The organism is Indioceanicola profundi (assembly GCF_003568845.1).
Classification (GTDB): Bacteria; Pseudomonadota; Alphaproteobacteria; order Azospirillales; family Azospirillaceae; genus Indioceanicola; species Indioceanicola profundi.
Genome location: NZ_CP030126.1, coordinates 1,910,514 through 1,964,371, shown reverse-complemented (window position 1 = coordinate 1,964,371; position 53,858 = coordinate 1,910,514). Strand labels below are relative to the sequence as shown.

General features: G+C 68.0%; 62 protein-coding genes and 1 tRNA gene (2 of these 63 cut by a window edge). 36 read left to right on the top strand and 27 right to left on the bottom strand.

Annotation, left to right across the window (positions count from 1 at the left end; all coding sequences use genetic code 11):
- The 5 genes from DOL89_RS09380 to DOL89_RS09360 form a co-directional block, all read right to left on the bottom strand.
- A protein-coding gene (locus DOL89_RS09380) for a 3-hydroxybutyryl-CoA dehydrogenase (protein WP_119678907.1) crosses the window boundary here: on the bottom strand, positions 1 to 308 show its start. 568 nt of this gene lie to the left of the window's left edge; 308 of the gene's 876 nt are visible here — the first part of the coding sequence; its start codon is at positions 306 to 308; its stop codon lies off the left edge, out of view.
- A 210-nt stretch (positions 309 to 518) separates the two neighbouring features.
- Entirely contained in the window at positions 519 to 1,463 is a 945-nt protein-coding gene (locus DOL89_RS09375; RefSeq protein WP_119678906.1) for an electron transfer flavoprotein subunit alpha/FixB family protein, read from the bottom strand.
- 20 nt (positions 1,464 to 1,483) lie between these two features.
- The gene (locus DOL89_RS09370) at positions 1,484 to 2,233 is read right to left on the bottom strand and encodes an electron transfer flavoprotein subunit beta/FixA family protein (RefSeq protein WP_119678905.1); all 750 of its coding nucleotides are present in this window, start codon (positions 2,231 to 2,233) and stop codon (positions 1,484 to 1,486) included.
- A 359-nt stretch (positions 2,234 to 2,592) separates the two neighbouring features.
- Positions 2,593 to 3,174, bottom strand: a complete 582-nt coding sequence (locus tag DOL89_RS09365; RefSeq protein ID WP_119678904.1) for a cob(I)yrinic acid a,c-diamide adenosyltransferase — start codon at positions 3,172 to 3,174, stop codon at positions 2,593 to 2,595.
- Positions 3,175 to 3,179: 5 nt separating this feature from the next.
- Entirely contained in the window at positions 3,180 to 3,380 is a 201-nt protein-coding gene (locus DOL89_RS09360) for a twin transmembrane helix small protein (RefSeq protein WP_119678903.1), read from the bottom strand.
- Positions 3,381 to 3,508: 128 nt separating this feature from the next.
- On the opposite strand from DOL89_RS09360, the gene DOL89_RS09355 reads away from it, so the two are divergent.
- Positions 3,509 to 4,354 carry a DUF4743 domain-containing protein gene (locus DOL89_RS09355; protein ID WP_119678902.1) on the top strand — a complete coding sequence of 282 codons (846 nt, stop codon included), beginning with the start codon at positions 3,509 to 3,511 and terminating at the stop codon, positions 4,352 to 4,354.
- Positions 4,355 to 4,384: 30 nt separating this feature from the next.
- On the opposite strand, the gene DOL89_RS09350 is transcribed toward DOL89_RS09355, so the two are convergent.
- The 3 genes from DOL89_RS09350 to gluQRS all read right to left on the bottom strand — a co-directional run bounded on the left by DOL89_RS09350 (position 4,385) and on the right by gluQRS (position 6,713).
- Entirely contained in the window at positions 4,385 to 5,137 is a 753-nt protein-coding gene (locus tag DOL89_RS09350) for an amino acid ABC transporter substrate-binding protein (protein WP_162937421.1), read from the bottom strand.
- Between the two features lie 133 nt (positions 5,138 to 5,270).
- Positions 5,271 to 5,762, bottom strand: a complete 492-nt coding sequence (locus DOL89_RS09345) for a hypothetical protein (RefSeq protein WP_119678900.1) — start codon at positions 5,760 to 5,762, stop codon at positions 5,271 to 5,273.
- Between the two features lie 105 nt (positions 5,763 to 5,867).
- Positions 5,868 to 6,713: a tRNA glutamyl-Q(34) synthetase GluQRS gene (gene gluQRS, locus DOL89_RS09340; RefSeq protein WP_119680345.1), complete on the bottom strand. Its 846-nt coding sequence runs from the start codon at positions 6,711 to 6,713 to the stop codon at positions 5,868 to 5,870.
- Positions 6,714 to 6,816: 103 nt separating this feature from the next.
- On the opposite strand from gluQRS, the gene DOL89_RS09335 reads away from it, so the two are divergent.
- Together DOL89_RS09335 and DOL89_RS09330 are read left to right on the top strand one after the other, a co-directional pair.
- Positions 6,817 to 7,497 (top strand): alpha/beta hydrolase, encoded by a 681-nt coding sequence (locus DOL89_RS09335; RefSeq protein ID WP_205574553.1) that lies wholly within the window; start codon positions 6,817 to 6,819, stop codon positions 7,495 to 7,497.
- A gap of 212 nt (positions 7,498 to 7,709) precedes the next feature.
- Entirely contained in the window at positions 7,710 to 8,273 is a 564-nt protein-coding gene (locus tag DOL89_RS09330; protein WP_119680344.1) for an HNH endonuclease, read from the top strand.
- Positions 8,274 to 8,288: 15 nt separating this feature from the next.
- Here DOL89_RS09330 and DOL89_RS25510 read toward each other — a convergent pair whose 3' ends face one another.
- Entirely contained in the window at positions 8,289 to 9,491 is a 1,203-nt protein-coding gene (locus DOL89_RS25510; protein WP_119678898.1) for a cytochrome b/b6 domain-containing protein, read from the bottom strand.
- A 120-nt stretch (positions 9,492 to 9,611) separates the two neighbouring features.
- Positions 9,612 to 10,223, bottom strand: a complete 612-nt coding sequence (locus tag DOL89_RS09320) for a YceI family protein (RefSeq protein WP_119678897.1) — start codon at positions 10,221 to 10,223, stop codon at positions 9,612 to 9,614.
- A gap of 161 nt (positions 10,224 to 10,384) precedes the next feature.
- On the opposite strand from DOL89_RS09320, the gene DOL89_RS09315 reads away from it, so the two are divergent.
- The gene (locus tag DOL89_RS09315; protein WP_119678896.1) at positions 10,385 to 11,035 is read left to right on the top strand and encodes an inner membrane-spanning protein YciB; all 651 of its coding nucleotides are present in this window, start codon (positions 10,385 to 10,387) and stop codon (positions 11,033 to 11,035) included.
- On the opposite strand, the gene DOL89_RS09310 is transcribed toward DOL89_RS09315, so the two are convergent.
- The 4 genes from DOL89_RS09310 to DOL89_RS09295 form a co-directional block, all read right to left on the bottom strand.
- Complete coding sequence (locus DOL89_RS09310) at positions 10,989 to 11,960, bottom strand: dienelactone hydrolase family protein (protein ID WP_119678895.1); 972 nt, start codon at positions 11,958 to 11,960, stop codon at positions 10,989 to 10,991. The two genes, DOL89_RS09315 and DOL89_RS09310, sit on opposite strands and share 47 nt — an antisense overlap.
- 80 nt (positions 11,961 to 12,040) lie before the next feature.
- Complete coding sequence (locus tag DOL89_RS09305; RefSeq protein ID WP_119678894.1) at positions 12,041 to 12,637, bottom strand: demethoxyubiquinone hydroxylase family protein; 597 nt, start codon at positions 12,635 to 12,637, stop codon at positions 12,041 to 12,043.
- 23 nt (positions 12,638 to 12,660) lie between these two features.
- Positions 12,661 to 13,179 (bottom strand): disulfide bond formation protein B, encoded by a 519-nt coding sequence (locus DOL89_RS09300; RefSeq protein WP_119678893.1) that lies wholly within the window; start codon positions 13,177 to 13,179, stop codon positions 12,661 to 12,663.
- A 40-nt stretch (positions 13,180 to 13,219) separates the two neighbouring features.
- A complete protein-coding gene (locus tag DOL89_RS09295; RefSeq protein WP_119678892.1) occupies positions 13,220 to 13,801 on the bottom strand; it encodes a YqaA family protein in 582 nt (193 codons plus the stop codon).
- A gap of 241 nt (positions 13,802 to 14,042) precedes the next feature.
- Between DOL89_RS09295 and DOL89_RS09290 the strand changes: the two genes are divergently transcribed.
- The 14 genes from DOL89_RS09290 to DOL89_RS09230 all read left to right on the top strand — a co-directional run bounded on the left by DOL89_RS09290 (position 14,043) and on the right by DOL89_RS09230 (position 22,732).
- Positions 14,043 to 14,128, top strand: a tRNA-Leu gene (locus DOL89_RS09290).
- 162 nt (positions 14,129 to 14,290) lie between these two features.
- On the top strand, positions 14,291 to 15,193 hold the full coding sequence (locus DOL89_RS09285) for a 5'-methylthioadenosine/S-adenosylhomocysteine nucleosidase (protein ID WP_205574552.1): 903 nt from the start codon (positions 14,291 to 14,293) through the stop codon (positions 15,191 to 15,193).
- Positions 15,194 to 15,261: 68 nt separating this feature from the next.
- On the top strand, positions 15,262 to 15,420 hold the full coding sequence (locus DOL89_RS24825) for a hypothetical protein (protein WP_162937420.1): 159 nt from the start codon (positions 15,262 to 15,264) through the stop codon (positions 15,418 to 15,420).
- A 59-nt stretch (positions 15,421 to 15,479) separates the two neighbouring features.
- Complete coding sequence (locus tag DOL89_RS09280; RefSeq protein WP_225889747.1) at positions 15,480 to 16,322, top strand: urease accessory protein UreD; 843 nt, start codon at positions 15,480 to 15,482, stop codon at positions 16,320 to 16,322.
- An 18-nt stretch (positions 16,323 to 16,340) separates the two neighbouring features.
- A complete protein-coding gene (locus DOL89_RS09275) occupies positions 16,341 to 16,643 on the top strand; it encodes an urease subunit gamma (RefSeq protein ID WP_119678889.1) in 303 nt (100 codons plus the stop codon).
- 11 nt (positions 16,644 to 16,654) lie between these two features.
- Positions 16,655 to 16,987 (top strand): urease subunit beta, encoded by a 333-nt coding sequence (locus tag DOL89_RS09270; protein ID WP_119678888.1) that lies wholly within the window; start codon positions 16,655 to 16,657, stop codon positions 16,985 to 16,987.
- A gap of 3 nt (positions 16,988 to 16,990) precedes the next feature.
- Entirely contained in the window at positions 16,991 to 18,703 is a 1,713-nt protein-coding gene (gene ureC, locus DOL89_RS09265) for an urease subunit alpha (protein ID WP_119678887.1), read from the top strand.
- Positions 18,704 to 18,765: 62 nt separating this feature from the next.
- Positions 18,766 to 18,963, top strand: a complete 198-nt coding sequence (locus DOL89_RS09260) for a type II toxin-antitoxin system VapB family antitoxin (RefSeq protein ID WP_119678886.1) — start codon at positions 18,766 to 18,768, stop codon at positions 18,961 to 18,963.
- A complete protein-coding gene (locus DOL89_RS09255; protein ID WP_119678885.1) occupies positions 18,960 to 19,331 on the top strand; it encodes a type II toxin-antitoxin system VapC family toxin in 372 nt (123 codons plus the stop codon). The genes DOL89_RS09260 and DOL89_RS09255 overlap by 4 nt, the downstream gene beginning before the upstream one ends.
- Positions 19,331 to 19,873, top strand: a complete 543-nt coding sequence (locus DOL89_RS09250; RefSeq protein ID WP_119678884.1) for an urease accessory protein UreE — start codon at positions 19,331 to 19,333, stop codon at positions 19,871 to 19,873. Before DOL89_RS09255 ends, DOL89_RS09250 begins: the two co-directional genes overlap by 1 nt.
- A complete protein-coding gene (locus DOL89_RS09245; RefSeq protein ID WP_225889746.1) occupies positions 19,791 to 20,543 on the top strand; it encodes an urease accessory protein UreF in 753 nt (250 codons plus the stop codon). Before DOL89_RS09250 ends, DOL89_RS09245 begins: the two co-directional genes overlap by 83 nt.
- Positions 20,540 to 21,184: an urease accessory protein UreG gene (ureG, locus tag DOL89_RS09240; RefSeq protein ID WP_119678883.1), complete on the top strand. Its 645-nt coding sequence runs from the start codon at positions 20,540 to 20,542 to the stop codon at positions 21,182 to 21,184. The genes DOL89_RS09245 and ureG overlap by 4 nt, the downstream gene beginning before the upstream one ends.
- A gap of 11 nt (positions 21,185 to 21,195) precedes the next feature.
- Positions 21,196 to 21,771, top strand: a complete 576-nt coding sequence (locus tag DOL89_RS09235; protein ID WP_119678882.1) for a HupE/UreJ family protein — start codon at positions 21,196 to 21,198, stop codon at positions 21,769 to 21,771.
- A gap of 40 nt (positions 21,772 to 21,811) precedes the next feature.
- Positions 21,812 to 22,732 (top strand): LysR family transcriptional regulator, encoded by a 921-nt coding sequence (locus DOL89_RS09230; RefSeq protein ID WP_119678881.1) that lies wholly within the window; start codon positions 21,812 to 21,814, stop codon positions 22,730 to 22,732.
- On the opposite strand, the gene DOL89_RS09225 is transcribed toward DOL89_RS09230, so the two are convergent.
- From DOL89_RS09225 to uraD, 3 genes are read right to left on the bottom strand one after another with little or no spacing between them, the layout of a single operon-like run.
- Complete coding sequence (locus DOL89_RS09225) at positions 22,729 to 22,941, bottom strand: hypothetical protein (protein ID WP_119678880.1); 213 nt, start codon at positions 22,939 to 22,941, stop codon at positions 22,729 to 22,731. The genes DOL89_RS09230 and DOL89_RS09225 overlap by 4 nt on opposite strands.
- Entirely contained in the window at positions 22,938 to 23,222 is a 285-nt protein-coding gene (locus tag DOL89_RS09220; protein WP_119678879.1) for a plasmid mobilization protein, read from the bottom strand. Before DOL89_RS09220 ends, DOL89_RS09225 begins: the two co-directional genes overlap by 4 nt.
- Before the next feature lie 55 nt (positions 23,223 to 23,277).
- Positions 23,278 to 23,808: a 2-oxo-4-hydroxy-4-carboxy-5-ureidoimidazoline decarboxylase gene (gene uraD / locus DOL89_RS09215; protein ID WP_162937419.1), complete on the bottom strand. Its 531-nt coding sequence runs from the start codon at positions 23,806 to 23,808 to the stop codon at positions 23,278 to 23,280.
- Between the two features lie 159 nt (positions 23,809 to 23,967).
- Between uraD and uraH the strand changes: the two genes are divergently transcribed.
- The 9 genes from uraH to DOL89_RS09175 all read left to right on the top strand — a co-directional run bounded on the left by uraH (position 23,968) and on the right by DOL89_RS09175 (position 33,857).
- On the top strand, positions 23,968 to 24,330 hold the full coding sequence (uraH, locus tag DOL89_RS09210; RefSeq protein ID WP_119678877.1) for a hydroxyisourate hydrolase: 363 nt from the start codon (positions 23,968 to 23,970) through the stop codon (positions 24,328 to 24,330).
- Between the two features lie 13 nt (positions 24,331 to 24,343).
- Positions 24,344 to 25,825 (top strand): xanthine dehydrogenase small subunit, encoded by a 1,482-nt coding sequence (xdhA, locus tag DOL89_RS09205; RefSeq protein WP_119678876.1) that lies wholly within the window; start codon positions 24,344 to 24,346, stop codon positions 25,823 to 25,825.
- Complete coding sequence (gene xdhB / locus DOL89_RS09200; protein ID WP_119678875.1) at positions 25,818 to 28,169, top strand: xanthine dehydrogenase molybdopterin binding subunit; 2,352 nt, start codon at positions 25,818 to 25,820, stop codon at positions 28,167 to 28,169. Before xdhA ends, xdhB begins: the two co-directional genes overlap by 8 nt.
- Positions 28,166 to 28,441, top strand: a complete 276-nt coding sequence (locus DOL89_RS25505; RefSeq protein ID WP_225889745.1) for an XdhC family protein — start codon at positions 28,166 to 28,168, stop codon at positions 28,439 to 28,441. Before xdhB ends, DOL89_RS25505 begins: the two co-directional genes overlap by 4 nt.
- Positions 28,327 to 29,073, top strand: a complete 747-nt coding sequence (gene xdhC / locus DOL89_RS09195) for a xanthine dehydrogenase accessory protein XdhC (RefSeq protein WP_225889963.1) — start codon at positions 28,327 to 28,329, stop codon at positions 29,071 to 29,073. The genes DOL89_RS25505 and xdhC overlap by 115 nt, the downstream gene beginning before the upstream one ends.
- Before the next feature lie 159 nt (positions 29,074 to 29,232).
- Positions 29,233 to 30,435 (top strand): urate hydroxylase PuuD, encoded by a 1,203-nt coding sequence (locus tag DOL89_RS09190; protein WP_119678874.1) that lies wholly within the window; start codon positions 29,233 to 29,235, stop codon positions 30,433 to 30,435.
- A 3-nt stretch (positions 30,436 to 30,438) separates the two neighbouring features.
- A complete protein-coding gene (gene puuE, locus DOL89_RS09185) occupies positions 30,439 to 31,359 on the top strand; it encodes an allantoinase PuuE (RefSeq protein ID WP_119678873.1) in 921 nt (306 codons plus the stop codon).
- Entirely contained in the window at positions 31,356 to 32,606 is a 1,251-nt protein-coding gene (locus DOL89_RS09180) for an allantoate amidohydrolase (RefSeq protein WP_225889744.1), read from the top strand. The genes puuE and DOL89_RS09180 overlap by 4 nt, the downstream gene beginning before the upstream one ends.
- 18 nt (positions 32,607 to 32,624) lie before the next feature.
- Positions 32,625 to 33,857, top strand: a complete 1,233-nt coding sequence (locus DOL89_RS09175) for an ArgE/DapE family deacylase (RefSeq protein WP_119678872.1) — start codon at positions 32,625 to 32,627, stop codon at positions 33,855 to 33,857.
- Positions 33,858 to 33,872: 15 nt separating this feature from the next.
- On the opposite strand, the gene DOL89_RS09170 is transcribed toward DOL89_RS09175, so the two are convergent.
- The 4 genes from DOL89_RS09170 to DOL89_RS09155 all read right to left on the bottom strand — a co-directional run bounded on the left by DOL89_RS09170 (position 33,873) and on the right by DOL89_RS09155 (position 38,425).
- Positions 33,873 to 34,745: a MipA/OmpV family protein gene (locus DOL89_RS09170; RefSeq protein WP_119678871.1), complete on the bottom strand. Its 873-nt coding sequence runs from the start codon at positions 34,743 to 34,745 to the stop codon at positions 33,873 to 33,875.
- Positions 34,746 to 34,825: 80 nt separating this feature from the next.
- Positions 34,826 to 37,126 (bottom strand): xanthine dehydrogenase family protein molybdopterin-binding subunit, encoded by a 2,301-nt coding sequence (locus tag DOL89_RS09165; RefSeq protein WP_119678870.1) that lies wholly within the window; start codon positions 37,124 to 37,126, stop codon positions 34,826 to 34,828.
- A 3-nt stretch (positions 37,127 to 37,129) separates the two neighbouring features.
- The gene (locus DOL89_RS09160; protein WP_119678869.1) at positions 37,130 to 37,579 is read right to left on the bottom strand and encodes a (2Fe-2S)-binding protein; all 450 of its coding nucleotides are present in this window, start codon (positions 37,577 to 37,579) and stop codon (positions 37,130 to 37,132) included.
- Positions 37,580 to 37,675: 96 nt separating this feature from the next.
- Entirely contained in the window at positions 37,676 to 38,425 is a 750-nt protein-coding gene (locus tag DOL89_RS09155; RefSeq protein ID WP_119678868.1) for an enoyl-CoA hydratase-related protein, read from the bottom strand.
- Between the two features lie 189 nt (positions 38,426 to 38,614).
- On the opposite strand from DOL89_RS09155, the gene DOL89_RS09150 reads away from it, so the two are divergent.
- Positions 38,615 to 39,469 carry an SGNH/GDSL hydrolase family protein gene (locus DOL89_RS09150; protein WP_162937418.1) on the top strand — a complete coding sequence of 285 codons (855 nt, stop codon included), beginning with the start codon at positions 38,615 to 38,617 and terminating at the stop codon, positions 39,467 to 39,469.
- Between the two features lie 60 nt (positions 39,470 to 39,529).
- Here DOL89_RS09150 and DOL89_RS09145 read toward each other — a convergent pair whose 3' ends face one another.
- Together DOL89_RS09145 and DOL89_RS24820 are read right to left on the bottom strand one after the other, a co-directional pair.
- Positions 39,530 to 40,906 carry a DUF1329 domain-containing protein gene (locus DOL89_RS09145; RefSeq protein WP_119678866.1) on the bottom strand — a complete coding sequence of 459 codons (1,377 nt, stop codon included), beginning with the start codon at positions 40,904 to 40,906 and terminating at the stop codon, positions 39,530 to 39,532.
- Positions 40,907 to 41,065: 159 nt separating this feature from the next.
- Positions 41,066 to 41,227 carry a hypothetical protein gene (locus DOL89_RS24820; RefSeq protein WP_162937417.1) on the bottom strand — a complete coding sequence of 54 codons (162 nt, stop codon included), beginning with the start codon at positions 41,225 to 41,227 and terminating at the stop codon, positions 41,066 to 41,068.
- Between the two features lie 139 nt (positions 41,228 to 41,366).
- Here DOL89_RS24820 and DOL89_RS24815 point away from each other — a divergent pair, with 139 nt between their 5' ends.
- Together DOL89_RS24815 and DOL89_RS09140 are read left to right on the top strand one after the other, a co-directional pair.
- Positions 41,367 to 41,540, top strand: coding sequence for a hypothetical protein (locus tag DOL89_RS24815; RefSeq protein ID WP_162937416.1), 174 nt, complete (start codon positions 41,367 to 41,369; stop codon positions 41,538 to 41,540).
- A 10-nt stretch (positions 41,541 to 41,550) separates the two neighbouring features.
- Complete coding sequence (locus DOL89_RS09140; protein WP_225889743.1) at positions 41,551 to 42,543, top strand: NAD(P)/FAD-dependent oxidoreductase; 993 nt, start codon at positions 41,551 to 41,553, stop codon at positions 42,541 to 42,543.
- A 19-nt stretch (positions 42,544 to 42,562) separates the two neighbouring features.
- Here the strand turns inward: DOL89_RS09140 and xseA are convergent, their stop codons facing one another.
- Together xseA and DOL89_RS09130 are read right to left on the bottom strand one after the other, a co-directional pair.
- Positions 42,563 to 44,308, bottom strand: a complete 1,746-nt coding sequence (xseA, locus tag DOL89_RS09135) for an exodeoxyribonuclease VII large subunit (RefSeq protein ID WP_119678864.1) — start codon at positions 44,306 to 44,308, stop codon at positions 42,563 to 42,565.
- Positions 44,309 to 44,387: 79 nt separating this feature from the next.
- On the bottom strand, positions 44,388 to 45,278 hold the full coding sequence (locus DOL89_RS09130; RefSeq protein ID WP_162937415.1) for a methyltransferase domain-containing protein: 891 nt from the start codon (positions 45,276 to 45,278) through the stop codon (positions 44,388 to 44,390).
- 213 nt (positions 45,279 to 45,491) lie between these two features.
- Between DOL89_RS09130 and DOL89_RS09125 the strand changes: the two genes are divergently transcribed.
- From DOL89_RS09125 to DOL89_RS09110, 4 genes are all read left to right on the top strand, one after another.
- A complete protein-coding gene (locus DOL89_RS09125; RefSeq protein ID WP_162937414.1) occupies positions 45,492 to 46,601 on the top strand; it encodes a threonine aldolase family protein in 1,110 nt (369 codons plus the stop codon).
- 98 nt (positions 46,602 to 46,699) lie between these two features.
- Complete coding sequence (gene purD, locus DOL89_RS09120) at positions 46,700 to 47,992, top strand: phosphoribosylamine--glycine ligase (protein WP_119680341.1); 1,293 nt, start codon at positions 46,700 to 46,702, stop codon at positions 47,990 to 47,992.
- Between the two features lie 136 nt (positions 47,993 to 48,128).
- Entirely contained in the window at positions 48,129 to 48,656 is a 528-nt protein-coding gene (locus tag DOL89_RS09115; protein WP_119678861.1) for a carbohydrate-binding domain-containing protein, read from the top strand.
- A 402-nt stretch (positions 48,657 to 49,058) separates the two neighbouring features.
- A complete protein-coding gene (locus tag DOL89_RS09110; protein WP_119678860.1) occupies positions 49,059 to 49,925 on the top strand; it encodes a tetratricopeptide repeat protein in 867 nt (288 codons plus the stop codon).
- Between the two features lie 6 nt (positions 49,926 to 49,931).
- Here the strand turns inward: DOL89_RS09110 and DOL89_RS09105 are convergent, their stop codons facing one another.
- Both DOL89_RS09105 and DOL89_RS09100 read right to left on the bottom strand, forming a co-directional pair.
- The gene (locus DOL89_RS09105; RefSeq protein ID WP_225889742.1) at positions 49,932 to 51,371 is read right to left on the bottom strand and encodes a TrkH family potassium uptake protein; all 1,440 of its coding nucleotides are present in this window, start codon (positions 51,369 to 51,371) and stop codon (positions 49,932 to 49,934) included.
- 133 nt (positions 51,372 to 51,504) lie between these two features.
- Entirely contained in the window at positions 51,505 to 52,851 is a 1,347-nt protein-coding gene (locus DOL89_RS09100) for a TldD/PmbA family protein (protein ID WP_119678858.1), read from the bottom strand.
- Between the two features lie 166 nt (positions 52,852 to 53,017).
- Between DOL89_RS09100 and DOL89_RS09095 the strand changes: the two genes are divergently transcribed.
- Both DOL89_RS09095 and DOL89_RS09090 read left to right on the top strand, forming a co-directional pair.
- On the top strand, positions 53,018 to 53,758 hold the full coding sequence (locus DOL89_RS09095; RefSeq protein WP_119678857.1) for a class I SAM-dependent methyltransferase: 741 nt from the start codon (positions 53,018 to 53,020) through the stop codon (positions 53,756 to 53,758).
- Between the two features lie 82 nt (positions 53,759 to 53,840).
- On the top strand, positions 53,841 to 53,858 hold the 5' portion of the coding sequence (locus DOL89_RS09090; RefSeq protein WP_119678856.1) for a histidine phosphatase family protein. It continues 561 nt past the right edge of the window; the window shows 18 of its 579 coding nt (coding positions 1-18); the start codon lies at positions 53,841 to 53,843; its stop codon lies beyond the right edge, outside the window.

Here is a 53,858-nt window from a genome sequence, read left to right as displayed (position 1 = left end):
TGCTTGAAGATGGCGCGCTTCAGCTCCTCGCTCTCCGTCGCGGCCTCGATCACCAGATCGCAGTCGGCATGGATGTCCAGGCTGGTGCCGGTGGCGATCCGGGACAAGGCGGCATCGCGGTCGGCCGGTTCGCACTTGCCCTTGGAGACCTGACGGTCGAGGTTGCGGGTGATGCCCGCGACGGCGGCGTTGAGCTGCTCCGCATTGATGTCGGACAGCTTCACGCTGTAGCCCGCTGTGGCGCAGACCTGGGCGATGCCGCTGCCCATCTGCCCCGCCCCGATGATCCCGATCGTCCTGATGTCCATTGTTCGACGCCTTATCCGTTCCTGCCGCTACAGCATGCCACCCTGATTCGCGCCTGTCGTTTTGCAATGCAGCAACCGGCGCCGGGCGGTTCCGTGTCGTTGAATTCCTGGTGATGAGAATAAACGAAGGGCGGCGCACCGCAATGGCCGCCGCCCCCCATGGTGCGAAAGAACGAGGAAAGACCGCAGCCTGTCCTCAGTCCTTCCGGATCAGCCCTTGGACAGCGCCTCGGTGAGTTCCGGGACGATCTTGAACAGATCGCCGACGAGACCGTAATCGGCGACCTGGAAGATCGGCGCTTCCTCGTCCTTGTTGATGGCGACGATTACCTTGCTGTCCTTCATGCCGGCCAGGTGCTGGATGGCGCCTGAGATGCCGACGGCGATGTACAGTTCCGGCGCGACGATCTTGCCGGTCTGACCGACCTGATAGTCGTTCGGCACGAAGCCGGCATCCACCGCTGCGCGCGAGGCGCCGACGGCCGCGTTCAGCTTGTCGGCCAGGCTGTCCAGCAGGTGGAAATTCTCACCCGACTGCATGCCGCGGCCGCCGGAGACGACGACACGGGCGGAGGTCAGCTCCGGACGCTCGGACTTGGTCAGCTCCTGGCCCACGAAGCTGGACAGGCCGGCATCGCCGGTCGTGCCGATCGCCTGGACCGTGCCGGAGCCGCCCTCGGCAGCCGCCGCCTCGAAGGCGGTGCCGCGCACGGTGATCACCTTCACCGGGTCGATGGACTGCACGGTGGCGATGGCGTTGCCGGCATAGATCGGGCGGGTGAAGGTATCCGCGCTCTCCACCCCGGAAATCTCGGAGATCTGCTGCACGTCCAGCAGGGCCGCGACGCGGGGGGCCACGTTCTTGCCGAAGGTGGTGGCCGGGAACAGCACATGGGTGTAGCCGCCCTCCTGGACCGCCTTGGCGACCAGCGGGGCCAGATTCTCCGCCAGCCCGTTGACGTACTCCGCGCCGTCGGCGGCCAGCGCCTTCTCAACGCCGGCGGCCTTCGCCGCGGCAGCGGCGGCGTCGGCGACGCCCTGGCCGGCGACCAGCACATGCACAGCCCCGCCGATCCTGGCGGCAGCGCCAAGGGTGGTCAGGGTGGGCTTCTTCACCTCGCCCGTCGAGGGCTCGGCAACGACCAGAATGCTCATATCCGTTCTCCCTCGGCCGGTCAGATGACGCGCGCTTCGTTGCGCAACTTGTCCACGAGCGTGGTCACGTCCGGAACCTTCACGCCGCCCTGGCGCTTCGGCGGTTCGGTGACCTTCAGCGTCTTCAGGCGCGGGGTGAAGTCGACGCCCAGCGCCGCCGGCTCGACCGTCTCGATCGGCTTCTTCTTCGCCTTCATGATGTTGGGCAGGGACGCGTAGCGCGGCTCGTTCAGGCGCAGGTCGGTGGTGACGATGGCCGGCAGCTTCAGCTCCACCGTCTCCAGGCCGCCGTCGATCTCACGGGTCACGGCCACGGCGCCCTCGGCCGGTACCACCTTGGAGGCGAAGGTGCCCTGGGCCCAGCCCAGCAGGGCCGCCAGCATCTGCCCGGTCTGGTTGGCGTCGTCGTCGATGGCCTGCTTGCCCAGGATGACAAGCTGCGGCTGCTCCTTCTCCACGACGGCCTTCAGGGCCTTGGCGACGGCCAGCGGCTGCACCTCTGCATCGGTCTGCACCAGGATGCCCCGATCCGCGCCCATGGCGAGGGCCGTGCGGATGGTTTCCTGTGCCGCCGTGGGGCCGATGGAGACGACGACGATCTCCGTGGCCTTGCCGCCCTCCTTCAGGCGAACGGCCTCCTCGACCGCGATCTCGTCGAACGGGTTCATCGACATCTTCACGTTCGCGAGCTCGACGCCGGTATTGTCCGGCTTCACACGGATCTTGACGTTGTAGTCAACGACCCGTTTCACGGCGACCAGTATCTTCATTGGCGATCCCCTGGCAGCAGGCCTGTTATGGCAGCGGTTTGCCGGCCTATGGTTCTGGCGAGGCTGACTGGACCAAATTCCCGCACCGGCCAGCCCCGCAATTCCGCCGGCGCAAGGTAGGTTGCACTGCAAACACTGTCAATGGACCGTCAGGCTATCCGTTCCGCCCGTTCGAAGAACAAGCAGATAGCAGCCCGCCATTGGCAACCGGCCTTACGAAAAACGGAGTCTGCGCCGCCAGACCGCAGCGGTTCAGGTTTCCGTTTACGTAATGGTAAGCTATCGCGGCCGGTACCGGAGCGCAAGGGGCGCGGTCAGCCTACGGCATTGTGATAAGAGCGGATTCCGGACGGAGCCGGTCAGCGGTTCTTCCCCGGAACCCACAGCACGTCGCCGGCCCCACGGCCATTGACCCAGCGGGCCAGGACGAACAGGTGGTCGGACAGCCGGTTCACATAGCGAAGGGCCGGGCCGCCCACCGTCTCACGGATAGCAAGCTCCGCCATCAGCCGTTCGGCACGGCGCACCACGGTGCGCGCCAGATGGAGCTGGGCCGCCGCGGGGCTGCCGCCGGGCAGGATAAAGGAATTGAGGGGCTGGAGGTCCGCATTCAGCGAATCGATCTCCTGCTCCAGCCGGTCCACCTGCGCATCCACGATGCGCAGGGGAGGATAGGGCGGGTTCTCCTGCTCCGGCGTGCAGAGGTCGGCGCCGAGGTCGAACAGATCGTTCTGGATGCGGCCCAGCATCTCGTCGGCACGTGCGAGATCGCCGGACTGACCGGTCGTGTGCAGCCGGGCGATGCCGATGATGGCGTTCGCTTCGTCCACCGTGCCGTAGCTGGCGACGCGTAGATCGCCCTTGGGCACGCGGGTGCCGTCGCCCAGCGACGTCTCCCCCTTGTCGCCGCCTCGGGTGTAGATACGCGTCAGCCGGACCATGGGGCTCAGCTCCCCGTCGCGGTGAAGATCGTCAGCACGAACAGCACGATGGCCGCGATCTGGAGGCGGACGCGCCACCACATCAGCCGGTTGCCGTATTTGGCGTTGAATTCGCCGCCACGCGCCATGGCGACCAGACCCATCCCGAGAACGCCGAGCACCGCCAGCATGGTCAGGATCAGTAGGGTGAAGAGGAATCCGTTCATGGCACCTATATAGCGCGGATGCGCGGACGTGCCATAGCCGGCGTCAACATGCCGCCAGCGATACGGTTGGACATAGTTCCACCGGGCCTGTTGTCGTCGGAACTCCGACGCACTAGCATCCGGGTCCCATGAGCTTCCTGCGCCATATCACCGCCTGCAACACCCACGACCTCTCGCATTACCGGCCCTTCTTCGTGGCCGGGCAGCGGGTGGGAATGGTCCGTGAGGATCTCTGCCGCCGGCTCGCCGGCTTCGGGGACCCCTTTACCATCCGCTATGACGGTATCGCCGTGTCGGAAAGCCTTGCCGGCCCGGCAGAACGGACGGCGGCGGTGCGGTCCGCACTCGACAGGCTGGTGGAGGAGGGGGAAGTGCCGCCGCTCCGCGGGGAGGATTATCCGGTCCTGTCCCAATGGGGGACGGAGCCGCTGATGGCCATGGACCGGGCCGCCATGCCCTGCTTCGGGCTGAAGTGCTTTGGGCTGCATGTGAACGGCTATGTCCGTAAGGAGGATGGCCTCCATCTCTGGGTGGGAAAGCGGGCCATGGACCGCGGGGTAGCTCCCGGCCAGTACGACAACCTTGTCGCGGGTGGTCAGCCCGCCGGGCTGAGTCTGGCTGAAAATCTGGAGAAGGAGGGGGCGGAGGAGGCCAGCCTGCCGCCTGAACTGGTCCGCCGCGCCGTGCCCGTCGGCATCGTCTCATACCTGATGGGAACGGAGGCCGGGCTCAAGGACGACTCGCTGTTCTGCTACGATCTGGAACTGGACGAGACGTTCGAACCCCGCAATACCGACGGGGAGGTGGAGCGGTTCGAGCTGTGGCCGGTCTCCAAGGTCGCCGAGAGCGTCGAGCGGACGGACGATTGGAAGTTCAACGTCAATCTGGTGGTGATCGATTTCCTGATCCGCCACGGGTTCCTGACGCCGGACCATCCGGAATACATGGCCCTGTGCAAAGGGCTGCGGCGCTGACCCGGTCGCAGCCCCGGAGCGGCTGAAAGCTCAGTGCGTGCCGGGTTGGGCGGGGGCGGGGGGCGGCATGAAGCTGCTGCCCAGCAGGGTGGCCAGCTCACCGCTCGCGCGCATCTGCTCGATCAGCCCCGACAGCCGGACCGCCATCGCCCGCCCTTCTTCCGTGTCGGCGCAGACATAGGCATCGTCGCGGACGATCAGCGGCTGCAGCGGGTCATAGTTCAACTCGATCCCGAGCTCCTCCGCGGCCACCCTGGCGTCCGGAAATATGGCGAGCACGGCATCCAGTCGCCCGCCCATCAGTTTCAGCAGGTTCGTGCGTTCATCGCGGCTGAACTCGACATTCATGCCGGGCATGTCCAGGACGGACCTGTAGGCATGCTCGATGCCGAGGATCGCGCCGACGAGCAGGCCGGGCAACTCCTCCCGCCGGGGGAGCGGCTGGTAGGGCGGGGCGACGATGTGGAGCTGGAACCAGTTGATGGGGGCGCTGCCGACCACCGCCCGCTCGAGCTTGGAGGCGGAGCCGGAGGTGGGGAACAGGCAGAGACCCCGACCCGCCTCGAACTCCGCCACTGCGCGCGCCGGCGGCAGCAGCATCGTCTGCGGTTCGATGCCCGCCAGTTCTGAAATGCGGGTGTGCACCTGCGCATAGGGGCCTTCGCCATTGGTCCCGAACAGGGACGGCAGGTTCAAGGCGATGAACACCGGGGCTTCCGCCGCTTCGGCCCGAGCAGCCATCAGACCTAGGACAAGGGCGAGGGAGCGTAAGACGCGACGCATGGGGGACTACAGCGCTTGACCTGGGTGGATCGGAACCGGTGTCCGCCAGCGAAAGGGGCGAGCGGACAATTTGCATACAATGCGATGCAGTTCCGTCCGGCAAGGCGGAAGGAGCCCCAGGGCTGTGACAACGTCAGAAGAGGTCGTCAATTGCGCTCTGATCCAGGGTGGCTTCGGGTCTGGAACCGGCGATGGAGCCGTGCACGACCGCACTGCCCTGATCCACCAGAAGCTGGAGACGGCGCCAGTACGTCCGGGCAGTGGCGGCGAACATCTCCGGCTCGCCCTCCATCGCGCTCAGCGCGTCGATGGATTCGATGATGGTCTCATCCAATTCCGCAATCACGGCATCGAATGCGGAGCGGAAATGCTCCGGCACATGGTCGAATGCCTCGATCGCCAGCGGCGCGAAGGCCAGCCCCGACTGCTCGAAGTGCTGCTTATAGCTCTTCGGCTGCCAGGCGCGGATGTCCTCCAGCATCTCCGGCATGTCGCCGAGCATGGACATCAGCATGATCACTTCATTGAAATGGTTGAAGTAATCGGTCGACAGCAGGGTGGTGCCGTCGATCGTGGTGTCCTGGGCGAGGCGCCGATAATGGTCGAACATGGAGTTGGCGGGCATGGTTCTGTTGATACCACAGCCGTAGTACTCCCCGCCCCTTAAAATATTCACATTCGTTCGATCCTTCGCGGGGCGTGTCGGGGAAAGCGCAGGCGCGGAGGGGTGTCAGGGATCGGGGAAACCGGCCATGGCGCGCACCTGGGCAGGCGGCACTCCCTCCTCCCGCAGGGCGCGCAGGGCCCTGGCGCCATCGCGCTTGGACAGGCGTTGCCCGGCCTCGTTGGTCAGCAGCCCGTGATGGTGCCATTCCGGTACGGGCAGGCTCAGCAGGGCCTGGAGCAGCCGGTGCACATGGGTTGCGTGGAACAGATCCTCCCCCCTGGTGACGAGAGTGACGCCCTGGATGGCATCGTCCACCGTCACGGCCAGATGATAGCTGGTGGGGGCGTCGCGCCGGGCCAGCACGACGTCGCCCAGCGTCTCCGGCGCTGCCTGCTGCCACCCAGCAGCGCGGTCGTACCAGCGCAGCGGACCGGTCCGCGCCATGGCCTTCGCCACATCCAGCCGCATCGCATGCGGGGCGCCGGCCGCCACGCGGGCCGCCGCTTCCGCCGCCGGAAGATGGCGGCATGTGCCGGGATAGAGCGGTCCCTCGGGTCCGTGGGGCGCGTAGCCGGCGCGCGCGATCTCCTCCTGGATTTCCTTGCGGGAGCAGAAGCAGGGATAGACCACGCCCAGCGCATGCAGACGGTCGAGGGCTGCGGCATAGTCGGCCAGATGTTCCGACTGCCGCCGAACGGGAACCGGCCAGGATAGGCCGAGCCAGGCCAGATCCTCGAAGATGCCCTGCATGTGCTCCGCCCGGCAGCGGTTGGGGTCTATGTCCTCGATCCGCAGCAGGAAGACGCCGCCGGCCTGTTGTGCGGCCTGGAAGCCGAACAGGGCGGAATGCGCGTGGCCCAGATGCAGCAGGCCGGTGGGGCTGGGAGCAAAACGGGTTACGGTGTGCATCGGGATGGCATAGCCGGGCCGGGTCCCGATAACAATGCGGACGATGCGGGCGGAGGGAGATGCCATCCGGTCGCTTCCGTCCTGACAGAGAGAAGAGATGGGGATGAAGGACTTTCCACATCTGACAGGGCCGGAAGTTCCGCCCGCAGCCGGCGGACGGGCAGAAAGCCTGATCGTGCTTCTGCACGGGGTCGGGGCGGACGGAAGAGACCTGATCGACCTTGCGGGACCGTGGGGGGCGATGCTGCCGAACGCCGCCTTCATCGCGCCCGACGCTCCATTCCCCTGCGACATGGCCCCTTATGGAAGGCAGTGGTTCAGCCTGCAGGACTGGACCATGACCAGCCTTCTGGCGGGCGTGCAGGCGGCAGCGCCGATCCTGACCGGGTTCCTGGACCGGGAGCTGAAAAAGCGGGGACTGCCCTGGTCGCGGCTGGCGCTGGTGGGCTTTTCCCAGGGGACGATGACGGCGTTGCATGCAGCCCTGCGGCTGCCGCAGGCGCCGGCTGCGGTGCTGGGCTATTCCGGCGCGCTGGTGGGGGCGGAGTTGCTGGCCGGGGACGTGCGCTGCCGCCCGCCGGTGATGCTGATTCATGGCGACGCGGACGAGGTCGTACCCTGGCAGGCCACCAGCATGGCGGCCCAGGCGCTGTCCGCCGCGGGCCTAACCGTCGCCAGCCATATCCGGTCCCGACTCGGGCACGGGCTGGATGAGGAAGGCATCCGCCTGGGCGGAATGTTCCTGCGCGATTCGCTGAGGTCAAACAGCACCGCCTCAAGATAGGGACCGCCTCAAGATAGGGTATGTCCGAAAGCCTGCCGCTACAGCTTCTAGCCCAAATTTCCGTTACGGCACCATGACAAATGGGCCTTGACAGAAGCACGAGGTTGCCAAAGGGGCGAGTGTCCTATATGAACATCCTGGGTTCCGGCTGGGTTTACAGGCGCTGCTGGGTACCGGCCGGGCGCCAAACGGAAACGGCATGGGGGTGGGTCTTGGCTCCACCGCTGAACAGTTGCCCGGCTTTGGTGCTGAACGCGGACTTCCGTCCGCTCAGCTACTTCCCCCTGTCACTCTGGAGTTGGCAGGAGGCGGTGAAGGCGGTCGTGCTCGACCGGGTCAACATCATCTCACACTATGACAGAGTGGTGAGATCACCGACCTCCGAAATCCAACTTCCCAGCGTCATCAGTTTGAAAGAGTACATTCCGGCGACACGAAGGCCGGCCTTCACAAGGTTCAATGTCTTTCTTCGTGACAGGTTCTGTTGCCAGTACTGCGGTCGAAGTTTTCCCACCCAGGAATTGACCTTCGACCATGTGATTCCCCGGTCCAAAGGCGGGCGGACGACCTGGGAAAATGTTGTAACGAGTTGTTCCGCCTGCAATCTGCTGAAGGGCAATCGCTATCCCCACCAATGCGGGATGCACCCGATCCAGCCGGCTTTTCAGCCCACCGCCTACCAGCTTCAAGAAAACGGCCGATCCTTCCCGCCGAATTTCCTGCACGAAAGCTGGCGCGACTTCCTCTACTGGGACTCCGAACTGGACCAGACCTAGCGCCACGGCGCCGGATCATCGCGCCCTGCGCGCCACGAGGTCCACGGTCACGTCCGCCTCCAGCGCCACCCAATCGCCTGTCGCGAACTGTCCCTGGCCGACACCGAACTCGGTGCGGATCAACTGCACCCGGCCTGTCGCCCGCGTGGCGTCGCCTTCGTCCGCAAGGGTGAAGGGCAGGGCGACGGGGCGCTGCATACCGCGGATCGTCAGGCTGCCGATGGCCTCATAGCTGTCCGGACCCGTCCGCCGAAAACTCCCCGCCTCGAAACGGGCTTCGGGGAAGGCGCCAACATCGAACCAGTCCGCCTGGGGGAGCGCCGTGTCCTTCTGGCTGTCGCCGGTGTGGGCGCTGCCGGTATCCACCACCGCCAGGACATGGCCGGAGTCGGGCCGATCCGGGTCGAAGACGATCTCCGCCGTGAACCGGCGGAACTCCCCTTCGAAAGGCGCTCCCATCTGCGTGCCGCGGAAGCCGAGCCGGGACCGGGCAGGGTCGATGATCCAACTGTCGGCAGCGCTGGCGGGGGCGGCATCCGTCAATGCGGCCGTCCGATCCGCCTGCTCCAGCGCCGGGCCGCGGAAGGCGAAAGCGGCTGCAATCGCCAGTACGGGCAATATGGCCCAAGCGAGCTGCCGGAGCGTGGGAGCCCGTGCAGGCACCATGCGGGAAAAGATGCCGTCGCGCAGGATCAGGGCATGGCGCAGGGCCGCGGCCACATGGACGCCGACAAGGGCCAGCATCAGCCAGCCGCCGATCCCGTGCAGCTCCTCCAGCCCGCTCTCCAGCGCCTTCCGGGCCTCCAGCGTTTCGGGCGTCGGCAGATGGGGGATCAGGAACAGGTTGAACCAGGTGGTCGGAATATTCAGGGGCGAGGCGGAGACCATGGCCCAGCCGGTCAGAGGCAAGACCAGCAGCAATGCATAGAGCCCCGCATGTCCCAGATGGGCGGCAAGCCGCTCAAGCCGGGGCATGCTGTCGGGCAGGGGCGGCGGACGGTGGGTAAGCCGCCAGATGATCCTGAGCAGCGTCAGCGCCAGCACTGTGATGCCGAGCGCCTTGTGCCACTGGTAGAGATCGAAGGACAGCAGGCCCGGCGCCATGCGGGTCATGGTCATCCCGCTGCCCAGAAGCAGCAGGACGGCCAGCGCGATCAGCCAGTGCAGCGCCATGGCGACGGCACTGTAGCGCACCTGTGCGGGCGGCGTTGCGGGCATGGCGGTTCTCGCTGGACCAGGATGGGCCGGGCAAGCCGCGGGCCTTCCCCTTGCCTGTAACAGTCGGTGCCTGGAAGTCGGCCGGGGCGGGGCCGCGATCCGGCCCCGCCGATCGGGCGGTTACTGCTTGAGCTGGAACTCGGTCCCGATCCGCAGCTTCACCTCGTCCCCGACGGCCGGAACATAGGTGGTGATGCCCCATTCGGACCGGTTGATGGTGGTCTCGGCATCGAAGCCGATGGAATAGACTTTGCTCAGCGGGTTGACGCCGGCCTGGTTGAAGGTGGCGTCCAGGACGACCGGCTTGGTCACATCCTTCAGGGTCAGGTCGCCGGTGATGCGGGCGGTGTTCTCACCGGTGCGTTCCACCTTCGTGCTCTTGAAGGTCGCGGTCGGGAACTTCTCCGCATCGAAGAAGTCAGCGGCCTTCAGGTGGGCGTCCAGCTTGGGATCGCTGGTGTCCACAGCGGTCACGTCGATGACGATGTCCACCTTGCTCTTGGCCGGGTCCGCCGGGTCCAGCACCAGCGTGCCGTCCAGCTTCGGGAACGCGCCGTAGTAGGTGGAGAAGCCGAGATGGCTGATGGCGAATACGACCTTGGCATGGGTCGGCTCAACCACGTAGGTGCCGGCCTTCACATCGGCAGGATTGCTGCTTGGCTGCTGGGCAAAGGCGGGGGCGGCCACCAGGGACGTGGCGACCAGTAGAGCGGACAGAATGTGGCTGCGCATGGATATCTCCTCGGCGCGGGGAAACCGGACGATGTGGGAAGCAGGTAACCTTACTGCGGACGAGGGACAAGCCGCTATCCCTAGAATGGTTTGTTGCTGCTGTGGCGACAATCCCGGCCCTGCTCGGGAACCGGGTTCGACCTTGCGGGTTAATTTCATGCATGGAAAACGCCTCCCTCGCGCCCGGCCGGATGCCGGCTTCTAACCTTCAGGCCCCGGCGGGCCGTGTGCCCCAGGGTCATGACCCGGGTCAGCAGCCTACGCTGAAGGCCCGGATATGGGAGAAGGTCGGAACCGAGTTCGGACCGCTGATCCTGTTCTTCCTGGCCAATTCCGCTGTCGGAATCTATGCCGCGACCGCCGTGTTCATGGCGGCGACGGCGGTGGCGGCCGGGTTCGCCTGGTGGCGGGAAGGACGGCTTCCGGTCGTTCCGCTCATCAGCCTGATCTTCATCCTGGCGCTGGGCGCCATGACCCTGGCGGACAGCGATCCGTACTGGATTCTGGTCCGGCCCACCCTCATGAACGGGTCCTTCGCCCTGTTCCTGTTCGGCAGCGTCGCTGTGGGCAGGCCGGGCCTCAAGATGGCGCTGGGCCGTACCTTCCAGCTGACCGACAAGGGATGGAGGATGCTGAGCCTGCGGGTGGCCCTGTTCCTCACCGCCCTGGCGGTGATCAACGAGATCGTGTGGCGGACATTGGGGGTGGATGCCTGGGCGGCCTACAAGACCTTTGCCGTCCTTCCCGCCAACATCCTGTTCATGCTCAGCCAGTGGCGCTTCGCGCAACAGCACCGGCCGCAGGCGGCCTGACGGAAGCAGGCATGGCCTGCATCGACTTCTCCAGGAAGCGAAGCAGGATGGCATAGCTCTCCTCCTCCACCTGCTCATCCCGCATGATGTGATAGCCGGTGGGGCGGACGCCCATCGCGATCAGGGTGCGGCGACTCCAGGCGCCGACCATGGGCACGGGCGGCAGGCTCTCCCGCATCACATTGCAATCCTTGTCCACACGCAGGTGCAGCCCCTCCAGGCTCCAGCGGACGAATCGCTTCTCGACGTCCATGCCGTCCCACTGGTGCCAGGCGTCGTGGACCACAAGCTCCACCTCGGCGCCGCCTCGCCGCAGGTCGCCGGCGATCCGCTCCGTGCGCTCGACGCTGACATTCCGGTCCTTGGCCCCGATCTGGATCAGCACCGGCGCGCCGGTCGCCGTGGGATCGTCCAGCCGGGGGATGGAGCAGCCGTAATAGCTGGCATGGGCGGCAAAGCCCGGCAGGTCGGGCGCCATCAGCCGCCGCATCTGGTCATAGGCCGCAAGCACCGTGATCATCCCGCCATAGGAAAAGCCCATGACGCCGATCCGGTCCGGGTCCACCGCCGGATGCTGGCGTAAGAACCGAAGGCCGCCGAAGGCATCGGCCAGCATCATGGCCTCCGTCACTGTCAGGGCGCGGGTGGTGTCGTCCAGCAGGTCGGCGTCGCGGGTGCCGAAGGTGTCCACCACCAGCACGGCATAGCCGTCCGCCGAGAGGTCGCGGCCATAGGCGATCTCCCGCTCATCCTTCAACCCGCCGAGTCCTTCCAGCACCACCATGGCCGGCAGGCGGCTGCCGGGGGCCGCACCGGGCGGCAGGAACAGCTTGCCTTTGCCTGCGACGGGATTGTCGCGGATTTCAGGGTTCAGCATGTCCCGCAGGATGACGGGATTATGGGTGGCGAAAATGACGTCGTGCATCCGGCTTCTCCAGCATTGCAGAAGTCGAACGGCGGCCGACGTGACCAGTTCCAATTTTTGTTAAAGGTCCGCGAAGCGGCTCAGAACCGCTCCGATATCCAGATGGCGGCGCGGGAGCCGGCCTTGATCACCGCAGTCAGCAGGCCGTAGCCGGCGGTCAGCTCCGCCTCGTTCGCCAGGCCGATGTCGCGGTGCTCCAGCTCTTCCAGGCGGAAGCGCTCGATCGTATCCTTCAGATCGGCCTCGTCCTCGCCCAGCAGCCCGTACTGGTCGGCATAGTGCTCGTCGATGACTTCCTCGACCGCCACGGTGCAGGCCATGGCCGCCCGTTCACCCATCAGGGCGGTGCCGGCGCCCAGGGCGTAGCCGGCAACGTGCCAGAAAGGCTGAAGCACGGTGGGGCGCATCTGGCGCTTGGTGATCAGTTTGCTGAAGGTGTCCAGATGCTCCTGCTCCTGCTCCGCCATATGGCGGATGGTGGGGCCGGACTTGGTGCGGGCCAGGACGGAGAGCTGGCCGGCATAGATGCGGGCCGCCCCGTACTCGCCGGCATGGTCGACGCGGATGATCCGCTCCAGCATGCCGCGCTTGTCCGGGTCGCCAGGCAGGCGGCGGGGGCGGGGCATGTTGGTGGGGGCTGCGAAGCGGTCCTGGCGGGGAAGGGCGGTGTCGCTCATCTCTCGATCCTCGAACAGTGCGCTCAGCAATGGCGGCGGCGGCGGGCGGTCGCCCAGGCAGCGGCGAAGGCAAGGCCGGCCAGCGCCAGAGAGGCCAACGCATTCCAGCCGGCGATGGACAGGCCGAACAGCGACCAGGGGATTTCGTCGCATTTGGCGATGGGGGCGGCGAAAATCTGGGCGCGTAGATCCTCCAGCGAACCGGACGGGTTGAAGCTGGCGCTGCATCCCGACAACCCTTGCCACCAGCCCTGCTCGACCCCGGCATGGAAGAGGGAGATGCCGGCGCCGGCCAGGAAGGCCAACCCGCCAAGCGTCAGCACGACGGCTCTGGCGGCGGGCCGTCCGCCCAGGAACAGGCCGGGCAGCAGCAGGGCGATGGCGGCCGCATAGGCCCAACGCTGCCAGATGCAGAGCTCACATGGCGGCAGCCCGCCCACATATTGGGCGAAGAGGGCGGTGCCGAGCGCGGCCAAACAGGCCCCGATCAACAGGGCGGGTGCAAGGCGCGGAGCGGCCAGAAGACGGGCGGTGCTGCTCATGCCCACCGATATAGCCCCGCGCACGCGGCCGGGGAAGCGGCTACAGCAGGAACTTCACAGCGACGAAACCGCCCACCAGCAGCAGGAAGAAGAGGACGGAGAGCATGCCCAGGTTCTTTTCGATGAAGACCCGGATCGGTTCCCCGAACCAGTAGAGCAGGGCGGCGACCAGAAAAAAGCGCGTGGCCCGCCCGATGATAGAGGCGACGATGAAGCCCGGAATGGTCATGCCCACCATGCCGCTGAACACGGTGGTGATCTTGTAGGGGAAAGGTGTAAGCGCCCCGCCGGCAACGATCAGCGCGCCCCACTCGTTGTACTTCGCCTCGAACGCGGCGAACTGGTCGACATAGCCGTAGGCCTGCAGAATCGGCTCGGCGACCGCCTCGTACAGGGCGTAGCCGATCAGATAGCCGAAAAGCCCGCCGATGACCGAGGCCAGCGTGCAGACGGCGGCGATCAGGAAGGCCTTCTTCCGGTTGGCCAGGATCATCGGAATAAGCATGACGTCCGGCGGGATCGGGAAGAAGGAGCTCTCGGCGAAGGAGACGCCGGCGAGGCTCCACATTGCGCGCGGATGCGCGGCCAGACGCATGGTCCAGTCATAAAGCGGGCGGATCACGGGAAGAAACCTCGCAGGCGCGGTCGGGGGCGGGGCCGTGGCACGGCCGCCCCCGGTCGATCAGGGGGCCCCCACCTGTACCAGCCGTGTCCGGGACAGGCAATCGCGCCCATTGGGCCGCGGGAACATCGAACGGGGCAGCCGCGGGCCTACCCATTCCGGGCAGAAGCCGCGCCATGACGATTCAGTTTGACGCCGCCGGACCGCCCGCTATGATCCCGCCCGCGTCCAAGCGCCCGGTGCCCCAGTGGCGAAATGGTAGACGCGGCAGACTCAAAATCTGTTGGCCGAAAGGTCGTGCTGGTTCGAGTCCGGCCTGGGGCACCACCTTGACTTTCCAGGGCTGGATTCCTGACCGGTGCCCTGCGGCGGCTTTGCAGTCACCGTCTTCATTTCTGCTCGCCCCTCCTTCTGCTGCCAGTTGCGCTGCGATCGGCGTCTTCCTATCGTGTTGCGGTGCAACAGAGGGGGTGGGCGATGAAGCGCGTCATGGCGGGGCTTTTCATTCTGTGCAGTTTGGCCTCGGCCGGACAGGCGGCGGAGAGCGTTTCCGGGACGGAGCAGCCGCCGCGGGTCGCCGTGCTCTCCGCCTTCGAGCCGGAGATGAAGAAGCTCCTGGCCGCGACCGAGGCGCAGGAGCACCGGACCGTCAATGGCGTGCGCTTCACCACGGGCATGCTGGAGGGCAAGCCGGTGGTGCTGGTCCTGAGCGGGATCAGCATCGTGAACGCGGCCATGACCACCCAGCTTCTGCTGGACCGGTTTCCGGTCCAGGCCATCGTCTTCAGCGGGATCGCAGGCGGCATCGACCCGGAGTTGAATGTGGGCGACGTCACCGTGCCGGCCCGCTGGGGCAACTATCTGGAAGGCACCTTCGCCCGCGAGCGGCCGGACGGCACCTATGCCCCGCCGCCCTGGCGCCCGGCCAGCTTCCCCAATTACGGGATGATCCACCCGCAGGAGGTTCCGGTGCGCAGCAGCGCCCATCCCGAGGGTGAGATGCGGTTCTGGTTCGAGGTGGATGAAAAGCTGCTGACCCTGGCGCGCAAGGCGCTGGTGGATGTGCCGCTGGACCGGTGCGCCAAGCCGGACTCCTGCCTTGAGGAGGAGCCGAGGGTCGTGATCGGCGGCAACGGGCTGACCGGGCCGGTCTTCATGGACAATGCGGCGTTCCGCACCTACGCCTTCAAGACCTTCGACGCCGATGCGCTGGACATGGAGTCGGGCGCGGTGGCGATGGTCGCCCATGCCAACGGGGTGCCCTTCATCGCCTTCCGCTCCCTCTCCGACCTCGCCGGGGGCGACGAGGGGGACAACCGGATCTTCACCTTCATGCAGCTTGCCGCCGACAATTCGGCCGCCGTGGTCCGGGCCTTCCTGCGGGCGATGTGACCGCCGGCTCCGCTTGGCACGGAATCTGCTGAACCCTGGAGGGTGGACATCGAAGGGGAGGCGGCGGCATGCGTTGGACGGCACGGTTCCCGAGGGTGGTGCGCTGGCTGGCATTCCCGCAAAGGCAGGCCTCCGGGGCCGGCGCGCCAGGAACCGCCCTCACGCTGCTGGAATGCGGAGCGCCCCTGTTCGACCTTCCGCCGCAGGGGGCAGCGGCGCAGAAGTGATGAGATTTCCGGCAAGCTGCTTAGAAGATGTGCAACCGCCTGCTTCCGGGCAGGGAGCGGTGGCGCCGCCTGTCCGGCTGCAAAGGGTGGATGGCGCCGCCAGAGTCGCCTTCAAGGCCGGCCGCGGCGGGACGGTGCTGGCCGATCTGTTCCAGCGCGCGCCTGCCCGGGTGCTGTTCCCCCATGTGGAACCGGATGAGCCGCCCCAGGCCGTGCTGCTGACCACCAGCGGCGGCCTGACCGGCGGCGACCGTCTGCGCATCGAGGTGGAGGTGGGGCCGGGTGCGGCCGCCACCGTGACCACCCAGGCGGCGGAGCGGCTCTACCGGGCGCGGCCCGGCGAGGGCCATGCCCAGGTCGAGGTGGGCGTGCAGGTCGGGGCGGGGGCCTGGGCCGAATGGTTGGCGCAGGAAACCATCCTGTTCGACGGGGCGCGCCTGCGCCGCCTGTTCGCCGCCGATGTGGCCGAGGGCGGGCGGCTGCTGGCGGTGGAGAGCATCGTGCTGGGCCGCACCGCGCATGGGGAGCGGTTCCGGACGGGGCTGCTGCACGATTCCTGGCGCATCCGCCGCAACGGGCGGCTGGTCTGGGCGGATGCCATGCATCTGCACGGAGATGTCGGCGGCCTGCTGAACGCGCCCTTCGGCTTCGGGGAGGCCACGGCCTGCGCCACCCTGCTCTATCTCGGCGACGATGCCGGCCAGCATCTGGAGCGGGTGCGGGAGGTGCTGGCCGGCGCCGGCGTGCAGGGCGGGGCGACCAGCTTCGACGGGTTGCTGGTGGTGCGCGTGCTGGCCGGGACCGATCCCGCCATGCGGGGCGCCGTTATCGCCGTCGCCGCATCCCTTCGCGCCGCCGCGGCCGGGCTGCCGGCCCGGCTTCCCCGTGTCTGGCATTGCTAGAGGTAGGACCCAGCCCAGATGAACCTGACCCCGCGTGAAAAGGACAAGCTGCTGGTCGCCATGGCGGCCATGGTGGCGCGCCGCCGGCTGGAGCGCGGCGTGAAGCTGAACCATCCCGAAGCCATCGCCCTGATCACCGACACGGTGGTGGAAGGGGCGCGGGACGGGCGCAACGTGGCGGAGCTGATGCAGGCCGGGGCGCAGGTGCTGACCCGCGATCAGGTGATGGAGGGGGTGGCGGAGATGATCCACGATATCCAGGTGGAGGCCACCTTCCCCGATGGGACCAAGCTGGTCACCGTCCACCAGCCGATCCGCTAGGAGGGGCCGCCATGATCCCGGGGGAAATCATCACTGCCGAAGGCGAGATCACGCTGAACGCGGATCGACAGGCCATCGCGCTGCCCGTCTCCAACACCGGCGACCGTCCGGTGCAGGTCGGCAGCCACTATCATTTCTTCGAGGTCAATCCGGCGCTGGATTTCGACCGGGCGGCGGCGCGGGGCATGCGGCTGGACATTCCCGCGGGCACCGCCATCCGCTTCGAGCCGGGGCAGAGCCGGGAGGTGCGGCTGATCCCCTATGCCGGCCTGCGTCGCGCCATCGGCTTCCGGCAGGAGATCATGGGCGATCTGGATGCGCCCGCAACGGGTCAGGGGGGCTGAGCCATGGCGACCCGCATCACCCGCCGCGCCTATGCCGGCATGTACGGCCCCACCGTGGGCGACCGCATCCGCCTGGCCGATACGGAGCTGTTCATTCGGGTGGAGGAGGACCGCACCGTCTATGGCGAGGAGGTGAAGTTCGGCGGCGGCAAGGTGATCCGCGACGGCATGGGGCAGAGCCAGCTCTCCCGCGCCGAGGGCACGCCCGACACCGTCATCACCAATGCCGTGATCCTGGACCATTGGGGGATCGTGAAGGCCGACATCGCCATCCGCGACGGCCGGATCGCCGCCATTGGCAAGGCCGGCAACCCCGACACCCAGCCGGGCGTGGACATCCCCATCGGGCCGGGCACGGAGATCATCGCGGGCGAGGGGCGCATCCTGACCGCCGGTGGCATCGACGCCCATATCCATTTCATCTGCCCCCAGCAGATCGAGGAGGCGCTCCATTCCGGCGTCACCACCATGCTGGGCGGCGGCACCGGCCCGGCGCACGGCACGCTGGCCACCACCTGCACGCCCGGGGCCTGGCATATCGGCCGGATGCTGCAGGCGGCGGAAGCCTTCCCGATAAATCTGGGCTTCTTCGGCAAGGGCAATGCCAGCCGGCCGGCGGCGCTGGAGGAGATGGTGCTGGCCGGGGCCTGCGGGCTGAAGCTGCATGAGGATTGGGGCACCACGCCGGGGGCCATCGATTGCTGCATGTCGGTGGCGGACGATCTGGATGTGCAGGTCACGCTGCACACCGACACGCTGAACGAAAGCGGCTTCGTCGAAAGCACCGTCGCCGCCTTCAAGGGCCGCACCATTCACGCCTTCCACACCGAAGGGGCGGGAGGCGGGCACGCACCCGACATCATCAAGGTCTGCGGCCTGCCCAACGTGCTGCCCAGCAGCACCAACCCGACCCGGCCCTTCACGGTGAACACGCTGGATGAGCATCTCGACATGCTCATGGTCTGCCACCACCTGGACCCGCGCATCGCGGAGGATGTCGCCTTCGCCGAGAGCCGCATCCGCAAGGAAACCATCGCGGCCGAGGACATCCTGCACGACCTCGGCGCCTTCTCCATGATGTCGTCGGACAGCCAGGCCATGGGCCGGGTGGGGGAGACGATCATCCGCTGCTGGCAGACGGCGCACAAGATGAAGGTGCAGCGTGGGGCGCTGGGGCCGGACGATGGGGAGGCCGACAATTTCCGCGCCCGGCGCTACATCGCCAAATACACGATCAACCCCGCCATCGCCCACGGCATCTCCGCCCATGTCGGCAGCGTGGAGGTGGGGAAGCTGGCCGATCTCGTGCTCTGGTCGCCGGCCTTCTTCGGAGTGAAGCCCGACATGGTGATCAAGGGCGGCAGCATCGCCGCCGCTCCCATGGGCGATCCCAACGCCAGCATCCCGACGCCCCAGCCGGTCCACTACCGCCCCATGTTCGGGGCCTTCGGCCGGGCGAACACGGAAAGCAGCCTGCTCTTCGTCTCCCAGGCCTCCATCGGGGAGGGCGTCGGGGCGAGGCTGGGGCTGGGCCGGCCGCTGGCGGCGGTGGAGAACACGCGCGGCGGCATCGGGAAGCGCAGCATGGTGCTGAACGACGCCATGCCGCGGATCGATGTGGACCCGGAAACCTATGAGGTGCGGGCGGATGGGGAGCTTCTAACCTGCGAGCCGGCCAAGGTGCTGCCCATGGCGCAGCGGTACTTTCTGTTCTGATGGCACGGATATGTGCATCAATGTATGATGTTTCTGATGTGGACTTGGGCGGGAGACAGGCGATGCGCACCACTGTGACCCTGGATGATGAGCTGGTGGCCAAGGCCCGGCGCTATACCGAAATACAGGAGACATCCGCTCTGCTGAACAAAGCGCTGAAGACCCTGGTCGAACTGGAGGCGTCCCGCCGGCTGGCCCTATTGGGCGGCAGCGATCCCGCCGCGACCGCCGCTCCTCGCCGGCGGCCGGAATCCACATGATCCTGGTCGACAGCTCCGTCTGGATCGACCATCTCCGCGCACGGGATGAGGTGCTGATGTCCCTCCTTGTAGAACGCCGGGTCGCAGGGCACCCCTTCATCCTGGGTGAGGTCGCATTGGGAAGCATCGCCAACCGCGATGTCGTGGTGGAGCAGCTAAAGGAATTGCCCCAACTCGCGGTCGCGGAGGATGCGGAAGTCATGGCGCTGATCGACCGGCATCGCCTGTTCGGACGGGGCATCGGATATGTGGATGCGCATCTTCTTGCCGCTGTTCGTTTGACGCCCGCGGCCGGCATCTGGACCCGCGACAGGCGCCTGCATCAGGCGGCGGTCGAGCTGGATGTGGCCTCGGGAGTGCTGCATTGATGAGCATGGCCCCGAACCTTCCCCGCGCCACCGAGGTTCTGCCCGCCGGGTCCTGGAACCCTGCCGAAGCCGCCGACCGCATCACGTTGGACTACGACGCCCGGCACCGACGGCGCTTCCGGCTGCGCGGGGCGGCGGGGCTGGAATTCCTGCTGGACCTGCCGCGCGCCACGGCGCTGCTCGATGGCGACGGGCTGAGGCTGGAGGACGGGCGCACCGTGCTGGTCAAGGCGGCGGCGGAGCCCTTGGTGGAGGTGACGGCGAAGGATGCGGCCACGCTGGTGCGGCTGGCCTGGCACCTGGGCAACCGGCATTTGCCGGCGCAGTTCGATGGCGCCCGCATCCTGATCCGGGACGATCATGTGATCGTGCTGATGCTGCACGGGCTGGGGGCCATCGTGCATCCCGTGCGCGCACCCTTCGACCCGGAATCCGGCGCCTATGCCGGCGGGCATGGGCATGCGCATAGTCACGAGCACCATCACGACCACGGCCACGGCCACGGCCACGACCACGGCCATGGGCACCGCCATGACCACTGACGCCGCCCTGTACCGCCTGCTGGCCTGGACCTCGCCGGCATATCCGGTGGGGGCGTTCAGCTACAGCCACGGGCTGGAATGGGCGGTGGAGGCGGGGCAGGTGCGGGATGTGGACGGCGCCGTCGCCTATATCGCCGCCGTGCTGGAACGCGGCGGGGGATGGGTGGATGCCGTGCTGTTCGCCGCCACGCACCGGGTTGCCGGCGATCCCGCGGAACTGGACGGGCTGGCCGACCTTGCCGCGGCCTTCCGCGCCTCCTCCGAAACGGCGCTGGAAAGCCGGCAGCAGGGGCAGGCCTTCCTGACCGTGACCCGCCGGGCCTGGCCGCATCCCCTGCTGGACGAGTTCGCCAGGCGGAGGGCCGGGCTGCCGGTCGCGCATTGCACGGCGATGGCGGTTGCCTGCGCCGCCCACGGGATCGCCCTGGAACCGGCGCTGCACGCCTATCTGCACGGCATCGCGTCCAATCTGGTCTCCGCCGCCGTGCGGCTGGTGCCGCTGGGGCAGACCGACGGGCAGATCGCCACGGCCCGGCTGGGGCAGGCGGTCGCCGCGGTCGGCAGGGCGGCCCTGGCCGCGGATATCGACGAGCTGGGCACGGCGGCGCCGGGCCTGGAACTCTGCTCCCTTGCGCACGAAACCCAGTATACGAGGCTGTTCCGCTCATGACCGTGACTTCAGGCAACGGCCCCCTGCGGGTCGGGATCGGCGGCCCGGTCGGCTCCGGCAAGACGGCGCTGACCGACCGGCTCTGCAAGCTGATGCGTGGGCCCTACGATGTGGCCGCCATCACCAACGACATCTACACCAAGGAGGATGCGGAGTTCCTCACCCGCTCCGGCGCGCTCGTCCCGGAACGGATCATGGGGGTGGAGACGGGCGGATGCCCCCATACCGCCATCCGGGAGGATGCCAGCATTAATCTGGCCGCGGTGGACCAGATGAACGCCCGCTTCCCCGGCCTGGAACTGATCTTCATCGAGAGCGGCGGCGACAATCTGGCCGCGACCTTCAGCCCGGAGCTGGCGGACATCACGATCTACGTCATCGATGTCTCCGCCGGGGACAAGATCCCGCGCAAGGGCGGGCCGGGCATCACCCGCTCCGACCTGCTGGTGATCAACAAGATCGATCTCGCCCCGCTGGTGGGCGCGTCGCTGGAGGTGATGGACCGGGATGCCCGCAGGATGCGCGGCGAGCGGCCCTTCCTCTTCACCAACCTCAAGGAAAACAGGGGCGTGCACGACATCGCCCGCTTCATCGTCCGGACCGGCGGCCTGCCCGAACGTCCGTTGCCCGAAACCATCTAGGAGGCACCGCCTTGCGCCCGACCCCGTTTCTCCTCTCCCTCGGTCTAGCCCTGATCGCGGCGCCGGCCGCGGCCCATAGCGGCCATGGAAATATCGGCGGCTTCGTCGCCGGCCTTGCCCATCCGCTGCTGGGGCTGGATCACATGCTGGCCATGGCGGCGGTCGGCCTCTGGGCCGCACAGCTCGGCGGGCGGGCGTTGTGGCAGGTGCCGGCGGCGTTCCTGGGCGTCATGGCGCTGGGAGCCGGCCTCGCCATGTCGGGCCTGACGCTGCCGCAGGTGGAGGGGATGATCCTGGCCTCCGTCCTGGTCCTCGGCCTCGCCGTGGCCTGGGCGGGCCGGCTGCCGGTTTCGGCGGCGGTGGGCGTGGCCGGGCTGTTCGCCCTGTTCCATGGGGCCGCGCACGGGCAGGAGCTTCCGGCCGGGGCGGGGGCGGGCTTCTACGCCGCCGGCTTCCTTCTCGCCACCACGGCGCTGCATGCCATCGGCCTGGCGCTGGCCGCGGCGGCGCCCCGGCGCTTCCACATGGCGTCGCGCCTGATCGGCGGGCTGACGGCGCTGGGCGGCTTGGCACTTGCGGTTTCCTGAGCCATCGTGGGATTCATGACGGAGCAGCAGCGGATCAGCCGTGCCCGATACCGATGACATGACGATCTTCGCGCGGGTGGTGGAGCTTGGCAGCCTGTCGGCGGCCGGGCGCTCCCTCCGCATGTCGCCGGCGCTGGTCAGCAACCGCATCGCGCGGCTGGAATCGCAGCTCGGCGTTCGGCTGCTGAACCGCACCACCCGCCGTGTCGACTGCACGGGCGAGGGGTCCAGCTTCTATGAGCATTGCCGCGTCATCCTGGCCCAGTTGGAGCAGGCGCGCAGCGAACTGGCGGAGCGCACGGCCCGCCCCTCCGGCCCGATCAAGGTGACGGCGCCCTGCGGGTTCGGACGGCGCTACGTGGCCCCGCACATCCCGGCCTTCCTGGAGCGGTTTCCCGATATCCAGGTTCGCCTGGACCTGACCGACCGGCTGGTGGACCTGATCGAGGAACAGGTGGATCTGGCGATCCGCATCGCGGCGCTCGAGGATTCCACCGCCATCGCCCGCACGCTGGCCGCCAACCGGCGCGTCATCGTGGCGGCCCCGGCCTATCTCGCCCGGCATGGCCGGCCGGAGCTGCCGGAGGATCTGCTGCATCACAACTGCCTGCTTCTGCGCTTCCCCGGCTCGCAGCAATACCGCTGGACGCTGGAGACGCCGCACGGCCCCGTGACCCTGCCGGTATCGGGCAACATGGATTCCAGCAATGGGGAAGTGCTGCGGGACTGGTGCATTGCCGGGCACGGGCTGGCGCTGAAATCCCTGTGGGAGGTCTGGGAGGATCTACGGGACGGCAGGCTGGAGGCGGTGCTGCCGGGTTTCCCGCCGCCCGGCCACGCCGTTACCGCCCTTTATCCCAACAGCCGGCATCTGCCTGTCCGGGTGCGGGTGCTGATCGACTTCCTGGTCGAACTGTTCGGCCCGGTCCCGCCCTGGGAGCGGGAATGGGCGCGGGATTAGGCCTGCTCCTCCGGGCCCTTCTTCGCAAGGCGCAGTACGCCGCCATCCGGTCTCGTGATCTCGATGATGGTCTCGACCCTCACCAGGCGACGGTCCACGTCGCGCATGTCCGCGGCCAGCCGGTCTACGGCTTCCGCAACGGCTACGACCTTACCGTTCAGCTCGATTGCCGTCTTCAGCCCGGCAAGTATGTCCTTGATCGCGCTCACCCGCGACGCTCCAACTGGGCACGGGTCGCTGCGACGCTCGCCAGGGCGCGATCCAGCGCGTCGGATGCCGCCTTGTTGCTGCGCTCCAACTCGGCCGCCATTGCTGCGAGCTGAGCCAGCTCCGCCGCATTCTCCGGGTCGTAGCTGTCCACGGAGCGACGGACGAACTCCCCAACCGATACGCCTGCGGTGCGGGCCTTCGCTTCCAGGCGGGCCTTCTCGGCGGGCGTCATCAAGGCCGTAACCCGCTCCGTCGCCGCCTCGCTCGTTCCGATCTGCATGTGCATCTCCTACCGCTGGACGCTCCACATGATAAGGGTATTATAAGGTCTGGCGTCAAGCGGTGGGCAGCAGGTCCCGCAGGCGCAGCAGGGCGATGCGCTCCACCTGGGCCAGGGCGGTGGCGAACTCCTCCTCCGGGCTGTTGTGGATGCGCTGTTCGAAGGATGAGAGGATTTCCGCCCGGCTGCGGCCCTTGACCGCCATGATGAAGGGGAAGCCGAACTTGGCGGTATAGGCGTCGTTCAGCTCCGTGAAGCGGGCGAACTCCTCCGCCGTGCATTTGTCCAGCCCCGCGCTCGCCTGCTCCGCCGAGGAGGCCAAGGTGAGCTCTCCGGCCAGGGCGAGCCGCCCGGCCAGGTCGGGATGGGCGCGGAGCAGGGCGAGCTTCCGGTCATGGGGGGCGGCGCGCACCACCTGCGCCATGGCCGCGTGCAGCCCTTCCGCCGTGTCCCAGGCGGCGCGGCCGTGACCTCCGGCCAGGACCCCCTCCGCCACCCAGGGCGAATGCTCGAACACGCCGCCGAAGCGGGCGATGAACTCCTGATCGCCCAGGCGGGAGGGCGGGGGGATGTCGGGTGCGGGCATGGAACCTCCATATTTAGGCACCCTACCATTCTGCGCGGGTCCGGCAGCCGCGTTTATGGCGCAATCTTTGAAAGTCTTTCCATGCGCGAAGACATGTGCATTGCGGCATGGCTGGCTGATACTATCGGGATGTTTCGCGCGGGGGCTGGGAAGGAACGGATGACGGCATCGGATCGGCGGCTCACCACCCATGTGCTGGACCTGACCCATGGGCGTCCGGCGGCCGGCATGCGCATCGCGCTGTACCGGATCGCCGGCGATGGCGCGCGGACGCCGGCTGCGGAAACCGTGACCAATGCCGACGGGCGCTGCGACGCGCCCCTGCTGGCCGGGGCCGAGTTCGCGCCGGGAGCCTATGAGCTGGTGTTCCAGGTCGGGCCCTATTTCGCCGGCTTGGGCGTGCCCGGCCCGGCCTTCCTGGAGGAGGTGCCGATCCGTTTCACGGCGGCGGAGGGGCGGCAGCATTACCATGTGCCGCTGCTGGTCTCCCCCTACGGCTATTCCACCTACCGCGGCAGTTGAAGGGAAGCGGGCGATGCGCAACGAGGTCCGTTTCCTGCTGGGCGATGAGCCGGTCACCATCGGCGCCGTGAACCCGACCACCACCCTGCTGGACTGGCTGCGCGAGGAGCGCCGCCGTACCGGCACCAAGGAGGGGTGTGCCGAGGGGGACTGTGGCGCCTGCACCGTGGCGGTGGGCCGACCGGTGGAGGGGCGCATGCGGTACGATGCGGTGAATGCCTGCATCCGCTTCCTGCCCACCCTGGATGGCTGCCAGGTGCTGACCGTGGAGGATCTGAAGGCCCGGGATGGCGGCCTGCATGCCTGCCAGGAGGCCATGGTGGAATGCCATGGCAGCCAGTGCGGCTTCTGCACGCCGGGCATCGTCATGTCGCTCTTCACCCTGCATCGGGAGGGGGAGGCGGCGGCCCGGCGGGCCGATGACGCCCTGGCCGGAAATCTCTGCCGCTGCACCGGCTACCGCCCCATCGCCGCCGCGGCGGCGCGCATGTTCGAGATCGCACCGGCCGCGGCCGACCACATCGCTTCTGCCGAGGCGCAGACCGTCGCGGTGCTGGAGGCGATGCGGGACGGGGAGACGGTGGAGCTGGCCGGGGGCGGGCAGCGCTTCCTCTCCCCCGCCGATCTGGACGAGTTCGCCGGCTTGGTGGCGAGGCATCCGGAGGCCTGCATCCTGTCCGGCGGCACCGATGTGGGGCTGTGGGTGACCAAGCAGCTCCGCACGCTGGGCACCGTGATCCATATCGGCCGGGTGGAGGCGTTGCGCCGGATCGAGGATGCGGGCAGCCATCTGCGCATCGGCGCGGCGGTGACCTATACGGAGGCGCAAGCCGCACTGGGCGCGCTGTACCCGGATATGGGGGAGCTGGTGCGGCGCATCGGCGGGCAGCAGGTGCGCAACATGGGTACGATCGGCGGCAACATCGCCAACGGCTCTCCCATCGGGGACACGCCGCCGGCCCTGATCGCCGCCGGAGCGACGCTGGTGCTGCGCAAGGGGGCGGAGCGGCGGACTTTGCCGCTGGAGGATTTCTTCCTGGACTACCGCCGGCAGGACCGGCAGCCCGGCGAGTTCGTGGAGGCGGTGCTGCTGCCGAAGCCGGCACCCGGCCTGATCTACCGCGCCTACAAGGTGTCCAAGCGCTTCGACCAGGACATCTCCGCCGTCTGCGCCGCGTTCGGCATCATGGTGGAGGATGGCGTCGTGATGGCGGCGCGGCTGGCCTATGGCGGCATGGCCGGCGTGCCGAAGCGGGCGGTGCTGGCGGAAGCGGCATTGATCGGCCAGCCCTGGGGCGAGGCCGCGGTGCGGGCGGCCATGGATGCCGTGGCGCGGGATTTCGCGCCGCTGACCGATATGCGCGCCACCGCCGGTTACCGCGCCAGGGTGGCCGCGAACCTGCTGTACCGCTGCTGGTTGGAGACGGGAACGGAGGGCGTCGCCACACGGCTGGTCGGCGGCGGCGCCTTGTCCGGGGAGGTAGCCCATGCGTGACGAACCCTCGATCTCCGCCCCCATCACCGGCACGGTGCATGAGCCCCGCTTGCATGACAGCGCCATCCGCCATGTGACCGGCGAGGCGACCTATGTCGACGATATCCGGGAGCCGGCGGGCCTGCTGCATCTCTGCCTCGGCCTGTCGGAAAAGGCGCATGCGCGGGTGCTGGAGCTGGATCTGACTGCGGTGCGGGCGCATCCCGGCGTGGTCGCGGTGCTGACGGCCGGGGATGTGCCGGGCGTCAACGACATTTCCTGCATGGGCCGGATGGATGAGCCGCTGTTTGCCGGGGAGCTGGTGGAGCATGTTGGCCAGCCGCTTTTCGCCGTGGCGGCGGAGACGCGCGGTGCCGCCCGGCATGCCGCCCGGCTGGCCCGGGTGCGGTATGAGGAACTGCCGGCCATCCTGGACATCCAGGCTGCGAAACAGGCCGGCTCCAAGGTGGTGTTTCCGCCCATGACCCTGACGCGCGGCGATGCGGCCGCGGCCATCGCGGCGGCCCCCCATCGCTTGGCGGGCAGCCTCGCCATGGGCGGGCAGGAGCATTTCTATCTGGAAAGCCAGGCCGCCATGGCGGTGCCGGGAGAGGATGGGGAGATGCTGCTCCACGTCTCCACCCAGCATCCAAGCGAGGTGCAGCATGTCGTGGCCCACATCCTTGGCCTGTCCACCGCCGCGGTGACGGTGGAGGTGCGGCGCATGGGGGGTGGGTTCGGCGGCAAGGAGACCCAGGCCAATCTGTTCGCCGCCGCCGCGGCCCTGGCGGCGCGCGTGACCGGCCGTCCGGCCAAGCTGCGCCCCGACCGCGACGACGACATGGTGGTCACCGGCAAGCGCCATGATTTCGAGGTGGATTACACGGTGGGCTTCGACGATGCGGGCCGCATCCTGGGCGCGGATTTCAGGTTCGCCGCCCGCGCCGGCTATGCCGCCGACCTGTCTGGCCCGATCAGCGACCGTGCCCTGTTCCATTGCGACAATGCCTATCACTATGGGGCGGTCACGGCGACGGCGCTGCCGCTGAAGACCAACACCCAGTCCAACACCGCCTTCCGCGGCTTCGGCGGGCCGCAGGGCATGGTGGCGGCAGAGCGGGTCATCGAGGAAGTGGCCTACGCGCTGGGCATGGACCCGCTGGATGTGCGCCGCGCCAACCTGTACGGCATGGCGGGCACCACCACACCCTACCATCAGGAGGTGGAGGACTGGCCGGTTCTGCACAGGCTGCTGGACCAGTTGGAACGGGACTCCGGCTACCGCGCCCGGCGGCAGGACATCCGACGCTTCAACCAAGCCAGCCCGGTGCTGAAGAAGGGCATCGCCCTGACGCCGGTGAAGTTCGGCATCAGCTTCACCAACACCGCCTATAATCAGGCGGGCGCCCTGCTGCATGTCTATCGCGACGGCTCCGTCCAGTTGAACCATGGCGGGACGGAGATGGGGCAGGGGCTGTTCGTCAAGGTGGCCCAGGTGGTCGCCAGCGAGCTGCAGATCGATATCGGCCGTATCCGGCACCAGGCCACCAACACCGGCAAGGTGCCCAACACCTCCGCCACCGCCGCCAGCTCCGGCTCCGACCTCAACGGCATGGCGGCGCGGGATGCGGCACGCACGGTGAAGGGGCGGCTGGTCGCCTTCGCGGCGGAACGGTTCGGGGTGGAGGAGGCGGAGGTGCGCTTCCAGTCCAGCCGGGTCTTGGTCGGGGAAAAGGCCGACCTTGGCTTCGCCGAGCTGGTGGAGATGGCCTATCAGGCCCGTATCCAGCTTTCCGCTACCGGCTTCTACAAGACGCCCAAGATCCACTGGGACCGGAAGAGCGGGCGCGGGCGGCCCTTCTACTACTTCGCCTATGGGGCGTCGGTGTCCGAGGTGACCATCGACACGCTGACCGGCGAGTACCGGGTGGACCGGGTGGACATCCTGCACGATGTCGGCACCAGCCTGAACCCGGCCATCGATGTGGGCCAGCTTGAAGGCGGGTTCGTGCAGGGCATGGGATGGCTGACGATGGAGGAGCTGTGGTGGGACGCCGCGGGCCGGCTGCGCACCCATTCCCCCAGCACCTACAAGATCCCCGCCTGCTCCGACCGGCCGCGCATCTTCAATGTGAAGCTGCTGGAGGATCAGCCGAACCGGGAGGAGACCATCCACCGCTCCAAGGCGGTGGGGGAGCCGCCGGTGATGCTGGCGATCTCCGTGCTGCATGCCCTGTCGGATGCCGTGGCCAGTGTCGCCGACCACCGCCACCCGCCGCGCCTGGACGCCCCGGCCACGCCGGAGCGGGTGCTGATGGCGGTGGAGCGGCTGAAGGCCCTGGCCCCGGCAGGGGAGCCGGGATGACCGGGGCCCTGTCCGCCATACTGCGCCAGTGGATCGGGCGTGGCGAGCCGGCGGTGCTGGTCACCGTCGCCGCCGCCCGCGGCTCCACCCCGCGCGAGGCGGGGGCGGCGATGCTGGTGGGGCAAGGCACCTGGCCGGCACCATCGGCGGCGGGCGGCTGGAGTGGGAGGCGGTTGCGCGGGCGCGGCAAATGCTGGCGGGGACGGTGGCGCCGGGACGGGTGGAGTTTCCGCTGGGCCCGGCGCTGCGGCAATGCTGCGGCGGTGTGGTGACACTGGCCTTCGACATGGCGGATGCCGCCGCCTGTGAGCGGCTGGAAAGCCTGGAACAGGCCGTGCGGGCCGGTGAGCCGCAGGTCTATCTGTTCGGGGCCGGGCATGTGGGCAAGGCGCTGGCCCATGCCCTGTCGCCGCTGCCGGTGCGGACAGTCTGGGTGGATGAGCGGGCGGCGGAGTTTCCGGACCGCCTGCCGCCGGGGATCGTGCAGCACTGCGTGCCCGACCCGCTGGGCGTGGTGGCGGAGATGCCGGCGGGGGCGGCCATGCTGGTGCTGACCCACAGCCACGATCTGGATTTCGACCTGGCCGCGGCCGGGCTCTCCCACGGCGACCTCGCCTATGTCGGGCTGATCGGCTCCGCCACCAAGCGGGCCAAATTCCTGCGCCGCTTCCGCGACAAGGGCGGCGGGGCGGAGGCGGCGGGGCGGTTGGTCTGCCCCATCGGCGGCGATGCCGTGCGCGACAAGCGGCCGGCGGTGATCGCGGCGCTTGCGGTGGCGGAGGTGCTGACCGCACTGGCCCAGTACCAGCCGGCGGAGGCCGCACCCGTCCGGGACTGCATCGCCTGCGCGCCGGGGCAGCGCTGTGATGACGCGCCGGCACCTCGGCTTTCGCGGCTTCCTTGAAACTGCTGCCGCCGGAGCCGGCTTCCGCAGCCCTGCCGGATTGCGCAAGCTCCGAAAATACAGTGTTGCGCTTTCCTCTCCCTTGTCATTCCTGCTTTCGCTGGGATGACAAGGAAGTAGGCGCTTATTGAAACCTCGACCCTACCGACGGGCCTGCCGATGGAATTGATCGCCTGGGAATGGATGAGCTTCCTGCTGCGCTGGCTGCATGTGATCGCGGCCATCGCCTGGATCGGCTCCTCCTTCTACTTCATCCATCTGGACCTCAGCCTGCGCCGTCGCGACGGGCTGCCAGCCGGCACGGTGGGGGAGGCGTGGCAGGTGCATGGCGGCGGCTTCTACCACATGCAGAAATATGCCGTGGCCCCGGCCCAGATGCCGGAGAAGCTGACCTGGTTCAAGTGGGAGGCCTACACCACCTGGCTCAGCGGCTTCGCCCTGCTGGTGGTGTTCTATTATGGCAGCGCCGAGCTGTTCCTGATCGACCGCGGCGTGGCCGATCTCACGCCGGCCATGGCCATCGGCCTGTCGCTGGCGGGCATCGTGCTGGGCTGGATCGCCTATGACCTGATGTGCAAGTCGCCGCTGGGGCGCAACGATGCCTATCTGGGGGCGGCGGTCTACGGGTTCCTGGTGCTGACGGCCTTCGGCTATGCGCAGGCATTCAGCGGGCGCGGCGCCTTCATGCAGGTCGGGGCCATGGCCGCCACCATGATGGCGGCCAATGTCGGCCATGTCATCATCCCCAACCAGCGCAAGGTGGTGGCGGACCTGATCGCCGGCCGCTCCCCCGATCCGTCGCTGGGGAAGAAGGCCAAGCAGCGGTCGCTGCACAACAATTACCTGACCCTGCCGGTGGTTTTCCTGATGCTGGGCAACCACGCCCCGCTGGCCTTCGGCTCACCCTATGCCTGGGTGATGGTGGCGCTGGTGCTGCCGGTGGGGGCGGCGGTCCGGCATTTCTTCAACCGCCGCCATGCGGGATATCCCAGCCCCTGGTGGACCTGGATCGTGGCCGCCATCGGCATGGGCATGATCATCGCCCTGAGCGCCGTGAACACGGCTGAGGCCGCCGAGCCGCAGCCCGACCGCAAGGCCGATCTGGCGGTGGTGGAGGAGATCGTGGGCACGCGTTGCGTGATGTGCCACATGGCCCCGCCCGCCTGGGAAGGGCTGGCCGCACCGCCCAAGGGCGTCAGGCTGGACAGCGCGGAGGAGATCGCGCGGCACCTGCCGCAGATCAGGCTCCAGGCCGCCTTGTCCCGCGCCATGCCGCCCGGCAATCTGACCGACATGACGGAGGAGGAGCGGGCGGCCCTTCGCGCCGCCACCGACTGGGTCCTCCCCGGCTGGAGACCTTGAGCCATGGCCTATGATCCCACATACCCCCGCGACCTGATCGGCTATGGCCCCAACCCGCCCCATGCCAAGTGGCCGGGCGGTGCGCGCATCGCCGTGCAGTTCGTGATCAATTACGAGGAGGGGGGCGAGAACTCCATCCTCCACGGCGACAAGGCGTCGGAGGCCTTCCTGTCGGAGATCGTGGGCGCGCAGGCACTGGCCGGCGTGCGCCACATCAATATGGAGTCGATCTATGATTACGGTGCACGCGCCGGCTTCTGGCGGCTGCACCGCATGTTCACGGAGCGGCGTATTCCCGTCACCGTCTTCGGCATCGCCATGGCCATGGAGCGCAATCCGCAGGCCGTGGAAGCCATGCTGAAGGCGGAGTGGGAGATCGCCAGCCACGGTTACCGCTGGATCGACTACCAGTATGTGCCGGAGGAGATCGAGCGGAAGCACATCGCCAAGGCCGTGGAAATCCAGACCCGCCTGACCGGTGCTGCGCCGCTGGGCTTCTATCAGGGGCGGTGCAGCCCGAATACGCGGCGGTTGGTGGTGGAGCATGGCGGCTTCACCTATGACGCCGACGCCTATGACGACGAGTTGCCCCACTACATGACGACGCAAGCGGGGCGCATCCTGGTGGTGCCCTACACGCTGGACGCCAACGACATGCGCTTCGCCACGCCGCAGGGCTTCAACAGCGGCGACCAGTTCTTCAGCTATCTGAAGGACAGCTTCGATGTGCTGTATGCGGAGGGCGAAACGGCCCCGAAGATGATGAGCATCGGGCTGCATTGCCGGCTGGTGGGCCGGCCGGGCCGGGCGGCGGCGCTGGCGCGGTTCCTGGATTATGCCATGGGCCATGACAAGGTCTGGTTCGCCCGCCGCATCGACATCGCCCGCCACTGGCTGAGCACCCACCCGCCGGAGGCGGCATGACCGCCCGCTTGCAGCCCGGCGACGCCGCCCGCCTGATGGGCCGGCTGGAGGAACTGGCGGAGTTCACCGCGGTGCCCGGCCAGCTCACCCGCCTCTATCTCTCGCCGGAGCATCGCCGGGCCGCCGACCGGGTGGCGGAGTGGATGAGGGAGGCCGGGATGGCGGTGCGGCTGGACCCGGTCGCCACCGTTGTCGGGCGCTATGAAGGCGCCCAGCCAGGGGCGCGCACGCTGCTGATCGGGTCCCACATCGACACGGTGCGCAATGCCGGGAAGTATGACGGGAATCTGGGCGTGCTGCTGGGGATATCCCTGGTGGAGGTTCTGAACCGCGCCGGGGTGCGGCTGCCCTTCGCCATCGAGGTGGTGGCCTTCGGGGATGAGGAGGGCGTGCGCTGGCCCGGCACGCTGCGCGGCAGTGCCGCCATCGCCGGCACCCTGACCGCCAACCAGTTGGATGTGCGCGACGCGGACGGCATCGGCGTGCGTGAGGCGCTGCACGCCTTCGGCTGCGACCCAGACGACTTCCCCAGCGCCGCCATGCTGCCGGAGGCGCTGCTGGGCTTCCTGGAGGTGCATATCGAGCAGGGGCCGGTGCTGGAGGCCAGGGGCTTGCCCGTCGGCATCGTCACCGCCATCGCCGCCGCCAACCGCTATGCCGCCACCATCACGGGCATGGCCGGCCATGCCGGCACCGTGCCCATGGGGCTGCGCCAGGATGCGCTTGCGGCGGCGGCGGAATGCGTGCTGGCGGTGGAGCGCATCTGTGCGGCGGGCAGCGACATGGTCGGCACGGTGGGCAGGATCGAGGCTTTGCCGGGGGCCGTGAATGTCATTCCGGGGGAGGTGCGATTCAGCCTCGACCTGCGCGCGCCGGCTCCCGAAACCCGCGATGCCGCCTGGGCGGAGATCGAGGCCGCCTGGACCGCCACCGCGGGGCGGCGCGGCGTGCGGCTGGCGGTGGAGCGTACGCACAGCCATCCGGGCTGCGCCTGCTCCCCCTGGCTGATGCAGGCCATGGAAGGTGCCGTCCGACGCGCCGGCATCCAGCCCTTCCGCCTGCCCAGCGGGGCCGGGCATGATGCCATGAGCTTCGCCGGCGTGACCGGTGCCGCCATGCTGTTCGTCCGCTGCAAGGGCGGGATCAGCCACAACCCCGCCGAATCCATCACGATGGAGGATGCGGAGGCCGCCCTTCGTGTCATGCTGGACCTTGTACAGTCCCTTCCTCCCGTTCCTCCCGCCTGAGCTTCCGGAAAAACAAGAATGACAACAGACGCCATCGCCCGGCTCGACCGCTTCGTCACCGACCATCTGGACCGGGAGGTCGAGTTCCTGCGCCGCATCGTGCAGGTGCCGAGCGACAATCCCGGCGGCGACTGCGCGCCTCATGCCGATGCCGCCGCGGCGCTGCTGGAAGAGCTGGGCTTCGAGGTGGAGCGGCATCCGGTTCCGGCGGAGTTGGTGAAGGGCGTCGGCATGGTCAGCGCCACCAACCTGATCGTGCGCCACCGCTTCGGCCCCGGCGGGCCGACCGTCGCGCTGAACGCCCATGGCGATGTGGTGCCGCCGGGCCAGGGCTGGACCGTCGATCCCTATGCGGGCGTCATGAAGGACGGGGCGGTCTATGGGCGCGGGGCCGCGGTCAGCAAGTCGGACTTCGCCACCTACGCCTATGCCCTGCTGGCCTTGAAGGCGCTGGGCGCGCCGCTGAAGGGAGCCGTGGAGCTGCACCTCACCTACGACGAGGAGACCGGCGGCGATATCGGGCCGAAATGGCTGCTGGAACAGGGGCTGACCCGGCCGGACCTCGCCATCTGCGCCAGCTTCGCCCACAGCGTGGTGGTGGCGCACAATGGCTGCCTGCATCTGGAAATCCGGGTGCGGGGCAAGATCGCCCATGCCGCCCTGCCGCATACCGGACATGATGCGCTGGAAGCGGCAACGGCCATCCTGAACACGCTTTATGCGTACCGGAAGGGCTTCGCGGTCACCACCTCCTCCGTCAACGGGATCGGCAGCCCCAGCCTGGTGGTCGGGCTGATCAAGGGCGGGGTGAACACCAATGTGGTGCCGGACCTCGTCACTCTGCGCCTCGACCGCCGCATGATCCCGGAGGAGGATGCCGGTGCGGCGGAACAGGAGCTGCGGGAGGTGATCGCCAGCGCCGTGACGGCCCTGCCCGGCATTACGGTGGAGGTGGAGCGGGTGCTGCTGGCAAAGCCGCTGGCCCCGCTGCCGGGGTCCGAACGGCTGGCGGGGATCATCGCGGAGGAGGCGAAGCGGGTATTGGGGGAGGAGGTGCCTCAGGTCGGCGTGCCGCTCTACACCGATGCCCGGCATTATGCCGAGGCCGGCATTCCCACTGTGCTGTTCGGTGCCGGCCCGCGCACGATCCTGGAGGCCGGCGCGCACGGTGCCGATGAGCATGTGCGCATCAGCGACCTGGAGGCGGCGACCAGGGCCACGGCCGCCGCGCTCTACCGCCTGCTGTCCTGAACGGCAGGGGCGGCGTTACCGCCCCGCCGGGACCTTCGTGTCGGACTGCCAGAAGGACCAGGTCAGTCCGACCCCGACGCCCACATTCCACTTGTCGCGGAACAGCGGGCTGTCCTCATTGGCGGCACCGCCGAAATAGCCGATCTGGGTTCCGGCGAAGACGCGCACCCGCTCCGACACATCGTGGCTGACGCCGATGTTCAGGCGCGTGCCGACATAGCCCTCATCCGCGTCATAGGCGGGGCGGTCGGCCGTCGCATATTCCGGCCGCACCTCGTAGAAATACTCGTTCACCCCGTCGAAGCCCCAGACCGGACCGATGGAGCTGTAGAGCACGGTGCCGGTCCCGAACGGGTCCAGATGCACCATGCTGAGCTTCGGATTGATGGAGACGCCTTCATAGCCGAAATCGACGAATTCGGCGGAGATGACGGCGCGCACCTCCAGGCTGGCGTCCAGCATCACCTTCCCGCCGCGCGGCAGCAGGTGGTAGGTCACGGCCGGCCCGGCCTCCAGCAGCAGGTCCAGGTCCGGCATGCCCTGGCGGGCGCGGTTGTCCTCGCTGTCGCTGTCGAAGGAGCCGGACAGGCCGACATCGAACTCCCAGCGGTCGCCCACATCGGCCTCCGCCCGGACAAGGCCGTTGTCGCCGATCTTCAGCACGTCGCCGCGGTAGATCAGGTAGGGCAGGGGCAGGGCGCGGTACTGGCCCTGGCTGGCGGCCGGGTAGTCGGGCAGCCAGGCTCCGCCCGCGAACAGTCCCGCCTCCCACAAGGGCTGGGTTCCCTTGTCCGCCTGCGTGTCCGTGACCAGGCTGGCCTGGGAGAATGCGGGCAGGGGAGCGGCGGCAAGAAGCAGGGCCGCGGCAGCGGCGAAGCGACGGGACATGGAGGTGGGCTCACTCGGTTGCGCAGCGCGGCGGAAGGTGGAGCAAAGCCTCGATGCTGGCAAGGGGCAAGGCAAGTGGCTCACACCGCCCTGTCTCGTACCGCCAATAGGCTCGTATCCACCGGCAGGGACCTCACCCTCACGCCGGTGGCGGCGAAGATAGCGTTGCAGAGGGCAGGGGCGGCGGGGGGAACGCCGGGCTCACCGACGCCGCCGGGCGGTTCGGCGCTGTCCAGCACCACCACCTCGATGGCGGGGGAGCGGGCGAGGTCCAGCAGCGGGTAGTCATGGAAGTTGGACTGCTCCACCCCGCCATCCCGGACCGTGACCCGATCGAGTAGGGCGGTGGACAGGCCCCAGAGCACGGCTCCTTCCATCTGCTGCGCGATCAGGTCGGGGTTGATGGGGCGGCCGCAGTCGATCACACAGACGACCCGGTCCACCTTGACCGTACCGTCCGCGGCCACCGTGACCTCCGCCACCTGGCCCACGGCCGAGCGGAAGCTGGCGCGGTAGGCGATGCCGCGGCCGCGGCGCGTTCCCTCCGGCCCTGGCGGCAGCTCCGTACTCCAGCCCGATGCCTGTTCCAACCGGTCGAGTACCCGCAGGGCCACCGGATCGTGCGTCAGCAGCCTGCGACGGTAGGCCAGCGGGTCCTGCTTGGCGGCATGAGCGCACTCATCCAGGAAGCATTCGGTGAAGAAGACGTTGTTTGCGTAGCCGTTGCTCCGCCAGAAGCCCACCGGCATCGGCCCCGCCACATCCACCAGCTCCACCCGGCGGTTCGGGACGGCATAGGGCAGGTCGGCGGCACCCTCATGGCTGAAGCGGTCGTCGGCCCCGCTTGGGGAGAGCGGCAGGTTCCGGCTGGCATAGGCGGCAGTAAGCGACTGGGCCGCGATCCGGTTCCACCAGGAATGCGGCAGCCCGTCCGGGCGCAGCGCTGCCTGGAAGCGGGAGCGGGCGGCGGTGCGGACATAGCCGTTACGAATGTCCTGTTCGCGCGTCCAGATCAGCTTGACCGGACGGCCGGGCTGGCGGGCTGCGATGGCGGTGGCCTGCACGACCTCATCCAGTTCGGTGCGCCGGCCGAAAGCGCCGCCGGCATAGGTGATGTGGGTGATGACGTTGCCGAAGCTGCGGCCAGCCAGCTCGGCCCCCCGGCTGACGCCCCGTTCCAGCAGGGTCGGCGATTGGGTCGGGCACCAGACTTCCACATCCCCGTCGTCCCGCCACAGAACAGTGCAGTTCATCGGCTCCATGCAGGCATGGGTGACATAGGGGGTGGCGTAGTCCGCCTCCACCACGCGGGTGCTGCTCATCACCGGGCGCATTTCCCCGGCCTGATTCACCACTATGCCGTCCAGCCGCTTCAGGCCGGCATCCAGGGCGCGTTCCGCGGCTTCGCTGCTGAAGTCCCGGAAAGGCTCGGCCCAGTCGATTTCCAGCTTCTCGGCTCCCTGGCGGGCGCGCCACCAGCTTTCCGCCACCACGGCGACGCAGGTGCCTAGATTGGCAATGTCCGTCACGCCGGGCACGGCGCGGGCCGCTTCGTCGCGGACGTCCGTAACGGTAGCACCGAGGCTGGGGGGCTGGGCCAGGGCGGCGTAGAGCATGCCGGGAAGGGTGATATCGATGCCGAAGCGCGCCGTTCCCTCCACCTTTGCCGGCACGTCCAGCCGGGGGATGGAGCGGCCGGCCGTGTGCCACGCTTCCGGCGGCTTCAAGGGCGGGTCGGCGGGCGGGGAGCGCGTGGCCGCCAGCGGGCCGAGTTCGCCATAGCCCATGCTGCGGCCGCTGGGCTGGTGAACCACCGCGCCGGATCGGGCAATGCATTCCTCCGGCTTCACGCCCATCAGGATCGCGCCGGCTTCCAGCAGCAGCGTGCGCGCGGCGGCGCCGGCTTGGCGAAGCCCGATCCAGCCATCCACCATGCTGGCGCTGCCGCCAGTGACGATGACGGGCAGGCTTGCGGCAGCGCGCTTGCCGGCCCAGGCCAGCGGCCCCTTCGCCTCCTCCGGCCGTAGATCCAGGGCCAGAGCATGGTTGGCATACACAGGCAGGAGATCGACCGGGTGGGCCACGGTGACCTGTCCGCCCAGCAGGTCGACCTCCAATTCCTCCGCCACCAACTGGGCCAGGCCGGTGAAGACGCCCTGGCCCATTTCAGTTCGCGGAATGGCGATGGTGACATGGCCGCTGGGCGAGATCGCCACATAGGCGTTCAGCTGAACGATCCCGCCGGGGGTGGCCGAGGGAGGCGGCCCGTCCATGTCGACGCTTTGCAGATAGCCGACACCGGCCACCAACCCGAACGCCGTGGTGCCGGCCACGGCCGTGCCGGTGACCAGCAGGGCACGGCGTGTCAGGCTCTTCGGCATGGCTCAGCCACCGGCCGCGGCATGCACGGCCCGGCGCACCCGCGGATAGGTGCCGCAGCGGCAGAGATTGGTGATCGCCGCATCGATGTCGGCATCGGTCGGCTGCGGCTTTTCCAACAGCAGGCCGCAGGCGGCCATGATCATTCCGGGTTGGCAATAACCGCACTGGGGCACTTGGTTCGCCATCCAGCTTGCCGCGATGCGGGCCAGTTGGGCATCGCTCCAGACCCCTTCCACGGTCGTGACGCGCGCGCCCGCGAGGTCACCCCAGCGCAATTGGCAGGATCGTACCGGCTTGTCGTCCACCAGCACGGTGCAGGCGCCGCACAGGCCGGCCCCGCAGCCGAACTTGGTTCCGGTGAGGCCAAAATCCTCCCGCAGCACCCAGAGCAGGGGCTTCTCCGGGTCGGCCGAAACAGGATGGGCCGTGCCGTTGACGATCAGGGCGGTCATGGTCGGGCATGGGTAAGGCGGTTGGCGCGGCCGGCATCATAGCCCGGATCGCCCCACCGCCGTACCTCTTTCGTGCGGGCGGCCTCTCGACCTGCCTCAGCCCTTTTTCCCTTTGCCCAGGAAGGCCTGGAAGGCGGCCATGGCTTCGGGGGAGCGAAGGGCCTTGCCGAACAGTTCGCCCTCGTGCCGCATCGTCTCAAGGATTTCAGCCTTGTTGGGCTTCATCAAGGACTTGGCCGTGCGCAGGGCATTGGCGGGTTTGGCGGCAAGTGCGGTCGCCTTGGCCAGGGCGGCTTCCCCAAGCTCTTCCGCAGGAACGATGCCGGTGACCAGCCCGGCCTCCGCCGCCTCCGCGGCCTCCAGCGGCTCGCCCAGCAGCAGCATGCGGGCGGCGCGGGCATGGCCGATCCGGCGCGGCAGCAGGATGGAGCTGGCCGCTTCCGGCACCAGGCCCAGATCGACGAAAGGCAAATGGAAGCGCGCATCCGGGGCGGCATAGACCAGGTCGCAATGCAGCAGCATGGTGGTGCCGATGCCGACGGCCAGCCCCTCCACCTCGGCCACCAGCGGGATCGGTGCTTCGACCAGGGCGAAGAGGAAGCGGAAGACGGCGCTGTCGTCGCCGGTCGGCGGGTTGGCGACGAAATCCATGATATCGTTGCCGCCGGTGAAGAATCCCCCGGCCCCGCGGAACAGCACGGCGCGGGCGGCTCCCTCTCCGGCCTCCGTCAATGCCTCGGCCATCCTGTCGTACATGGCGACGGTCAACGCATTGCGCTTCTCCGGCCGGTTCATGGTGATCGTTCGGACGCCGTTGGCATCCTCGACAAGGATGTAGTCGGTCATGGCGGGCGGCCTCCCTTTTGCCGTTTCGTTGTCGGCACCTCGCCCGAATGGCGGTGCAACGTCAAGGGCGGGATTGGTCTGTGCGCCTGCGAAGCCGCGTTGGAACGCGGCCTGTCCTTGCCCATTTGACCGCTTCCGCACTGCAAAAGGCGGAACGAAGGAGTTCGGGTTCAGATGAGGAAACTGCTGATGACAGCGATCACCGCCGCCGGACTTGCGGCCGCACCCGTGGTTGCCGCTGCTCCGGGTACCGCGCTCGGGGGGAACGGCACGCCGGCCCGCGTGATCGTGCTGGGCGACAGCCTGTCCGATACCGGCAATGCAGGCCGCTTCAGCAATGGCCGCATCTGGGTCGAGACGGTGGCGAAGGAGTTGGGGGCGGAGCTGAAGCCGTCGGAGCGCGGCGGTACCAACTATGCGGTGGGCGGCGCGCGTCTGTATGGGGGCGTCCACTCGCTGCGCCGGCAGGCCGACCAGTATCTGGCGGGGCTGGCAGGCGGTCGCGTGCCGGAAGGCGCGCTGCACATCGTCTATGGCGGCGGCAACGACCTTCTGGCCGCGCCGCTGGCGCCGAACATCAATGTGCTTGTCCGCGATGCCATCGCGTCGCTGCGCAGCATTCTTGAGGATCTGGCAGCGCGCGGGGCCGGGGACGTGCTGGTTCCGAACCTGCCCAATGTGGGCCTTGCCCCCTATGTCCGGATGCTCGGGCCGCAGGTCGGGGCCTTGGCGCTTGGCCTGACGCAGGACTACAACCGGTCGCTGTCCCGCATGCTGGACGAGGTGGAGGGTCGCCATCCCGGCATGCGCATTCACCGGCTGGACGTGTTCCAGCTTGCCGTGCAGGTGATGGACGATCCGGCGCGGGCCGGCTACCGCGACGTGATCTCGCCCTGTCCGCAGCAAGCCAAGCAGGCCTGCGAGGGCTATCTGTTCTGGGATGGGCTGCACCCCACCGCCCTGGCCCATGAGCAGCTTGCCGGCGCTGCGCTGGAGGCTCTGGAGCGCGGAACCGGTGCCGGCCGCCGAGCGGCGGCGCGCTGAGATGAAATGAAACGGGCGGCTTCCGACGGAGCCGCCCGTTCCGCATCCGGAGATGTCCGGTCAGCGAACGCCGGCGCGGCGCAGGCTGTCCGGGGAGAAATCGGATGCACCCAGTTCGCGGGTGTAGTCGTACATTCGTTCCTGGTTGTCGAAGCCGAGTGCGGTGTACCGGCCGGACTGGAGGTCGTAGATGGCGTCCAGCGTGGACCAGAAAGCCGGCACATCGTAGTAGTTGATGGGGTGCGCCTCTGCTACGCGCCACATCTGGCCGCGGCCGTCATAGTGATCGGCGACCAGGATCTGCCAGCTGTCCTCGTCGATGTAGAAGCGACGCTTGGCGTAGATGTGGCTGGTGCCCGGCTTCAGCTCGGCGTCGACGACCCATACACGGTGCAGCTCATACCGGGTGAAGTCCTGATTGATGTGGCGCGGCTTGACCAGATCCTCATACTTCACGTCTGAACTGTGCAGCTTGTAGGAGTTGTACGGCACGTACATCTCCTGCCGGCCGACCAGCTTCCAGGTGTAGCGGTCCACCGCCCCATTGAACATGTCGAGCTGGTCGGAGGTGCGCAGACCATCCGATGCCGTGCCGGGGTTGTCATAGGCGACGTTGGGCGCGCGGCGCACGCGGCGCTGGCCGGGATTGTAGGTCCAGGCCGACCGCGGCGCGGCGATCTGGTTCATGGTCTCATGCACCAGCAGGATTTCACCGGCCAGACGGGCCGGCGCGGTCACTTCCTGCAGGAAATAGGTCGAAGTCTGTCCGTCCGGACCTTCCGGCCGGTTGTAGAGGAACTTCGTCTTCTCATCGATCATGATCATGGTGTAGGAGCCGTCGGCCTGCGGATTGGCCTGACCGACCCGCCGCACCATGTTCTGGCCGCGCCAGCGCAGCAGGTGGTTCCATACCGGCTCCACCCCCGTCTGCGGAACGGGGAAGGGAACGCCATGGGCAGCGCCTTCGACGCCGTTGCCATCCGCCACCAGCTTGGCATTCTTGGCATTGGCGATGCTGGCGTCATAGACGGACTGTGGGGCGGAAGCGCTGCGCCGGGTCGGATAGACCGGCATGCGGTAGCTGTCCGGATATTGCTGAAGCAGGGCCTTGTGCCCCTCCGTCAGCTTGTCCGCGTACTGCCCCATGTTCTGGGCGGTGATGGTGAACAGCGGCTTGTCGTCCGCGAACGGGTCCGGATGGTGCATGCCGGGCGTATATCCGGCCGGCGGCTGGGTGATGCCGCCCGTCCATTCCGGGATGCTGCCGTCGGCATTGCCGGCCTTGATGGCGCCCATGGGCGTCAGCTTGCCGCCCAGGTCCGATGCCGTGAAATTCTCCTGCGCCATGGCCGTGCCCGCAACCAGGGTGCACATGGCGGTGGCGCAAAGCGCACGCTTGAAGACGCTGCCGACCGTGGCAGCCGTCAGACCGATCATAACATTCCTCCCTGCTTCGCGGCGTGGGTTCGCCGCGCTCACCGCGTGTGTGCTTAACACATTGGCGGTGCAGTCACTTTTTATTATTCGGAAATAGGGCGCGGGTGAGGCAAGCCGGAAATCGGCGCGACTGCCGGGATTCTCACCCGCGCCCTGCCATTACGGACGCGGCTGACGCTGGTGACCCTGGCCGGCCTTGCTCGGATCGACCGGCGTCTGCGCCAGGTCGTTCTGGTCGGTCGGGTGCGCGCCGCCGGTGGAGGGCTTGTTGTGCGCCTCGCCTTTGAGCTGGTTCTTCACATTGTGGTCCTTCTTGGACATGGCGTCGGCTCTCCTCTTCCTTCGGGTCCGGTGGAAACCGATGGGGGGCGAACGGGTTCCTCCGCGAAGCAACAGGGTGGGAAACGACCGGGCCGGGCCGCTGTTATGGCGACGGACCCAAGCAGAGGAGCGAGCCGACATGGCCGAACGCCAGCAGGATGATCAGAAGCGCAAGGACCAGCCCGGTCAGGGCGGTCAGGAAAAGCCCAAAGGCCAGGACGAGGTGATGGGCGATGCCGCACTGACCGAGGAATCGGCCAAGGACCCCGACATCGACCGGAGCAAGACCCCCGGTCGCGACTATGACGTCTGAAAACCCGGTCGTGCCCGCATCGTCCGGCGGTGCGGGCGCGGCGCCGCATCTGGGCGCATTGGATGCCCTGATCATCGGCGGCGGACCCGGCGGACTGACCGCTGCCATCTATCTTGCCCGCTTCCGCCGCCGCGTCCAGGTGCTGGACGCCGGCAGCGGCCGCTGCGGCTGGATTCCCCGATCCCACAACATGCCAGGATATCCGGACGGAATTCCGGGACCGGAGCTGCTGCTGCGCATGCGCACGCAGGCGGAAATCTACGGTGCCGGCTTTGCCCACGGCATGGTGGACAAGCTGATACGGGAGGACGGGCCGGATGGCGCCCTCTTCACCGCCACCGATGCACGCGGCGGTAGCTGGCGGGCGCGGATGGTGATCCTGGCGACCGGCGTGCGCGACCGGGAACCGGAGCTGCCGGACCTGTTCGACGCCATCCGGCGCGGGCTGGTCCGCCACTGCCCGATCTGCGATGCCTGGGAGGCCAGAGGCAGCCGGATCGCAGTGCTGGGCCGTGGACGGCATGCCGCGCTGGAGGCGCTGTTCCTGCGCGACTACACGGACAGCGTGACCATCCTGACCATGGGCCATCCCGCCGGGCTGGATGGGGAGCTGGCGCAGGCCGTCGCCGAGTCCGGCATCATGGTGGAGGAACGGCCGATCGGCACCGTGAAGGTGGAGGGCGACCGCATCGCCGCCTTCGCCCTATGCCGGGAACCAGGCGGTGAACCGGAGCATGTCAGCTTCGACACGCTCTACTCCGCCCTGGGCTCCGAACCGCGCACCGGTCTCGCCAAATCGCTGGGGGCGGAGCTGGAGGAGGATGGACGGGTGCTGACGCGGGATCATTGCCGGACCAGCATTCCCGGTCTTTACGCTATCGGCGACATCACGCCCGGTCTGAACCAGATTGCCTGCGCCATGTCCGATGCCACCAAGGCCGCGACCCACATCCACAATTGCCTGCGGCCGCATCCCGGAACGGCCCAGACCGGCACCTTGTGATGGAAGGGCGGGGCAGCCTCTAGAACAGGCTACCTTGCTCCTGCTTTGCGGGGGTTCGGCGGGCAGTCTTCGCTGGTTTCGCCGCGGGCGCCGGCACTGGTTCCGGCTCCGATGCCTGGGCGGCAGGGGCGGGGCCGTCAAGCGGCAGCGGCTGGTCTCCCGGCAGAGCGCCCGGTGGGTGGGGCGGCGTCTCCGCTTCCACTGCCCGTCCTCGGCGCGGGACGCCGGACCGATGGGTGGTCCCGTCCTCGATGCCGTCCAGGGTGCGGGCGCCAATCACGGCGCCGGCATCACCATCCGCGAATTCCAGCTTCACCGCCTGTCCTTGCGCCGTCTGGGCGGCACGGGTGACAGGCTGGCCGAGTTCATCCGTCACCAGGGCGAAGCCGCGCTCCAGGACACCCTTGTAGCTGTAGCTCTCCAGCAGCTTGGACAGGCTGGACAGCCGGTCGGCACCGCTGGTGACCGCCCGGCCATAGGCGCCGGCGAGGCGCGGCGGCAGGTCGGCCAGCTTGGTCATGCCGTCGGTGAGCTGCCGACGGACCGGCAGCAGGGTCAGCCGGTCGCCGACCCGGTTGTAGCGGCCCTGCTCCAGCGTCACCGCCTTGTCGTACCCGGAGCGGAGCGAGCGGCCAGCCCCCTCCAGCCGGGTCGCGGCCAGACCGATCACTTCGCGCGGGTGGCGCAGCCGGCCTGTCGCCTCCCGCACCGCGGTGCGCCGCCTTTCCAGCAGGGCGGACATGGACAGGGTCAGCCGTTCCGCGCGGTCGTCCAGCCGCTGCACGCAGCCTTCCATCAGCGCATGCGGATCGCCCAGCCCGCGGCCAAGCCCCTCGACCCGTGTCCGCCGATCCTCCAGCGCGCGGCTGGCGCTGGCATAGAGGCGGCGGCCGTCATCCATCACCTGGGCCAGCAGCTCCGCCCGCACCGGCACCGCCATCTCGGCGGCGGCGGTAGGGGTGGGGGCGCGGCGGTCGCTGGCGAAGTCGATCAGGGTGGTGTCGGTCTCATGTCCCACGGCGGAGATCAGCGGGATGGCGCTCTCCGCCGCGGCGCGGACCACGACCTCCTCATTGAAGGCCATCAGGTCCTCCAGGCTGCCGCCGCCGCGCGCCACGATCAGCACGTCGGGCCGCGGAACTGGGCCGCCGGGCGCGATGGCGTTGAAGCCGCGGATGGCGGCAGCGACCTGTCCCGCCGCCGCCTCCCCCTGCACCGCCACGGGCCAGAGCAGGACATGGCGGGGAAAGCGGTCGGCCAGCCGGTGCAGGATATCGCGGATCACCGCTCCGGTGGGAGAGGTCACGACGCCGATCACCTGCGGCAGGAAGGGCAGGGGGCGCTTGCGTTCGGTGGCGAACAGCCCCTCCGCCGCCAGCCGCCGCTTGCGTTCCTCAAGCAGCTTCAGCAGCGCGCCTTCGCCGGCCAGCTCCATGGTCTCGATGACGAGCTGGTACTGGCTGCGTCCGGGATATGTGGTCAGCCGGCCGGTGCACACCACCTCCATCCCCTCCTCAGGGCGGATGGCGAGGCGGCCGGCAGTCATCTTCCAGCAGACGGCCTCCAGCACCGCGCTCTCATCCTTGAGGCGCATATAGAGATGACCGGAGCTATGGCGCTTGGGCTGGCTGATCTCGCCGCGCACGCGCACATAGGCGAACCGCTCCTCCACCGTCCGCTTCAGGTCGCGGGCCAGTTCGGAGACGCTGAGTTCCGGGAGGTTGCTGCCCGTGCGGGCGGCGGCAAGATCGGCCTGGTCGTTCATGGCCGCGGATCATACAGGTCGCCAGGGCTCCAGCGAAACCCCGGCGTGAAGGGCGGCACAATCGGTCACGGGCAGGCCATCATGCGTCCATTCGCCAGTCGAGCTGCCAGATCGCCGCATTCTCGGGCTGATCCATGTCCAGAATCCGCGCCGTCAGGCGGTCCCCGGCTTCCAGTGCTATTCCCGGCGCTACCGGCCAGAACCACAGGGGCCAGCTGTTGTCGGGGCGGTGCAGGCGGTTGGAAAGGCGGTTGCCACGCGAAAGATCGGCCTCGAACCAGCCGAGGAAACCTTCCAGGCGGGCAGGGTCCGGCAATTCGAACCGAGCAGGCCGGGCGGCTGCACGGTCCAGCCCGTAGGCGTTGAACTGCAGATGCTCCACGCGGGTCGGCGGCGCCAGGGTGACCCAAGGCCGGACCGGATTGATGAAGCGGGCGTCCGGCCAGCCGATATAGCGGTTGCCGGCCGTGAGATTGAACCCGTAGGAGTCCTCCCACCATAGCCCCGTCGCCTCATCCTCGAAGCAGACGGGAGCGAGATAGGTTGAAATCCGACGCGGAATGGCGACGCCGTCAGGCTTCAGGTGACGGGAGCAGAAGCCGCCCAGGATGCGCTCGATTCCGGCATCGGTTCCGAAATTGCCGATCAGGCCGCAGATGACGGCATCGACCTTCATTCCCGGATCGAATGCCGACGGATCGCCTTCCACCACCTCGATGATGCCGTCGTAATCGTTGTCGGCAATGATCTCGCGTGCCAGGGCCGCAGCCTCGGCGCATGGCTCCACGGCGATGACGTGGGCGGCGCCGGCTTCGGCGGCGAACATGGAGAGGAGACCCGCCCCGCAGCCCAGATCCACGACGATGTGCCCCGGACGGATCTGAGCCCTGATCGCCTCGCGGAATCCATGCATCCGCTCACGGTCAGCCATCATACGCTCAAAGAACGTTGCAGCGCTGCTGCGCTGCATCAGTCCCGTATCCATCCTCAGCCCCCGCCCAACGATTTTTAAAACCGATACGGCCCTATGGTTTGTACAACTCGTTCGAGAACGCAAGAGAAGGTTCTGAATTATTTCTAAGACCGAACGAGTGAATTAGATGGTATGCAGTTGGTCTAGACAATATTCGCATCGCCCGGTATGCAGATGCCCTTGTTGAGGATTTACGAAGGTGACCGCTCCATGTCTGTGAAGCCTGATCCCGCCCTGCGCGACCGCTGCCGCCGTTTCCTCTCAGGCCATGGGCGTCGATCGACGAAGCAATGGCTGGAAACGGTTGCAGCCAGCCCGCATCTTGCCCTCGCAACCGACGAGTACAATGCAGGTCCGGCGATCACGTTGCTGGAGGATCGGTTGGCGACACTCCTCGGCAAGCCGGCAGCGTTGTTCTTTCCCAAGGGCGTGATGGCGCAGCAGGCGGCACTTCTGGTGCACGCGGAACGCACCGGACGCCGCATCGTGGCGCTGCACCCGAAGTCGCACATCGCGCTGGACGAGGAGGACACGATGGACCGGCTGGCCGGGCTGTTGTCCCGCCGGATCGGCTCGGACCATGCGCCCTTCGGCATGGCGGAACTTGAAGGAGTTCATGAGCCGCTGGCTGCGGTGACCGTCGAGCTTCCGCTCCGCCGGGCCGGATTCATTGGAACGCCTTGGAAGGATTTGCAGGCCGTATCGGATTGGTGCCGCAGGCACGGCGTGCCTTTCCATCTGGATGGCGCCCGCCTGTGGGAGGTCCAGCCCTGGCTCGGCCGCGGACTGGCGGACATCGCCGGGTTGGCTGATACGATCTATGTCAGCTTCTACAAAGGATTGGGCGGTATGGGAGGAGCCGTGCTGGCCGGGGAGCGGGAGGTGATCGAGGCCGCGAAGGTCTGGCGCTCCCGTTATGGTGGAAATTTCTATACGCTCTTCCCGTTCGTCCTGACGGCGCTGGATGGGTTGGATCGGCATCTGCCCCGCATGGGCGAGTATCATGAGCACGCTCTGCGGATCGCCGCGGCGCTGGCGGAGGTGCCGGGCGTGCGGGTCCATCCATCCATCCCCCACTGCAACAGCTTCCAGATACATCTGCCGGTGCAGCCGGACCAGATGATCGCCGCGGGCAACGAGCGGGCCGGAGAGACGGGGGAGTGGCTGTATGGGCGCGCGGTGGCCACCGCCGTGCCTGGAACCTCCATGGTCGAACTGGTCGTGGGCGACGCCACCACGGGCTGGACCGCGGCGGAGGTAAGAGAGGCGACGGCCGATCTGCTGGCCCGCGCCCGCAACATGCCCGCCAATCCCCGGTGAGGCCGGGCTTCTGTTGAGGGATGAAGGACCGGGCAGCCCGTGCTAGAAGGCCGGCCGGACGGTTCAGACCTGCGGGAGGACGCGGCATGGCGGGCGGATTGAAGGTTCTGGTGGTGGGCGGCGGCGGGCGCGAGCATGCCCTGTGCTGGGCGATATCCCGCTCACCCCTGCTGGGGCGGCTCTGGTGCGCGCCGGGCAATGCCGGGATCGCCGAGGTCGCCGACTGCGCACCCATCGCCGCCGACGATGTGGACGGGCTGGTCCGCTTCTGCGGAGAGCAGGGGGTGGACTTCGTGGTCGTCGGGCCGGAGCAGCCGCTGGTGCTCGGCCTCGTGGACCGCCTGCAGGCCGCCGGGATCAGAGCCTTCGGCCCTACCGCGAAGGCGGCGGAGCTCGAGGGCTCCAAGGGCTTCATGAAGGACGTCCTGGACAAATGCGGGGTGCCCACCGCCGCCTATGGCCGATTCACCGACCCCGAAGCCGCCAAGGCCTTCATCCGGAAGATGGGCGCTCCCATCGTGGTGAAGGCCGATGGCCTCGCCGCCGGCAAGGGCGTCCTGATCTGCATGAGCGTCGAGGAAGCGGAGATCGCCATCAATCAGGTGATGGTGGAGAAGGCCTTCGGCGACGCCGGGACCGAAGTGGTGGTGGAGGAGTTCCTGGACGGGGAGGAGGCGAGCTTCTTCGCCATCTCCGACGGAACCCGCGCCGTGGCGCTGGTCGGCGCCCAGGACCACAAGCGCGCCTTCGACGGGGACCAGGGGCCGAACACCGGCGGCATGGGCACCTACAGCCCGGCTCCGGTCCTGACGCCGGAGCTGGAAGCGGAGGTGATGCGCACCTGCATCGACCCGGTGGTTCGCGGCATGGCCGCGGAGGGGCGGCCCTTCACAGGCGTTCTGTTCGCCGGCCTGATGATCCTGCCCGGCCCGGAAGGGCGGCCGGTTCCGAAGGTGCTGGAATTCAATGCCCGCTTCGGCGATCCGGAATGCCAAGTGCTGATGAAGCGGCTGAAATCCGACCTGCTGGCCGCCCTTCTGGCAGCATCGGAAGGCCGGCTCGATGAGGTCGAGCTGGAATGGCATGAGGATGCCGCCCTGTGCGTGGTCATGGCGGCGGATGGCTATCCCGGCAGCTACCGGAAGGGAACGGAAATCCGCGGGCTGGAGGCTGCCGCGCAGGTGGAAGAGGTCACGGTCTTCCACGCCGGAACCGCCCGGGCGGAAGACGGCCGGATTCTGGCCACCGGCGGCCGGGTGCTGGGCGTGACCGCCCACGCCCGCACGATCATCGACGCCCAGCGCCAAGCCTACACGGCCGTGGATCTGATCGACTGGCCGGAAGGCTTCTGTCGCCGCGATATCGGATGGCGGGCTATCGAAAGGGGCTAATCCAGCCGCGAGGCCGCGCCGCCGCCGTCCCAGACCGTTACCGCGGAATTCCATGCGCATTGGAGGTGTGCGCACTTTCTTCGGGCTGAGCTCCGCTGTGAAATAGCGGAAGGTTTCCTCCCGGAGATGGTCGATCATGCGACGGACAATCATCCTTCCCTTCATTCTTCTCGGCTTGGCTGGCTGCCAGGTTCCGATGCCGGACGAAGTGGCGGTAGCCAGGCCGCCGACATCGATGCAGGTCGCCTCCCTCTCGCACGAGGATGTGCATCTGGACCTGGAGAATCGGGCGCGGATCGTCGTTGGGGCTGTCGGGCAGGCAGCCGCCGAGGGCTGGCCGGAGTTCGAGCTGCTGGTCAATGGCCGCTCGATGGGGACGGTGGCCGCCGCCTCTCCCGATCTGACGCATTATGTGTTCGAGGCGGACGTCCCGGCGGACGAGATCAAGGAGATCCGTGTCCGCTATTTCAACGATGTCGAGATATTCGCCCAAGGCCACCGGAAGATCGGAGACCGGAACCTCTTCGTCTATTATCTGGACGTGGACGGCGCGAAGCTGCCCGCCGGGCGGCGGACCCACATCGTGCACGAGGACGGGTCGGTTGCGCGCGGGCAGGAGAGCCTGTGGTGGAATGCCGATCTGGTCTTTCCCATCGAGGGATGAGCCGGCAGTCACCTGGCCCGAGAAAAAGCACGAATAAATCCGAGGCCGGATGAATTGAGCCTTGACCCCGCGTTCGGAATGCCCAACTGTGGTGTCATTGGCGCAACCAACTGAAAGGAGGTGATCCGATGTCTCGTTCCCCTATGCGGACCCGCACGGATCTCTCCGCCGTCGTTAGCCTCGGCTGAGGACATAAGCGGAGCGCTCCGGTGCGGTGCAGACCGCAAGCGGAAGCGTCTACGGCTACCGTGGAGGACGGGGCCGGCATCCAAGGGGGAAACCCCGCGGGGCCGGCCCCGTTTCGCATCCGGAATACCCCGAAGGCCGCTGGGCGCTTTGCCGACGCGCCCGCGCCTGCTATCAAGGGCGCCTCGCTTCCATCCATCCGGATAGTGTCCGCCCATGAACCGCCGCGACCGCCGCCGCCATATCAGCACCATCACCCAGCGTCCCGACGCCGGCCAGCGCTTCGCAGCCGACATGAAGGTGGCGACCGGGCTGCACAAGCAGAGTCGGCTGAAGGATGCGGCCGCCCTGTACCGGAAGATCACCAAGGCCTATGAGGACCTTCCGGAGGTCCGCGTCGCCTGGTCGAATCTGGGCGCCGCCCTGCAGATGGACGGAAAGCTGGAGGAAGCGGTGGCGGCCCTGAAGAAGGCTCGCTCCCTCGCTCCCGATCATCCGCCGCCGCACCATAATCTCGGCATGGCCCTGCTGGCGCTCGGCAAGCGGGAGGAGGGACTGGAGAGCCTTGCCCGCGCCATTGTGCTGGAGCCTCGGTTCCGCGACGCCTGGGTCGGTTTCGTGAATGCCTGCCGCGAGACGGGCGAGATCGGGCGGATCGAGGAACTGTGCCGCACCATCCTGTCCCGGCAGCCCGACCAGCTGGAGGCGATGCTGACCCTGGGCGACGTGATGCGCAGCCAGGGCCGGTTCGCGGAGGCCGAGGATCAGTACCGGAGCTGCATCGCGCTGGACCAGCGCCGGATCGAGCCGCATGTCTCCCTGGCCGGCCTGATGGCCGCTATTGGGGAGCCGGCTGCCGGCGCCCGGCACCTGCTGCCCATCATCAAGGAGATGCCCAACGCCGGCCCGGTGCGTTCCGCCCTGCTGGAGCTGCTGCTGCAGGTCCGGTCCGCCGCCCCGGACGATGCTCTGGCAATGGCGGAGGAATGGAAGGCGTCCTCCCCCGGCGACGAGGCGGTGTCGAAAATCGTCGAGAGCTTCCGGACTGCCGGTGCTGCCGAGGCCGCCGCTCCGACCGCGTGAGGCCGGTCAGGTCCGCCAGAAGGACGGGCTCAGGAGCACAAGGACGGTGAACAGCTCCAACCGGCCGAGCAGCATGGCCAGGGAAAGGAGCCACTTCGCCTCGTCTTCAAGCGGGGCGAAGTTGCCGGCGGGACCGATGATGGGGCCAAGTCCCGGCCCCACATTCCCCAGCGCCTGCGCTACTCCGGTCACCGACGTCACCAGATCCAGCCCGGTCAATGACAGCAGCACCGTGAAGACGAAGGTGATGCCGATCCAGACGGCCATGAAGCTCATCACCGAGAGGATGACATCGCTGTCCACGGGCTTGCCGGCATAGGACAACGGCATCATCCGGTGTGGGCTGAACAGGCGGGTCATCTGCGCCTGCAGGGCCAGCCACAGGATTTCGAATCGCAGAATCTTCACGCCGCCCGCCGTCGATCCGGTGCAGCCCCCGGTGAAGGTCAGCACGAAGAACACCGCCACCGCCGGCGCGCCCCAGAGCGTGTAGTCGGCCGAGGCGTAGCCGGTCGTGGTGACGACCGATACCACATTGAAGGTGGCGGCGCGAAACGCGGTGGCGAACTCCATCTGCTGGGTCGTGACAAGCCATGCCGTCAGGCCAAGGGAGCTGGCGGCCAGCAGTCCCAGGAACGTCCGGATCTGGCTGTCCCGCCACAACGGCTCCGCATCGCCGCGCATCAGGCTGATGTAGCGGACGAAGGGCAGAGAGCCCAGGATCATGAAAAGAGCCAGCGTCCAGTGGATCGCCGGTTCGCTCCAATAGCCGACCGAGGCGTCCTGGGTGGAGAAGCCGCCGGTAGCGAGCGCCGTCATCGCGTGGTTGACGGCATCGAACGCACGCATGCCGGAAAAGCTCAGAACAAGGGCGCAGGCCACCGTCAGTGTCAGGTATGCCCAGCCAAAGGCGACGGCCAGATCGGCTGCGCGCGGCACGACCTTATCCGACTTGTCGGAGGATTCGGAACGGAAGAGCTGCATTCCGCCAACCCGCAGGAACGGCAGGATCACGATTCCCATGCCGACAATCCCGATACCGCCCAGCCACTGGAGCAGCGATCGCCACATGAGTAGACCCGGCGGCAGCTGGCCCAGGCCCACGATTACCGTGGAGCCGGTGGTCGTCAGCCCCGACATCGCCTCGAAGAACGCGTCGGCGAAACCCAGCCTCAGGGAGGAGAACATGAAGGGCAGCGCGCTGAACAGGCAGGTCACCACCCAGGCCAGCGTCGTAAGAACGAAGGTCTGACGCAGGTTCAGGCTGATCTGCCGCGCCCGGTTTGTGAGGGCCAGCAGCACTCCGAAGAACAGACACAGTGCGGACGATACGGCGAAGACCTGCCAATCCTCCGACCCCACTGCGAGGTCGAGGATCATCGGCACCTGCATGGCGACGGCAAGCACCAGAATCAGCCAGCCGATCACATAAAAGATCGGCCGCATGTCGAAAGCAGACATTCTGGACCGGAAACTGCGAGCCGGAAGACGGCACAACAGCCGCGGAGACTACCTCAGGCAGCGAGGAAGCGCATCCGGCGATCTCGCCGGAATGCCCTGCGAAGATTGCGTATAAGCTTCACATACCCGCGACCGTCATGCCGTCGATCCGCACTGTCGGCGCGTCCACGCCGTGGCGGAATTCCAGGTCGCTGGCCGGCGTCATCTCCATGAACATGCGCTTCAGATTGCCAGCGACGGTCACCTCGCTGACCGGGTAGGCGATCTGGCCCTTCTCGATCCAGAAGCCGCTGGCGCCGCGGGAATAGTCGCCCGTGGTCCCGCTGACGGCACTGCCCATCAGGGAGGTGATGTAGAAGCCCTGATCGATATCGGCCATCAGCTCCTGCGGCGTCAGGTTGCCCGGCGCCAGATAGAGGTTGGTCGGAGAAGGGGATGGCGGGCCGCCGGTTCCGCGCGAGGCATGGCCCGTCGTGGCAAGGCCGAGCTGTCGTGATGAACGCAGGTCCAGGAACCAGGTTGTCAGCACGCCGTCGTCGATCACGGCGCGGCGGCTGGTGGCGATGCCCTCTCCGTCGAAAGGCTTGGAGCGCAGGCCCCGGCGTACCAGCGGATCATCGATCACCTGGATGCCCTTGGCGAAGACCTGCTGGCCCATGCGGTCCTTGAGGAAGCTGGTCCCGCGCGCGATGGCCGCGCCGTTGATCGCGCCGGCCAGATGGCCCAGCAGTCCGCCGGACACCCGCGGATCATAGATCACCGGCACGGCCTGGCTTTTCACCTTGCGAGGCTTCAGCCGGGCGACCGCCCGTTCGCCGGCGCGGCGGCCGATCTCCTCCGGCGGCTCCAGGTCGCTGCCATAGACGCAGGAATGGTAGTCGTAATCCCGCTCCATCCCGGTGCCCTCGCCGGCCAGGACGGAAACGGACAGGGACCGGCGGCTGATGCCGTATCCGCCGGAAAAGCCGTTGCTGGCGGCCAAAGTCACACTGGTGCGGCTCCAGCTTCCGTCGGCGCCGTCGGAATTGGTGACGCCGGGCACGGCGCGCGCGGCTTCCTCCATCACGCGGGCCGCCTCGATCAGGGATTCGGCGCTGGGTTCCTCCGTGTCGCACAGGTCCAGGTCGGCCCACTCGCGGGCAATCTGGTCCGGTTCGGCCAGACCGATGAACGGGTCCTCCGGCACGGTCCGCGCCATTGCCACCGCCCGTTCCGCCAACTCCTGAAGCATCGCCGGAGAGCGGTCGGTGGTGGAGACGATCGCCATGCGCTTCCCGACGAACACCCGCAGGCCCAGATCGCCGGATTCCGACCGCTCCAGCCCTTCCGGCTTGCCCAGACGCATGGACAGGGACAGGGACGCGCTGTCCACCAGCAGGGCATCGGCGGCATCTGCCCCCGCCGCCTTCGCCCGGCGGATCAGGTCGTTCAACAGATCTGCGGCGGCGTCGCGTGACTCAGGCATGGCGCTTCCTTGTTCGGGCCGCTCTTGAGGGCGGCGGTATCGGCTGGGCACCGGGCGGTCAGGCCCTGCCGGACTCGTCTAGCAGAGGTCTTCCGGTGGTAGAAGCCCCCCGGAAGGAACAGTGCTTCCCATAGGAACCGGTGAAGCTACTGCTTGTTCTTCCACCATGAGCGCCGTCCGCGACCATACGCGGCCTCCGGGCCGGGAACCACCCCCCGATTTCAGGGCGGCGCTCGACCCTATGTGGGCGGGAACGGACCCCCGGTTCCGGGTCTTCCACGCCCGGCTCGCCCTTCTACGTGTCCTTTGCCGCGGCTCCCGCTCCCGCATCCTCGACGTGTCCTGTGGCGGCGGCGACGATCTGCTGGCGCTCAGCCCGCTGGTGGCGTTCGGGGTCGGCGTGGATGTGTCGGCGCCACGGGTGCAGCGTGCCAGGCTGGCAGCGCTGGACCTGCATCTCGACAATCTGCGCTTTGCTGTCGGCGATGCCGTGGCCTTCCACATGGATGGCAGCCTGCCGGATACCTTCGACCTGATCCTGGTGCGCGGCTGCCTTGGCGGAGAGACCCGGGCCCTGCGGGTTCTGCGGGCTGCCCGCCGCCGGTTGGCCCGCGGTGGCCGGATCGTGGTCATCGAACCCCATGCGCATCATCCGGCAGTGCTGTGGCAGCGCTTCTGCACCGGCGGACGGCTGGGCCTGCCCGATCCGACCGGAATGACGCCGGGCTGCGTGCGCCGGCTGGCAAGGGCCGAAGGGCTGGAACCCATCGCCTTCGAGCTGCTGCCCTGGGTGCCGGAGGAGGAGGACATTGCCCGGTTGGCCATGCGCGGCGCCTGGGTCCGGGCCATGGCGCGCTTTCCGCTTACCGCCCACGCGAACTTCGCCATGGTCCTTCGGGCTGCCTGATTCGACCACAATGGCCCCGGCGCACTGGCCGGCCCGCGCCCCGGTCCTACCTTGCGCGGCGGCACCATGCGTGGAGGCGGGCATGCGCTTCGTATCGGCG

Coding starts and splice junctions, on each gene's coding strand:
- DOL89_RS09255 (WP_119678885.1), top strand. CDS start 18,960: ATGATCCTGGTCGACAGCTCCGTCTGGATCGACCATCTCCGCGCACGG.
- DOL89_RS09285 (WP_205574552.1), top strand. CDS start 14,291: ATGGCGGGGCTTTTCATTCTGTGCAGTTTGGCCTCGGCCGGACAGGCG.
- DOL89_RS09320 (WP_119678897.1), bottom strand. CDS start 10,223: ATGCGCAGCCACATTCTGTCCGCTCTACTGGTCGCCACGTCCCTGGTG.
- DOL89_RS09375 (WP_119678906.1), bottom strand. CDS start 1,463: ATGAGCATTCTGGTCGTTGCCGAGCCCTCGACGGGCGAGGTGAAGAAG.
- DOL89_RS09220 (WP_119678879.1), bottom strand. CDS start 23,222: ATGCAGATCGGAACGAGCGAGGCGGCGACGGAGCGGGTTACGGCCTTG.
- DOL89_RS09175 (WP_119678872.1), top strand. CDS start 32,625: ATGACAACAGACGCCATCGCCCGGCTCGACCGCTTCGTCACCGACCAT.
- gluQRS (WP_119680345.1), bottom strand. CDS start 6,713: ATGCACACCGTAACCCGTTTTGCTCCCAGCCCCACCGGCCTGCTGCAT.
- puuE (WP_119678873.1), top strand. CDS start 30,439: ATGGCCTATGATCCCACATACCCCCGCGACCTGATCGGCTATGGCCCC.
- DOL89_RS09350 (WP_162937421.1), bottom strand. CDS start 5,137: ATGCGTCGCGTCTTACGCTCCCTCGCCCTTGTCCTAGGTCTGATGGCT.
- xdhB (WP_119678875.1), top strand. CDS start 25,818: ATGCGTGACGAACCCTCGATCTCCGCCCCCATCACCGGCACGGTGCAT.
- DOL89_RS09310 (WP_119678895.1), bottom strand. CDS start 11,960: ATGCACGACGTCATTTTCGCCACCCATAATCCCGTCATCCTGCGGGAC.
- xseA (WP_119678864.1), bottom strand. CDS start 44,308: ATGAACGACCAGGCCGATCTTGCCGCCGCCCGCACGGGCAGCAACCTC.
- DOL89_RS09365 (WP_119678904.1), bottom strand. CDS start 3,174: ATGGTCCGGCTGACGCGTATCTACACCCGAGGCGGCGACAAGGGGGAG.
- DOL89_RS09305 (WP_119678894.1), bottom strand. CDS start 12,637: ATGAGCGACACCGCCCTTCCCCGCCAGGACCGCTTCGCAGCCCCCACC.
- DOL89_RS09335 (WP_205574553.1), top strand. CDS start 6,817: ATGAAGGACTTTCCACATCTGACAGGGCCGGAAGTTCCGCCCGCAGCC.
- DOL89_RS09345 (WP_119678900.1), bottom strand. CDS start 5,762: ATGCCCGCCAACTCCATGTTCGACCATTATCGGCGCCTCGCCCAGGAC.
- DOL89_RS24815 (WP_162937416.1), top strand. CDS start 41,367: ATGGCCGAACGCCAGCAGGATGATCAGAAGCGCAAGGACCAGCCCGGT.
- DOL89_RS09130 (WP_162937415.1), bottom strand. CDS start 45,278: ATGCAGCGCAGCAGCGCTGCAACGTTCTTTGAGCGTATGATGGCTGAC.
- ureC (WP_119678887.1), top strand. CDS start 16,991: ATGGCGACCCGCATCACCCGCCGCGCCTATGCCGGCATGTACGGCCCC.
- DOL89_RS09155 (WP_119678868.1), bottom strand. CDS start 38,425: ATGACCGACTACATCCTTGTCGAGGATGCCAACGGCGTCCGAACGATC.
- DOL89_RS09165 (WP_119678870.1), bottom strand. CDS start 37,126: ATGCCGAAGAGCCTGACACGCCGTGCCCTGCTGGTCACCGGCACGGCC.
- ureG (WP_119678883.1), top strand. CDS start 20,540: ATGACCGTGACTTCAGGCAACGGCCCCCTGCGGGTCGGGATCGGCGGC.
- DOL89_RS25505 (WP_225889745.1), top strand. CDS start 28,166: ATGACCGGGGCCCTGTCCGCCATACTGCGCCAGTGGATCGGGCGTGGC.
- DOL89_RS09270 (WP_119678888.1), top strand. CDS start 16,655: ATGATCCCGGGGGAAATCATCACTGCCGAAGGCGAGATCACGCTGAAC.
- DOL89_RS09110 (WP_119678860.1), top strand. CDS start 49,059: ATGAACCGCCGCGACCGCCGCCGCCATATCAGCACCATCACCCAGCGT.
- DOL89_RS09260 (WP_119678886.1), top strand. CDS start 18,766: ATGCGCACCACTGTGACCCTGGATGATGAGCTGGTGGCCAAGGCCCGG.
- DOL89_RS09300 (WP_119678893.1), bottom strand. CDS start 13,179: ATGAGCAGCACCGCCCGTCTTCTGGCCGCTCCGCGCCTTGCACCCGCC.
- xdhA (WP_119678876.1), top strand. CDS start 24,344: ATGCGCAACGAGGTCCGTTTCCTGCTGGGCGATGAGCCGGTCACCATC.
- DOL89_RS09145 (WP_119678866.1), bottom strand. CDS start 40,906: ATGATCGGTCTGACGGCTGCCACGGTCGGCAGCGTCTTCAAGCGTGCG.
- uraD (WP_162937419.1), bottom strand. CDS start 23,808: ATGCCCGCACCCGACATCCCCCCGCCCTCCCGCCTGGGCGATCAGGAG.
- DOL89_RS09360 (WP_119678903.1), bottom strand. CDS start 3,380: ATGAACGGATTCCTCTTCACCCTACTGATCCTGACCATGCTGGCGGTG.
- DOL89_RS09355 (WP_119678902.1), top strand. CDS start 3,509: ATGAGCTTCCTGCGCCATATCACCGCCTGCAACACCCACGACCTCTCG.
- DOL89_RS25510 (WP_119678898.1), bottom strand. CDS start 9,491: ATGCCCGCAACGCCGCCCGCACAGGTGCGCTACAGTGCCGTCGCCATG.
- DOL89_RS09170 (WP_119678871.1), bottom strand. CDS start 34,745: ATGTCCCGTCGCTTCGCCGCTGCCGCGGCCCTGCTTCTTGCCGCCGCT.
- DOL89_RS24825 (WP_162937420.1), top strand. CDS start 15,262: ATGCGTTGGACGGCACGGTTCCCGAGGGTGGTGCGCTGGCTGGCATTC.
- DOL89_RS09125 (WP_162937414.1), top strand. CDS start 45,492: ATGTCTGTGAAGCCTGATCCCGCCCTGCGCGACCGCTGCCGCCGTTTC.
- DOL89_RS09370 (WP_119678905.1), bottom strand. CDS start 2,233: ATGAAGATACTGGTCGCCGTGAAACGGGTCGTTGACTACAACGTCAAG.
- DOL89_RS24820 (WP_162937417.1), bottom strand. CDS start 41,227: ATGTCCAAGAAGGACCACAATGTGAAGAACCAGCTCAAAGGCGAGGCG.
- DOL89_RS09105 (WP_225889742.1), bottom strand. CDS start 51,371: ATGCGGCCGATCTTTTATGTGATCGGCTGGCTGATTCTGGTGCTTGCC.
- DOL89_RS09190 (WP_119678874.1), top strand. CDS start 29,233: ATGGAATTGATCGCCTGGGAATGGATGAGCTTCCTGCTGCGCTGGCTG.
- DOL89_RS09180 (WP_225889744.1), top strand. CDS start 31,356: ATGACCGCCCGCTTGCAGCCCGGCGACGCCGCCCGCCTGATGGGCCGG.
- DOL89_RS09160 (WP_119678869.1), bottom strand. CDS start 37,579: ATGACCGCCCTGATCGTCAACGGCACGGCCCATCCTGTTTCGGCCGAC.
- DOL89_RS09095 (WP_119678857.1), top strand. CDS start 53,018: ATGAGCGCCGTCCGCGACCATACGCGGCCTCCGGGCCGGGAACCACCC.
- DOL89_RS09250 (WP_119678884.1), top strand. CDS start 19,331: ATGAGCATGGCCCCGAACCTTCCCCGCGCCACCGAGGTTCTGCCCGCC.
- DOL89_RS09245 (WP_225889746.1), top strand. CDS start 19,791: ATGCGCATAGTCACGAGCACCATCACGACCACGGCCACGGCCACGGCC.
- DOL89_RS09275 (WP_119678889.1), top strand. CDS start 16,341: ATGAACCTGACCCCGCGTGAAAAGGACAAGCTGCTGGTCGCCATGGCG.
- DOL89_RS09315 (WP_119678896.1), top strand. CDS start 10,385: ATGGAAAACGCCTCCCTCGCGCCCGGCCGGATGCCGGCTTCTAACCTT.
- DOL89_RS09115 (WP_119678861.1), top strand. CDS start 48,129: ATGCGACGGACAATCATCCTTCCCTTCATTCTTCTCGGCTTGGCTGGC.
- DOL89_RS09150 (WP_162937418.1), top strand. CDS start 38,615: ATGACAGCGATCACCGCCGCCGGACTTGCGGCCGCACCCGTGGTTGCC.
- DOL89_RS09100 (WP_119678858.1), bottom strand. CDS start 52,851: ATGCCTGAGTCACGCGACGCCGCCGCAGATCTGTTGAACGACCTGATC.
- uraH (WP_119678877.1), top strand. CDS start 23,968: ATGACGGCATCGGATCGGCGGCTCACCACCCATGTGCTGGACCTGACC.